Genomic DNA, 55,374 nt, shown 5'->3' with positions numbered 1-55,374 from the left:
GCAGCTCGTCCATCGGCAGGCCGATGGTGCCGCGCCCGCCGTAGCCGCCTTGCCCTTCGCCATGGTCGGACTGGTCGCCGCCCGTGCAGAAGGCCTTGTCGCCGGCACCGGCGAGCACGACCGCGCCGATGTCGCGGTTCCACCCGGCGCGGCCGATCGCGTGCAGCAGCTCTTCCACCGTGCGGCCGCGCAGCGCGTTGTAGCGCGCGGGGCGATCGATGGTGATGCGCGCGACGCCGTCCCTCTCTTCGTAGCGGATGTCCTCGTAGTCGACGTTCGAAACGGTGCTCACAGCGCCGCCTCCACCACCGACAACGCGGCATCGAAGGCTTCCAGCCCCTGCGACAGTTCCTCGCGCGTGATCACGAACGGCGGCGACACCATCGCCACGTTGTACCGGCCATAGGCATGCACACCGCGCTTCATCAAATCACCGTAGAACAGCTTCATCGGCGCCGAGCCCCCGGGATGGTGCCATTCCACCAGCGGCTCGCGCGTCTCGCGGTCCTTCACCAGTTCGAGGCCGAAATGCGCGCCGAGCCCGCGCACATCGCCCACCACCGGGTGCCTGCGCTGCAGTTCGCCAAGCCCCTCGCGCAGCCAGCCCTCGATCTCGAGGGCACGTTCGAACAAGCCCTCCTCGAGGTAGACCCGCAGCGCGGCGACGCCGCCCGCGACGGCCAGCACATGGCCCGCATGCGTGTGGCCCACGTCGAACAGCTCGGTGTCGAAATGGCTCGCCACGCCTTCGCGCACCAGCACGCCACCCAGCGGCGTGTACGAGGAGCTGGCGCCCTTGGCAAAGGACATGAGGTCGGGCAGCACGCCGAGCCGCGTCGCGGCGAAGGCGGCGCCGGTGCGGCCGAAGCCGGTCATCACCTCGTCGTACACCAGCAGGATGCCGTGGCGGTCGCACAGCGCGCGCACGCCCTGCAGGTAGCCCTCGGGATAGATCACCATGCCGCTCGATCCCGTCATCGGCTCGAGCACGATGGCCGCGACGTTGTGCGCGCCCTCGTGCGACAGCACCTGCTCGAGATGCTGCAGCGCGCGCCGCGATTCCTCGGCCGGCTCGCGCGTGTGGAACGGGCTGCGATACGGATAGGGAGTGAAGAACTTCACCATGCCCGGCAGGTTCGGCAGCGGGTCGCGCCACCGGTCCACGCCCGTCAGCGCGCTGCCGCCGATGGTGCTGCCGTGGTAGGAGCGGTAGGCGGTCAGCACCTTGGGCCGCCGCGTGACGAGGCGCGCGATCTTCACCGCATCGTCGTTGGCCTCGCCGCCGCCGCTCGCGAAGTGCACGCGCAGCCCCTCGCTCCAGGGCGAGATGCGGTTCAGCAACTCGGCGTATTCGGCGCGCACGTCGTTGAAGTAGCTCGAGGCCACCCAGCACAGCCGCTCGGCCTGCTGCTGGATCGCGCGTACCACCTTCGGATGCCCGTGGCCCAGCGGCACCGCCACGTAGCCGCTGGTCATGTCGAGATAGGCCTTGCCGTTCGTGTCGTGGAAATGGCAGCCCTTGGCATGCGTGATCACGGGCGGGTTGAGCCCGCCCTGTACCGACCACGACACCAGCACCTGCCGGTAGGCGGCAGGCAGGCTCGCGTTGGCCTGGCCATGGATCTGAAGGTCCATCGTCTGTCCTCTGTGTTGTTGCGTGAAGAAAAGTTGAAGCGGATCGCTGCGATGAAGCATAGGAATGCAGGTCCGTGCGGACAAACCAAAGCTTTGGGGCCTCAGCCGCAAAGCAATTCGCGCTCGCCATGTCCCGCCGATCGTTCTTCCCCACCCCTGAACCTGGAGAGATAGCCATGGCACGCCAGCTTCCACCCATGCTGTCGGTGCGCGTGTTCGAGGCCGCCGCGCGCCACGGCAGCTTCGCCAAGGCCGCGTCGGAACTCTTCGTCTCGGCCGGCGCGGTGGCCCATCAGGTGCGGCAGCTCGAGGACTGGCTCGGCCTGCCGCTGTTCCTGCGCACGCCCCGCTCGGTCGAACTCACCGACGCCGGACAGGCCTACCTGCGCGGCGTCGCGCCGCTGCTCGAGGAACTCGAACGCGTATCGATGCGCTGGCGCCAGCATGCGGAGGGCGCCAGCGAAGTGACGGTCAGCGCCATGCCTTCGTTCGTGACGCGCTGGCTGATGCCGCGGCTTGGCGCGTTCCGTGCCGCGCATCCCACGGTCGAGGTGCGCGTGCTCGCCGCGGTGGCACCGGTGGACTTCGCGCGCGATCGCGTCGACGTGGCGATCCGGCTCGGCTCCGGCCCCTACCCCGGAATGGAGGCACAGCCGCTGCTGCACGAGGCCTTCTATCCCGTCGTGAGCCCGCGCTGGCTGGAACGGCATGGAATGCCCGCGTCGCCGCGCGATCTGCTGGGCAGCGTGCTGTTGCACGACGAGTTCGAACCGCGCATTCCCGAGCAGATCAGCTGGGAGGCGTGGTTCGCGGCCCAGGGCGTGGCACCCGGCGCATCGCTGCGACCGGCTCCCGCCTTGCGCTTCTCGCACAGCTATCTCGCGCTCGATGCCGCGGCCACGGGGCAAGGCGTGGCGCTCGCTTCCGACGTGCTGGCGCGCGATGCGCTGCAGCGCGGCGAACTGGCACGGGCCTGGCCCGACGATCTGCCCGGCCCGTACCGCTACCACCTGCTGTGCCAGCGCGGCGCGCAGGACCGGCCCGCGGTCGCGGCGTTCACGCACTGGCTTCGCTCGGCGGCCGATGCTTTCTGAAGACAGAACGCGGGCGTTTTCGTAGCATGCGCCGATGCAAGCTCCTCCCGAACCCTCGCTGAGCCCCGCCGCACTGGCCTTCCTGCAACAGGCCGGCCTGCCCTACCGCCTGCACGCCCACGCCCCCGTCGTCTCCTTCGAGGACGCGCGCACGCTGCTGCCCTTCGACACCGGCGCAATGGTCAAGTGCCTTGCGTTCCGCCTGCCCGACGGCCGCTACCTGCTGGCCGCGCTGCGGGGCCAGGACCGGGCCGACTACAAGCGCATCGCCGATGCCTTCGGCGTGCGCCGCGCCGACCTGCGGCTCGCGGCCGACGAGGAACTCGCCACCGACCTGCAGATGGTGCCGGGCGGCGTGGCGCCGCTGCCGGTGGGCGGCGCGCGCGTGATCGTCGACGAGGCGGCGGCGCGCCTGGTCACGCTCTACTGCGGCACCGGCCGCAACGATTCCACGCTCGAGATCGAAACGGCCGCGCTGCTGCGCGCCACGGGCGCAGGTGTCGCGCCGCTGGCCAAGCCCTGAGCTACGGCCTATCGTTCACACCTTGTCAGCGCAGCCAGCTGGCGGGCACGGTGATGAGCTGCGGGAACAGCACGAACAGGAACATCAGCCCGGTGAGCGACAGCAGGAAGGGCCACACGCCCTGGATCACTTGGTCCAGGCTCACGCGCGAAGTACCGGCCACCACATTGAGCACGGTGCCCACCGGCGGCGTGAGCAGGCCGATGGCGTTGTTCATGATGAACATCACACCGAAGTAGACGGGGTCGATGCCGGCCTTGTGGATCACGGGCATCAGGATCGGCGTCATGATCAGCACGGTGGGCATCAGGTCGAGCGCGGTGCCCACGATGATCACCAGCACCATGATCACGAACATCAGCAGGATCTTGTTGTCGACGAAGGGCTCGAGCAGTTCGCTGACCTGTGCCGGGATGTTGGCGATGGTGATGAGCCAGGCCGACACCAGCGCCGAGGCCACGAGGAACAGCACGGTGCTCGAGGTCTTGGCGGCGCTGAGCACCAGCTCGGGCAGGCGCGGCATCTCGAGCTCGCGGTAGACGAAGCGGCCCACCACGAAGGCATAGACCACCGCCACCACGGCAGCCTCGGTGGGCGTGAACACGCCGAACTTCATGCCGCCGATGATCACCAGCGGCAACACCAGCGCCCACACGCCGTCGAGCAGCGCGCGGCCCAGGCCGCCGGCGCTGAAGCTGCGCACCGCGACGTTCTTCTCCTTCTTCGCGCACAGCCACCAGGTGGCGGTGAGCGTCAGCGCCATCATGATCCCGGGGAACAGGCCGGCGAGGAACAGCTTGGTGATCGAGATCTGCGCCACCACGCCGAACACCACGATGGCGATCGAGGGCGGGATCACCGGCGCGATGATGCCGCCGGCGGCGATCAGGCCGGCCGCGCGCGGCACGTCGTAGCCGGCCTTGCGCATCATCGGGATCAGGAGCGCCGCGACGGCGGCGGTGTCGGCCACGGCCGAGCCCGAGATGCTCGCGACCACGGTGGCCGCGATGATCGCCACGTAGCCCAGGCCGCCGCGCACGTGGCCGACCAGCGCATCGGCCACCTTGACGATGCGCGCGGACAAGCCGCCCGCGTTCATCAGCTCGCCCGCGAGCATGAAGAAGGGCACCGCCATCAGCGGATAGTTGTTGACGCCCTCGAGCATGTTCTGCGCGAGGATCTGGGTGTCGAAGTTGCCCAGGTGCACCATCAGCGCGACGCCGCAGACGAGCAGCGCGAAGGCGATGGGCATGCCGAAGGCCATGGCCCCGAGCAACGAGGCGATGAAGACGAAGATGGTCATGGATGTCCCGTGTTCTTTCAGTTCGCGCTCACTCGCCCGCGCTGCCGGTGTCGTTGACCAGTTCCTCGCGCGCCATGCGGCCCGTGAAGAGGCGCCACAGCGAGCCGACCAGCATCAGCGCCATGCCCACGCTGCTGACCAGCAGGCAGGCATAGACCAGGCCGATCGGCACGCCGGTGACCGGTGCGCGGTCGTCCATGCCGATCACCACCAGCTTCCAGCTGCCATGCGCGAGCAGCAGGCAGCAGGCCAGCGCGCCGAGGTCGGCCACGCCGCGGCAGAAGCGCTGGCCGCGCTCGCCGAGCCGCGCGACGACGGTCGACATGCCCAGGTGCGCGTTGTCCTTCATCACCAGCAGCGCGCCGACCAGGGTGAGCCACATGAAGACGAAGCGCGAGGCTTCCTCCGAGAACACGATGCCGGAGTTGAAGGCGTAGCGCAGCACGACGTTGCCGAACACGAGCGCGACCATCACGGCCATCATCGCGATCATCAACACGTTGGCGCCGCGTTCGAAGAGGCGGGAAAGCATGGGGGAGTCTCCTGTTGTAGTTGGTTCTTGCACCCGGCCGCTTCAGCGCCCCGGGCCGGCCGGGTCGATGCGGTAGAAGCGCAGGGCGTTGCCGCGCCAGACCGCGTCGCGCGCCGCGTCGTCGAGGCCGTCCAGCCCCTCGGCCACCGCGCGCACCACCTCGGCCATGGGCGCGCGCAGGCCCGACACCGGCAGGTTGCTCGCGAACATGCAGCGCCCGGCGCCGAAGATCTCGACCGTCTCGCGCACCACGCGCACGTTGCTGTCCGCGCTCCAGGGCGCATCGGGCAGGCCGAACTCCGAGAGCTTGACCATCACCTCGGGCAGTGCCGCGAGCGCCCGCATGCCGCGCCGCCAGTGCGCGAGGCCGGCCTCGCTGCGGTCCCAGGGCAGGCCCGCATGCTCGATCGCCACGCGCAGGCCCGGGAAGCGCGCGACGGCCTCGGCCGCTTCCTCCAGGTGCCAGTAGGGCACGCGCACGTCCCACAGCAGGCCGTTGTCGCGCAAGAGGCCCAGGCCCGCGCACCAGCGTTCGTCCTGCAGGGTGCCGGGCTCGCCGCGCACGCTGTGATCGGGGCCGCGCGAGATGCGCGGCTTGCAGCGCACGCCGCGCACCAGCGGCCATTCGGCCTGCGCGCGCATCTGGGCTTCGGCATCGCTCGCGAGGAATTCGACATTGGCCACCACGGCATTCGGAAAGCCGTGTTTCGCGTGGACCGCATGCAGCCAGCGCGTCTCGGCCAGCGACTCGGCGCGCGAGCGCTCGGCCTCCACATGCACCGTGGCCGCCACCGGCAGGCCCTCGGTGGCGGCGCGATAGTCGGCCACGCCGAAGTCGCGCCGCAGCACCGCGTAGTCGCCGAGGAAGAAGGCCTCGGCGTCGTAGCCGTCCTGCAGCCAGGGGAAGTGCCCCTCGCCCAGGTGCCACAGGTGGTGGTGCGCGTCGACGATGGCGGCGGGAAGCACGGCGCTCACGGCTGCGCGTCCATCGCCTTGAGCACCGCGTCGCCGTTCTTCTCGACGTACATCCTGCGGGTCTCCTCGCGCACCACCTGGCGGATGCTCGCGACGTCGGGCGTCTCGTTAATCTGCATGCCCTTGGCGCGCAGCTGGGCGATGGCGTCCTTCTCGCCGTCGTTGTTGAGCTTGCGCTGGAAGTTCGCGGCCGCCGCGGCCTCCTCGAGCATCGCCTTCTGGAACTCGGGCTTGAGCGCATCGAAGCGCGCCTTGTTCATGATCACCACCAGCGGCGTGTAGGCATGGCGCGTGAGCGAGAGGTACTTCTGCACCTCGTACATCTTCGACGACAGCATCAGCGTGGGCGGGTTCTCCTGCCCGTCGACCGCGCCCGACTCGAGCGCGCCGAACACTTCGGCGAAGGGCATCGGCTGCGGGTTCGCGCCCAGCAGCTGGAAGGCCTTGAGGTGCGAGGGATTGGGCGTGGTGCGGATCTTCAGGCCCTTGATGTCGGCCGCGCCGTTGATCGGCCGCTTGTTGTTGCCCAGGCTGCGAAAGCCGATCTCCCAGAAGGCCAGGCCCTTGATCTGGTGCGTGCCGAGTTCGTCGAGCAGCGAGCGGCCGACCGGGCCGTCGAGCGTGCGGTAGGCCTGCTGCGCATCGGCGAACTGATAGGGCAGGTCGAGCGCGTTGAGCTTGGGCGCGAGACCCGTCACGAAGGGGTTGCCGGTGGCGCCGATGTCGATGGTGCCGCTGCGCACGCCGGTCACCAGCGTCACGTCGTTGCCGAGCTGGCTGTTGGCGAAGACCTGGATCTCCACCGCGCCGCCGGTGCGCTCCTTCACGCGCTTCGCGAACTCGAGCGCGGCCTTGTGCTGCGAATCGCTCTCGGGCACGGTGTGGCTGAAGCGCAGCTTGACCGGCGCCTGCGCGGCGGCGCCGCCGGCGCCGAGGCCGAGCAGCGCGGCCAGCAGCGCGCCGGCCAGGGACCTGAAATTCCTGTGCATGTTGTCGTCTCCTGTCGTTGAAATTCGGGGAAGGCGCGTGCCTTGCGGGGGCCGCCGCTCAGACCGTGACCTTGGCTTCCTTGACCACCTTGGCCCACTTGTCCTTCTCGGTACCGATGAACTCGGCGAACTTCGCGGCGCTGCCGCCGCCGTCCTCGGCGCCGTAGCTCGCGAGCTTCTCCGCCACGTCGGGCAGGGCGAGCACGCGGTTGAAGTCCTCGTTCATGCGCTGCACCATCGCGGCATTCATCTGCGCGGGCCCGACCAGGCCGTACCAGGTGCTGGCGTCGAAGCCCGGGTAGCCGAGCTCGGCCACGGTGGGCACCTCGGGATGCGCCTTCGAGCGCCGCGGCCGCGTCTGCGCGATCGCCACCAGCTTGCCGCTGGCCACGTGCGGCGTGGCCGAGGTCATGGTCTCGAAGCTGTAGTCGATCTGGCCGCCGATCAGGTCGGTGAGCATCGGGCCCGAGCCGCGGTAGGGCACGTGCAGCGCATCGACGCCCGCGCGCAGCTTGAAGAGTTCGATCGCCAGGTGCTGCGAGGCGCCCGCGCCCGAGGAGCCGAAGGTCACGGTGCCCGGCTTGTCGCGGCACAGCACCACCAGGTCCTTGACCGTGCGCGCGGGCTTCGAGGGGTTGCAGATCAGCAGGTTCGGCGTGACGCCCACCAGCACCAGCGGCGTGAAGTCGCGCTCCACCACGTAGCCCAGCGTGGGATAGAGCGCGGGCGCGATCGCATGGTTGCTGATGTTGGTCATCAGCAGCGTGGTGCCGTTGTTCGGCTGCTTGGCGACGTACTCGGCGGCGATCACGCCGCCCGCGCCGGCCTTGTTCTCGACCGTGACCGGCACGCCCCAAAGGGTGGCGAGCTTCTGCGCCATCACGCGCGCCATCACGTCGGTGCCGCCGCCCGGCGGAAAGCCGACGACGATACGCACGGGCGCGGTGGGCAGCGGCGCGGTCTGCGCGCGCACGATGGCGAAGGGCAGGGCCGCGCTGGCGGCCAGTGTCGATGCGATGAAGCGGCGGCGTTGCATGGCGTTGTCTCCTTCAGTTCTTTTCGAGGCTTACATCGACTCGGCCAGCAGGGCCTGGTAGTCGGCCACGCTGGCTTCGCGCGGATTGGTCTTGTGGCAGTGGTCCTTGAGCGCGCCCTCGATCACGCGCGGGAACAGGTCGGGCGAGACGTCGAGCGCGGCCAGGCCGGTGGGCAGTCCGAGGCGCGCGCTCATGGCCGAGACGGCCGGCGCCACCTCGTCGCCGCCGCCCAGCCCCATGGCCTGTGCCATGCGCACGAGGCGCTCGTCCTTGCGCATCGACTCGGCTTGCGCGTTGAAGCGGATCACGGCCGGCAGCAGGATCGCGTTGAGCGTGCCGTGGTGCAGGCGCGGCGCGATGCCGCCGAGCGAATGGCTCAGGCTGTGCACGCAGCCCAGGCCCTTCTGGAACGCGAGCGCGCCCTGCATCGAGGCGCTCATCATGTTCAGGCGCGCCTCGCGGTCGCCGGGCGTGGCGGTGGCGCGTTCGATGTGGCGCCAGGCACGGCGCAGGCCGTCGAGCGCGATGCCGTCGGCCGGCGGGTTAAAGGCCGGCGCCATGAAGGTCTCCATGCAGTGCGCGATCGCGTCCATGCCGGTGGCGGCGGTCAGCATCGGCGGCAGGCCCAGCGTGAGTTCGGGATCGCACAGCGCGACGCGCGGCACCAGGTGCGGCGAGAGCACGCCGACCTTGCGGCCGTCGTCGAGGATCAGCACCGCGCCGCGGCCGACCTCGCTGCCGGTGCCGGCCGTGGTGGGCACGGCGATCACCGGCGCGGTGGCCGCGGTGATGCGCGCCGCGCCACCCTCGATGGCCGCGAAGGACTTCAGCGGCCCTTCGTGCGTGGCGCACACGGCCACGCCCTTGGCCAGGTCGATCGGCGAGCCGCCGCCGACCGCGACGATGCCGTCGCAGCGATGCTCGGCGTACAGCGCCACGGCCTCGCGCATCGCGCGTTCGGTGGGGTTGGAGGGCGTGCCGTCGAACACGACGAACTCGCGGCCCGCGCCGAGCTGCGCGGTCACGCGTTCGAGCACGCCCGCGGCGCGCACGCCGGCGTCGGTCACGACCAGCGGTCGCCGGATGCCGAGGCGGTCGCACTCCTGCGCCAGCAGCTGCACAGCGCCGAAATCGATCTGGATCTGGGTGATGTAGTTGATGAGCGCCATGCGCTGGTTCCTTGTCTCGGCGGTGGTCCGGGGTGCCGGTGTCTCGCTTGAGCGAGCACCGGTCGTCGTGGGCCGCGAGTCTAGGAACGGGTGCCGGGGGCGGCAACGTGGATTTACTTGAAGTCCGGGCGAGAAAAATTCACAAGCCGCGGGCTCTGCCGGGCGCGAGTTTTTCTTGAAGACCGCCCCAGTTTTTTTCGTTTGGCCGCGCGCGGACCGCTCCCTAGACTTCGGCCCGTTCGCAACCCGCCCCCCTACGAAAGAGACAAGCCGACATGACCTCGCTCATCCTGGTCGAGCGCGACGACCGCATCGCGACCGTGACCCTCAACAAGCCCGACAAGATGAACGCCATGGACCAGGTCATGTGGCAGGGCCTGGCCGATGCCTTCGCCGAGCTCTCGGCCGACGACGAACTGCGCTGCGTGGTGCTGCGCGGCGCCGGCGGCAAGGCCTTCTCGGCCGGCGCCGACATCGAGGAGTTCCAGCGCAGCCGCGCCAACGCGGCGCAGGCCGCCGCCTATGCCGAGGTCACGCACCGCGCGATGCATGCGATCGCCACCAGCAAGCACCCCACGCTCGCGGTGATCGAGGGCGCCTGCGTGGGCGGCGGGCTCGAGATCGCCACCGTCTGCGACATGCGCATCTGTGGCAGCTCGAGCCGCTTCGGCGTGCCGGTCAACAAGCTCGGCCTGGTGATGTCGTACGGCGAGCTCGGCGGGCTGGTCGACTTGGTCGGCGGCGCGACCGCGCTCGAGATCGTGCTCGAGGGCCGCGTGTTCGATGCCAAGGAGGCCTTCGAGAAGCGCCTGGTGAACCGCGTGGTCGACGACGCCGCGGTGCTCGAGCAGGGCTACGCGACCGCGCGGCGCATCGCCAACGGCGCGCCGCTGGTGGCGCGCTGGCACAAGAAGTTCGTGCGCCGGCTGGCGCAGCCCGCGCCGCTGTCGGCCGAGGAGAACGCCGAGGCTTACGCCTGCTTCGACACCGAGGACTTCCGCATCGGCTTCCAGGCCTTTCTGGCCAAGAGCAAGCCGGTCTTCACGGGCCGCTGAGCCCGCCACCCTCTTTCCAGATCCGGAGCCCCCGCGTGACCCTTCCCCTTTCCCGCATCAAGGTCCTCGACGTCAGCCAGATCATGGCCGGCCCTTTCTGCTGCATGCTGCTCGGCGACATGGGCGCGGACGTCATCAAGGTCGAGACGCCCGGCATCGGCGACCAGACCCGCCGCTCGATGGGCTTTCGCCTCAAGGGCGCCGACAGCGGCGGCTTCCTCGCGCTCAACCGCAACAAGCGCAGCATCGAGATCGACCTCAAGAACCCGGCCGGCCTCGAGGCCTTCTACGCGCTCGTGAAGGAGGCCGACGTGCTGGTCGAGAACAACCGCCCCGGCGTGGCCGCGCGGCTGAAGATCGACTACGAGACCCTGCGCCAGCTCAACCCGCGGCTGGTGTACGCGAGCATCTCGGGCTTCGGCCAGACCGGCCCCTGGGCCAAGCGCCCGGGCCTGGACCTGATCGCGCAGGCCATGACCGGCGTGATGAGCGTGATGGGCCATCCGGGCGAGCCGCCGGTGAAGTCGGCGATCCCGCTGGCCGACCTGGGCGCGGGCCTGTTCGCGGCCTACGGCATCCTCAGCGCGGTGATCGGCCGCGGCCTCACGGGCGAGGGCCAGTTCGTCGACGCCTCGCTGTTCGAGACCGCGCTGGGCCTGTCGGTGTGGGAGTCGGCCGAGTACTGGGGCACGGGCCAGGTGCCCACGCCGATCGGCAGCGCCAACCGCATGAGCGCGCCCTACCAGGCGGTGCGCGCCTCCGACCGGCCCTTCGTCATCGGCGCGGCCAACCCCAAGCTCTGGACCGCGCTGTGCGGCGTGATCGGGCGCGAGGACCTGGTGCGCGACGCGCGCTTCACCGACAACGTGCTGCGCATCCGCAACCGCGTGGTGCTGATCGAGGAACTGGAGCGCGAGTTCGCGCGTCGCACCGCCACCGAGTGGGTCGATGCGCTGCTGGCCGCGGGCGTGCCGGCCGCGCCGATCTACGACTACGCCGAGGCCCTGGCGAGCGAACAGGCGGTGGCGCGCAACATGGTGCTGAAGATCCAGCATCCGGTGGAGGGCGAGACACGCGCCCTGGGCTTTCCGGTCAAACTCGGCGGCACGCCGCAGCAGGTGCGGCACCCGGCGCCACTGCTGGGCCAGCACACCGAGCAGGTGCTCGGCGAGATCGGCATGACGGCCGAGGACATCGCCGTGCTGCGAAGCAGCGGCGCGTTCGGCGCGGCGCATGCCGCGGCCGACGCGACGGCGGACTGAGACACGCAAGAAACACAACGAGACGGAGACAAGACCATGCAGGAAAGCACCATCGACCTCTCGCGCCGCCGCTGGCTCGGCGCCATCCCCGCGCTCTCGGGTGCGCTGCTGCTCGCACCCGGCTTCGCACGGGCGCAGGCCGGCGCCTATCCGCACAAGCCGATCGAGCTGGTCGTGCCCTGGCAGGCCGGTGGCGGCGCCGACGTGGTGGGCCGGGCCTTCGGCGCGGCGGTCGCCAAGTACCTGCCGCAGCCGGTGGTCGTCATCAACAAGCCCGGCGCCAGCGGCGTGCTCGGGCTGGGCGACGTGGTCAACGCCAAGCCCGACGGCTACCGCATCGTGCTGTCGTCGACCGAACTGACCTTTCTCAACCACCTGGGCCTGGCCAAGTTCTCGTACAAGGACCTGCGCCCGATCGCGCGGCTCAATGCCGACCCGGCCGCGGTCGTGGTGCGCGCCGATGCGCCCTACGCCACGCTCGAGCAGTTCCTCGAGGCCGCGCGCAAGGGCGACGCGAACATCCGCGTGGGCAATGCGGGCCACGGCTCGACCTGGCACATGGCGGCCGCCGCGCTGGCCGAGAAGACCGGCGCGAAGTTCAACCACATCCCCTATGCCGGCGGCGCGCCCGCGGTGCTGGCGCTGCTCGGCGGCCACATCGACGCGGTGACCGTGAGCACGGCCGAGGTGTCGAGCTACGTGGCCGCGGGCAAGCTCAAGGCGCTGGCCGTGATGGCCGACCGGCGCGTGGCCGACGGCTTCGAGAAGATCCCGACGCTCAAGGAACGCAACATCGACCTGTCGATCGGCATCTGGCGCGGCCTGTCGGCGCCGCGCGGCACGCCCGACGACGTGATCGCGGTGCTCAAGGGCGCGGTCGCGAAGGCCGTGAAGGAACCGGCGTGGCTCGAAGCGCTGGCCAAGCTGCACTTCAGCACCGACACCTATGCCGACGATGCCGCGCTCGAGGCGGTGATGGCCAGGGAGAGCGAGTTCTTCAAGGCGCTGGCGGGCAAGATCAATCTGTCGAGCTGAGGCACGGCCGAGAATCGCGCGATGGCTTTCGAATTCAGCGAACCCTTCGTCGACGCGCACCAGCACTTCTGGCACCTCGATGCGCATCCCTATCCCTGGCTGCAGGGCGAGACGGTGCCGAACTTCCGCTACGGCGACTACGCGGCGCTGAAGCGCAACTACCTGCCGGCCGATCTCGCGCGCGACACGCGCGACTTCGCGCCGGCGCGCACGGTGCACATCGAGGCCGAGTGGGAGCGCGCCGACCCGGTGGCCGAAACCCGCTGGCTCACCGGCCTCGCGGCCACCGAGGGCCGGCCCTCGGCGATCGTCGCGCATGCGACGCTCGATCGCGGCGACGTGGCCGAGGTGCTCGCGGCGCAGGCCGCGTTCGCGCTGGTGCGCGGCATCCGCCACAAGCCGGTGACGGCCTCATCGGCTGCCGGGGCCGCACGCGGCGTGGCGGGCTCGATGGACGATCCGCGCTGGCGCGCGGGCTATGCGCTGCTCGAGACGCACGGGCTCTCGTTCGACCTGCAGGCGCCGTGGTGGAACCTCGACCAGGCCACGCAGCTCGCGCGCGACTTTCCGCGCACGCTGCTGATCCTCAACCACAGCGGCCTGCCCGCGGACCGCAGCGCCGAGGGCCTCGCGGGCTGGCGCCGCGCGCTCGAGCGTCTGGCCGATGCGCCCAACACCGCGATCAAGATCTCGGGCCTGGGCCAACGCGGCCTGCCATGGACCGAGGAGGCCAACGTGCCGCTGATCCGCGACGCGATCGCGATCTTCGGCGCGTCGCGCTGCATGTTCGCGAGCAACTTCCCGGTCGACAGCCTGGTGGCCAGCTACGAGACGATCCTGCGCGGCTTTCTCGCGGCCATCGCCGGGCACTCCGACACGGAACGCCGGCAGCTGCTGCACGACAACGCCGTGCGGCTCTACCGGCTCTGAGCCGCCGCCTCGTCCTTCGCGCGCTCTTCGTGCACCCATGACACGAAGGCCGCGATGCGCGCATCGGCGGCGCGGTCCTGCGGATAGACCATGAAGTAGGAGAACTCCACCGGCAGCGTGACATCGAAGGGCCGCACCAGCAGGCCGTCGGCCAGGTCCTTCATCACCCAGTTCTTCTTCACCAGCGCCACGCCGAGCCCGTCGACCGCGGCGGCGATCACCAGGTGGCTGGGCCAGAACGAGGGGCCGCGCGTCACGTCCACGTCGCTCACGCCCGCATGTTCGAGCCACATGCCCCAGTCGGGATTGCTCACGTCGCTGTAGGTGCTGTTGTCGTGCAGCAGCACGTGGTGCCGAAGGTCGGCCGGCGTGCGCAGCGGATGCTCTCCCTGCATCAGCGCAGGGCTGCAAACCGGGAACACCTCGACCGGCAGGCACAGCTCGGAGTGCAGGCCCGGGTAGATGCCGCGGCCATAGCGCACCGCCATGTCGAAGTCCTCGCGCGTGAAGTCGACCATGTGCTTGGAGGTCGAGATCTCGAGGTCGATGTCGGGGTAGGCCTGCATGAAGCGGCGCATGCGCGGGATCAGCCACTTGACCGCGAAGGTCGGCGGCAGGTTGATCTTGAGCGAGGGCGTGCCTTGCGACTGGCGCAGCTGCTGCGTCGCGTACATCACCTGCTTGAAGGCTTCCTGGATACCGGGCAGGTAGGCCTTGCCGGCCGCGGTGAGCGCAAGCGACTTGGTGTCGCGCACGAACAGCGCGATGCCGAGGTTCTCCTCGAGCGTCTTGATCTGGTGGCTCACGGCCGAGGGCGTGACGAAGAGCTCGTCGGCCGCGCGCGTGAAGCTCAAGTGCCGCGCCGCGACCTCGAAGGCACGCAGCGGATTGAGCGGGGGAATGGGGCGCGACATGGTGGACGGATTCCTTCGGGAGCGGGCACGGGACGGGGGCGCGGGGCCTTCAATATTTTCTACGCAATGCTTCGAGAAAAACTCGTTTGCCGCGCCGCGCCGCGATTCCTAGACTGCCCTTCGCACCGACGCACGGCCAGTCGGGACAACGTCAATTGACGCTCAACGCTTTCGGACCAACCCCATGAACCCAGAACTGCGCCCAGGCGCCCTCGCCCGCCGCGAACTCGTGATCGACCGCCCGCGCACCGTCGACTTCCTCGGCGAGGACCTGCGCATCTATGCCACGCCCGAGCTGGTGCGCGACGTCGAGCAGACCTGCCTCGACTTCCTGCTCGACCACGTGGGCGCGGGCGAATCCTCGGTCGGCACCGCGATCGCGCTCAAGCACGTGGGCGCCACGCTGCTGGGCCAGCCGGTGCGCATCGAGGCGCGGGTGCGCACGGTCGACGGCCGCGGCGTGGACTTCGAGTTCACGGTGCACGAAGGCGACAAGGAAGTCGCGAGCGGCACCCACAGCCGCTTCGTCGTCGACGTCGCGCGGCTGCGCGCGAAGGTGCACGCGGCCGTCGCCAAGGGCACGAACGCCTCGTGAGTTCCTGATCTTCCGCGGGCCACTGCCCGCGGCCCCCCGTGCCGGACAGCGGCGCGCCAGCACTTTCGGTGCGGGCGTGCGGCCGTTCCTCACCCGCGCGGCGAAAGCCGAATCCGCAACCTGGTTGCATCTTCAAAAAGAAACGAGACAGACCGATGTTCAAGACCCTCGCCTCCGCCCTCTTCGCACTGGCCACCGCCTGTGCCTCGCTCGCCTTCAGCGCCTCGGCCGGCGCGCAGGACCTGACCGGCAAGGTCACGCGCACGCCCACCGGCTACCTGATGGTGCTGCGCAACGGCGACGACGTGCTCGCGCACCTCGAGCGCCTCGCCGTGGTCGAACAGATACCGAGCGCCAGCATCGTGGGCATCGGCTTCATGCGCGAGGCCACCTTCGGCTTCTACGACTTCGCGAAGAAGGTCTTCAACCCGAAGACCTTCAAGGACGTGGAGCTCGCCAACCTCACGGGCTCGATCGCCTGGAAGGAAGGCAAGCCCTCGATCCATGCCCACGGCATCGTGACCGACGGCAGCTTCATCGGCGCGGGCGGCCACCTGCTGGGACTGACCGTGGGCACGGGCTCGTGCGAGATCACGGTGATCCTGCATCCGCAGCGGCTCGAGCGCTTCGTCGATCCTGCCATCGGGGCGAATGTGCTGGGGTTGCACCCGGGCGCGAAGTAGACGGCATGCGGGCGTGAAAGGGGCTGGCGCGGGCCGGTGACACGGCGCTGTAACACGGCTTGCATGTTGGCTTCGTATCTTCCGGGGACCCACGACAACAACCCACAACAGAGGGATCCCCATGCACGCCACTCCCACGACGCCGCGCGCGCGGCTCGACGCACGCCGCCTTCGCTGGCTCGCCGCCTTCGCCGCGCTCGCATCATTCGCCGCCCTGCAGGCATGCAACGGCGGCGGCTCCTCGAGCAGCTTCGTTCCGGTGGCCGGTGCGCCCGCAGCGCCGCCGGCTTCCGCGCCGCCGCCCGCGCCCGACGCGGCCACGGCCGACGCCAACCTGCAGGCCGCCTGGGTCGAGATCGGCGACGGCAACGCGGCCTTCGCGCGCGTCATCACCAGCTACGCCGCGCCCGCCGCCGACACGGCGGCCGATGCGAACGCCACCTGCCCGCAGATCACGGTCGACGGCAAGGCCAGCCGCATGAGCCTGCGCATCGGCTCCGGCTCGATGCCGCTGCGCACCACGGCCAGCGATCCCGCCGACTCGAAGCCTTCGGAATTTCCGGTGTCGACCTGCGAGGCGACCCTTCCCTCGGGGGCGAAGCAGGTCGCCGTCGGCAGCCGCGCGCTGCCGCTGCCAAAGGCCGAGCCGCAGCGCATCCTGGTGCTGGCCGACACCGGCTGCCGCCTGAAGAAGGCCGACAACGCCTACCAGCCCTGCAACGACAGCAGCGTGTGGCCGTTCGCGCCGCTGGCCGCCACCGCCGCCGGCTTCGATCCCGACCTGGTGCTGCACATCGGCGACTACCACTACCGCGAGAACGCCTGCCCGGCCGACGTGGCCGGCTGCAAGGGCAGCCCCTGGGGCTATGGCTGGGACACCTGGCAGGCCGACTTCTTCAGGCCCGCCGCGCCGCTGCTCGCGAAAGCCCCCTGGGTGCTGGTGCGCGGCAACCACGAGGAGTGCGCGCGCGGCGGCCAGGGCTGGTACCGCTTCCTCGACACGCGCGCCTACGCCGACAAGCGCTCGTGCAACGACCCGGCCAACGACAGCACGGGCAACTATGCCGAGCCCTATGCCGTCTCGCTGGGCGGCGGCTCGCAGGTCATCGTGTTCGACTCGGCCAAGGCCGGCAAGGCGGCGCTGAAGACCGACGACCCGCAGTTCATCGCCTACCAGAAGCAGTTCCAGGCCGTGGCGGCGCTGGCGGCGAAGCCGGGCATGAGCACCACCATCTTCACCAACCATCACCCGATCCTGGCCTTCGCGCCGGTGGCGGGCGCGACGCCCGCGCCGGGCAACCTCGCGCTGCAGTCCGTGATGAACAACCTCTATGCGAAGGCCTACTACCCGAGCGGCGTGCATATCGCGCTGCACGGCCACGTGCATGACTTCCAGGCGCTGAACTTCGCCACCGACCATCCGGCCACCGTGGTGACGGGCAACGGCGGCGACAACCTGGACGTGGCGCTGCCCGACCCGCTGCCCGCCGGCACCACCCCCGCGCCCGGCGTGACGATCGACCGCATCACGCACCACAACACCTTCGGCTTCATGCTGATGGAGCGCAAGAAATCCCCCGACGTGGGCTGGACCTTCAAGGCCTACACCGTGGCCGGCAAGCTGCTCGCCACCTGCGGGCAGACCGGCCGGGCGCTGAGCTGCGACAAGACCGGCTTCCTGACGCCGTGACGCGGCGCACGACGCGCTTCCCCCCGCTCGCGGGCGCCGCGCTCGCCCTGGGCGCGGCCTGCCTCGGATGGATCGTGGGGGCCGCGGGCGCCGCCCCCGGATCGATGCAGGTCATCGGCCCCGGCGGCCCCGCGAGCCAGGTGATCGAGCACATCGGCGCCACGCCGAAGCTCGCCGCGCGCGTCGACCCCACGGCCGCCGTGTTCCGGCCCGATCCCGCGCTGGCGGCCCTGGGCAAGCGCCTCTTCTTCGACACCCGGTTGTCGCAGCCGCAAGGGCTGTCGTGCGCCGGTTGCCACGACCCGCTGCGCGCCTTCACGTCGACGCTGAATGCGCCATCGCTCGCGGGGCCGCGCACGCCGCAGGGCAGCCGCGCGGGCCGCTTCAGCGCGCGCACCGCGCCCTCGCTGCTGTACGTGCGCTACGTGCCGCGGCGCCACTTCTACCAGGACGACGACGCGCCCTACGCATCGCCGTTCGGCGGCCTGTTCGCCGACGGCCGCGCCGACACGCTGGCCGAGCAGGTCCGCGGCCCGCTGTTCGATCCCGACGAGATGAACAACGCCTCGCCGCGCAGCCTGCTGCGCAAGGTACGCGCCACCGAGCTCGCGCCGGCGCTGTCGCAGGCGCTGGGACCCGAGGTGCTGCGCGATCCGCAGCGCATGGTCCAGGGCATCGGCCTGGCGCTGCAGGCCTACCTCCAGAGCGACGAGATGGCGCCCTTCAGCTCGCGCTTCGACGACTATCTGCGCCAGCGCACGCCGCTGACGCCGCAGGAGATGCGCGGCCTGGCGCTGTTCAAGAATCCGGACAAGGGCAACTGCATGTCCTGCCATACGCTCTCGGACACCGCGAGCCGGCCCGAGCGCTCGCTGTTCACCGACTTCGGCTACGACGCGATCGCCGTGCCGCGCAACCTGGCGTTGCCCGCGAACCGCGAGGCGCGCCACTTCGACAACGGGCTCTGCCGCACGGCCTCGCAACTGCGCTGGCCCGATCCCGGCCAGTGGTGCGGCTACTTCCGCACCCCGGGCCTGCGCAACGTCGCGGTGCGCCAGAGCTTCATGCACAACGGCACCTTCGCCACGCTGCGCGAGGCGGTGGCCTTCTACGCCACGCGTTCGACCGATCCGGCCAAGTGGTACCACGGCCACGCCACCTTCGACGACGTGCCCGCCGCGCATCGCGCGAACATCAACGTGAACTCGACGCCGATGAACCGCCGCCCGGGCAGCACGCCAGGGCTCAGCGACGAGGAGATCGACGCGATCAGCGCCTTCCTCGGCACGCTGACCGATGCGCGCTACGAGGCGGCCATGCGCGCACCCGGCGTTGCCGCGGTGGCGAACGCGCCCGCGACCCGGTAGCGCCGAAGGCGGCTGTCGACCACGCGCACACCGGGCGCGCCGGTGTCGTTCCCGCACACACGGCGGGCGACGCGAAGACACACCGGATCCGCACGCGCGACGGCGCCGCTCCAGAGGGAAAAACAGGGTGCGGGCACCGCGTGCGGGGCGCGGACGGCGACCGGGGCATGGCGATTGCAGAACGACTGGCTCTCAACATCACCTGGAGCCTCGAACATGCAAGAACCTCTATGGGACCAGTTCCTGACCGCGCGCGACAAGGCGGTCTTCGCCACCTCCGGCTTCGGCGCCAGGGGCGGCTTCGGCAAGCGGCCGGCGCTGCTGGTCATCGACGTGAGCTATGCCTTCTGCGATGAGAAGCCGGTGCCGATCCTCGAATCGATTCGCAACTGGCACACCTCCTGCGGCGAGGACGCCTGGCTCGCGATCCCGCACATCCGCGCACTGATCGACAAGAGCCGCGAACGCGGCGTGCCGGTGATCTACACCACCGGCGTGCGCCGCGCCGACAGCTGGGATGGCGGCAGCTGGCGCTGGAAGGATGCGCGCCTGAGCGACGACGGCGAGCAGATCGCGAAGTCCTCGCGCGGCGCGAACGAGATCGTCGCCGAGATCGCGCCGGGGCCGCGCGACCTCGTAGTCCTCAAGCAGAAGCCCTCGGGCTTCTTCGGGACCAACCTCGCGAGCTATCTCACCTTGCTGGGCTGCGACAGCGTGATCGTGACCGGCACCACCACCTCGGGCTGCGTGCGCGCGACGGTGATCGACGCCTTCAGCCTCAACTACCGCGTGGCGGTGGCGGAGGACGGCTGCTTCGACCGCGCGCAGGCCAGCCACGCGATCAACCTGTGCGACATGCACGCGAAGTACGCGGACGTGGTGAAGACCGCGGAGCTGCTCGACTATCTCGGCACCTTGCCCGCCGGCCAGTTCGAACTGCCTGACGGGCAGCCCGCGATGGCCTGATTTTTCCGGGTGTCCGGCTGTACGCGCGCGCGACAGCCGAGGCGCCCGATCTGTCTGCGCGGCAGACAGACCCGGCGGCCACCGGGCGCCGCGCGGCCTGGGTTCCGCTGGCACGGAACCTGCCCCCTGGCATCACCACCCGCCCCGCGAGACACGGCCGCCGAGCCGATGCCAGCGGGGTCGCATCGAATCGTAGAGGAGCACATATGAGATCGAGAACTCGCGCTTTCGCGTCGCGGCTGCTGGCCGCATCCCTGTTCGCGGCGGGCCTGCTGCCGCTGTCGGCACTGGCCGAGAAGGTCCTGCGCGTCGGCATGACCGTGGCCGACATCCCGCTGACCACCGGACAGCCGAGCCAGGGCACCGAGGGCCTGCGCTTCATGGGCGGCACGGTCTACGACTCGCTCGTGAGCTGGGACCTGTCGAGCGCGGACAAGACCGCGGTGCTGCGGCCCGCGCTGGCCGAGAGCTGGTCGGTCTCGGCCACCGACAAGACGCTGTGGACCTTCAAGCTGCGCCGCGGCGTGAAGTTCCACGACGGTTCCGAGTTCAACGCCGATGCCGTGGTCTGGAACCTCGAGAAGCTGATGAAGCGCGACGCGCCGCAGTTCGACCAGGCCCAGTCGACCCAGGGCTCGCAGTACTACAGCGCGATCAGCGGCTGGGCCAAGGTCGACGACCACACGGTGCAGATCCGCACCGCCAAGCCCGATGCGGTGCTGCCCTACAACCTGGTCAACATCTTCTTCTCGAGCCCGAAGCGCTGGGCCGAGGTGGGCAAGGACTGGAACAAGTTCGCCGCCCAGCCCTCGGGCACCGGCCCGTGGATCCTGCAGAAGCTGGTGCCGCGCGAGCGCGCCGAGCTGGTCCGCAACGCGCAGTACTGGGATGCGGCGCGGGTGCCGAAATCCGACCGCCTGGTGCTGCTGCCGATGCCCGATCCGAACACGCGCGTGGCCGCGCTGCTGTCGCGGCAGGTCGACTGGGTGGAAGCGCCGCCGCCCGACGCGGTGCCGCGCCTGCGGCAGGCCGGCATGCAGATCGTGACCAACAAGTACCCGCATGTCTGGGCCTACCAGATCAGCCTGCTCGACGACTCACCGCTGAAGGACGTGCGCGTGCGCAAGGCCGCCAACCTCGCGATCGATCGCGAGGGCATGGTGAAGCTGCTGGGCGGGCTCGCGCTGCCGGCCAAGGGCATGGTCACGCCGGGCCATCCGTGGTTCGGCAGCCCGGCCTTCGACATCAAGTACGACCCGGCCGCCGCCACCAGGCTGCTGGCCGAGGCGGGCTACAGCAAGAGCAACCCGGCACGCATCAAGATCGTGATCGCACCCTCGGGCTCGGGCCAGATGCAGCCGCTGTCGATGAACGAGCTGATCAAGGAGAACTACAAGCAGGTCGGCATCGACCTCGAGTTCGAGGTGATGGACTGGGAAGCACTGCGCGCGCGCCGCCGCGCCGGCGCCTGGGCGCCCGAGAACAAGGGCCGCCACGGCGTCAACAACAGCTGGGGCTTCTGGGACCCGGACATCGCGCTGATCAAGACCGCGGCCTCGTTCGAGCCGGTGCCCACGGGCTACAACTGGGGCCGCTTCAACGACCCGAAGGCCGACGAGCTGGTGACGCGCGCGCGCACCACCTTCGATCCCAAGGAGCAGGACCGCATCCTGGCCGATCTGCATGCGCGCATCGTCGACCAGGCGATGTGGATCTGGGTCGTGCACGACGTGAACCCGCGCGCGCTGTCGCCGCGCGTCAAGGGCTTCGTGCAGGCGCAGAGCTGGATCCAGGACCTGACGCCGGTCGTGGTGGACTGAGCGCCGGACACCGCCATGTTCGTCTACTTCCTGCGTCGCCTGCTCTACACCGTGCCGATCGCGCTCGGCGTGTCGCTGTTCTGCTTCGCGCTGATCCACCTGGCACCGGGCGATCCGCTGAGCGCGGTGCTGCCCGAGAGCGCCAGCCCGCAACTGGTGGCCGAGGTGCGAGCCGCCTACGGCTTCGATCGCTCGCTGCCCGAGCAATACCTGAAATGGCTAGGCCACGTGCTCACCGGCGACTTCGGCCAGTCGACAGTGACGCGCCGCCCGGTGCTCGACGAAGTGGCACCCGCGGTGGTCAACACCTTCGCGCTCGCCGCGGCCGCCACGCTGCTGGGCATGTCGGCGGGCCTGCTGCTCGGGCTGGTGGCGGGCTTTCGCAGCGGCAGCACGCTCGACCGCGCGGTGACCACCGTGGCGGTCACCGGCGTGAGCATTCCGCACTACTGGCTCGGCATGGTCCTGGTGGTGGTGTTCTCGGTCAACCTGGGCCTGCTGCCCGCGATGGGCATGGGCTCGCAGGGCGCCGACACCACCTTCTCGTTGAGCGCCGACAGCCTGCGCGCGCTGGTGCTGCCCGCGATCGCGATGGCGGTGATCCCGGCCGGCATCGTGGCGCGCACGGTGCGCAGCACGGTCGCCGAGGTGCGCAAGCGCGAGTTCGTGCAGACGCTCCATGCCAAGGGGCTGCAGCCCTTCGGCGTGTTCGTTCACATCGTGAAGAACGCGGCGCCCACGGTGCTGGCCATTGCCGGCCTGCAGCTCGCGCAGCTGCTCGGCGGCTCGATCCTGGTGGAGACGGTGTTCTCGTGGCCGGGCACCGGCTTCCTGCTGAACACCGCCATCTTCACGCGCGACCTGCCGGTGCTGCAGGGAACCATCCTCGTGCTGTCGATGTTCTTCGTCTTCATCAACCTCGCCGTGGACCTGGTCCAGACGATGTTCGATCCGCGCATCAAGCGCAGCTGAGCCATGAACCGGATTCTCCCTCTTCGTCCCGCGGCCGTGCCACCGGTACCTGCCGTACCCGCTCCCGCAGCCGCATCGCGGCGGCCGGTCTCGCGCAGCTTCTGGCAGCAGGTGGCGCGCCGGCTCGCGCGCGATCCGCTCACGCTGACCTGCCTGGCCGTGCTGCTGCTGGTGATCGCGCTGGCCGTGTTCGCGCCGTGGGTGGCGCCGCACGATCCCTTCGCCACCAGCATGACGCGGCGGCTGCTGCCGCCCGGCGACGCCAGCCACTGGCTCGGCACCGACGAGCTCGGCCGCGACCTGCTCTCGCGCCTGCTGCACGGCGGGCGCAACTCGCTGTTCATGGGCTTCATGCCGGTGCTGTTCGCCACGGCGATCGGCGCCACGCTCGGCATCGTCGCGGGCTACGCGGGCGGCGCGCTCAACATGGCGATCATGCGCGTGGTCGACGTGTTCTACGCCTTCCCCTCGGTGCTGCTGGCGGTCGCGATCTCGGGCGTGCTCGGCGCGGGCATGCTCAACAGCCTGGTGTCGCTCACGCTGATCTTCGTGCCGCCGATCGCGCGCGTGGCCGAGAGCGTGACCACCCAGGTGCGCTCGCAGGACTACGTGGACGCGGCGCGCGCCACCGGCGCCTCCGCGCTGCGCATCGTGCTCGGCCATGTGCTGAGCAACGTGCTCGGGCCGATCCTGATCTATGCCTCGAGCCTGGTCAGCGTGTCGATCGTGATCGCCTCCGGCCTGAGCTTCCTGGGCCTGGGCGTGGTGCCGCCCGAAGCCGAGTGGGGGCTGATGCTCAACACGCTGCGCCAGTCGATCTACGTCGCGCCGCTCAACGCCATCCTGCCGGGCGTGATGATCTTCCTGACCTCGATCTGTTCCAACCTCATCAGCGACGGCCTTCGCGCGGCCATGGACGTGCACGCATGAACTCCCTCCCGCACCTCACCCTCGCGCCCGCCGATGCGCCACCCGACGCCGCGTCGCGCCCGGTCATCCTGCGCGTCGCGGGGCTGCGCAAGCACTTCCCGCTCAAGTCCGGCCTGCTCGGGCGCGTCACGGCCCACGTCAAGGCGGTGGACGGCATCGGCTTCGAGGTCCACGACGGCGAGACGCTCGGCATCGTCGGCGAATCGGGCTGCGGCAAGTCCACCTCGGCACGGCTGCTGATGCGCCTGATCGAACCCGACGAAGGCGTGGTCGAGGTCGACGGCCACGTGGCCGGCCACGCCACCAGCGCGGCCACGCGCGCGATGCGCAAGAAGATGCAGATGGTGTTCCAGGACAGCCATGCCTCGCTGAACCCGAGGCTGACCATCGAGGACTCGGTGATGTTCGGCCTCAAGGCCGCCGGCACGCCCACCGCCATGGCGCGCGAACGCGCGCGCGAGACGCTCGGACTGGTCGGCCTCGCGCCCGACCTGTTCGCGCAGCGCTATCCGCACGAACTCTCGGGCGGCCAGCGCCAGCGCGTGAACATCGCGCGCGCGCTGGCACTGGGCCCGCGCGTGCTGATCCTCGACGAGGCCGTCTCGGCACTCGACAAGTCGGTGGAGGCCCAGGTGCTCAACCTGCTGCAGGAGCTCCAGCGCCGGCTGCGCCTGACCTATCTCTTCATCTCGCACGACCTCAACGTGGTGCGCCACGTCAGCGACCGCGTGATGGTGATGTACCTCGGCAAGGTGATCGAGGTGGCGCCGGCCGGGCGGCTCTACGAGGCGCCACTGCATCCCTACACGCAGGGCCTGCTGGCTTCGCGCCTCTCGATGGACCCGCGCCGGCGCATCGAGAAGGCGCCGCTCGCGGGCGATCCGCCAAACCCGGTCGACCCGCCCTCGGGCTGCCGCTTCCGCACCCGCTGCACGATCGCCGAGCCCGTGTGCGCGGCGGCCGAACCGCCGCTTGCCCGCGCCGAGGCGGGGCACGTGGTCGCCTGCCACGCCTGCACGGCGGGCTCGGGCCACAGCCTCGCCAGCCCTTCGAATCCGAATCGACCGTGAGCAGGACCATGCCCTCCCACTCCTCTCCCCTCCCCTCCTCGGCCGACGCGCCGCTGGTCCAGGTACGCGACCTCACGGTGCGCTTCGTCTCGCGCGATCTCGACATCCCGGTGGTCGGCGGCGTCAGCTTCGACGTGCACCGCGGCCAGGTGCTCTGTCTGCTCGGCGAATCGGGTTCGGGCAAGAGCGTGACCCTGCGCGCGCTGATGCGGCTGTTCCCGCCGACGGCGCGCATCGGCGGCGAGATCCTCATCGACGGCATCCGCATCCTCGACCTGCCAGCCTCGCGGCTGCGCAGCGTGCGTGGTGGGCTGGTGTCGATGGTGTTCCAGGAACCGATGACGGCCTTCGACCCGGTGTTCCGCATCGGGCGCCAGATCGCCGAGACCGTGGCCTGCCACGACGGCGTCTCGGTGAAGGACGGCCATCGGCGCGCGCTGGAGCTGTTCGAGCTGGTGCAGATCCCGTCCGCGCAGCGGCGCCTCGAGGCCTACCCGCACGAGCTGTCGGGCGGGCTGCGCCAGCGCGCCATGATCGCGCTGGCGCTGGCCTGCCGCCCGCGGCTGCTGCTGGCCGACGAACCGACCACCGCGCTCGACGCCACGGTGCAGATCCAGATCCTGCTGCTGCTGCGCCAGCTGCAGCAGGAGCTCGGCATGGCCACCATCTTCGTCACCCACGACCTCGGCGTGGCCTGCGAAGTCGCCGACCGCATCGCCGTGATGTACGCGGGGCGCTTCGTCGAATCGGGCCCGGTGGCCGAGGTGATGGATGCGCCGCGCCATCCCTACACCCAGGGCTTGCTGCGCGCGACGGTGCATGGCGGCACCGGTGGCCGCCCGCTCGATTCGATTCCCGGCTCGGTGCCCGACCTCAACGACCTGCCGCCGGGCTGCGCCTTCGCGCCGCGCTGCGCCCGGGTGCAGCCGCGCTGCGCGATGGGCGTGCCGCCGAACCTGGAGGTGGGACGCGCGCATCTCGCGCGCTGCGTGCGGCTCGCGGCCTGAGGCGGCGGCGCGCAGGCGGAGATCAGGGCGACGCGGCGAGCACGACCGTCGTGGCGACGGGTTTCGTCGGTGTCCTGGGCGCGGCGGGTGGCGCCGGCGGGGCGGGCACCACGGCCGGCCCCACCGTGTAGCCGAGCCGCGGATAGCGCGTCTTGATCGTGCCCTGCCAGCCCACCTCCTCGAGCGGCAGGTACACGCCGGCATCGACCAGCCAGGCCAGGCTTCGCCGCTGCAGGTTCTCGATGTTGTCCTTGTGCTCGCAATCCACGCGCAGGTAGCTGCCCTTCGCGCCCGGGGTGATCTGAGACAGAGGCTGCACGCCGGGCGCGGCGCGGCAACTCACCGCGTCGTTGATCGTCACCTGCTTGTTGAAGCGAGCGAAGCGGCCGCCGTTCTCCTTGACCTGGCGTTCGGTCTCGGTACGGTAGGTGAAGCTCCCGCCGGGCGCGGGCGCGCAGAGCTGTGCGGGATCGCCCTCGAACCTGGACATCCGGTAGCGGTAGCTGAAGTAGACGTCGTCGGTGACCTCGACCGGAATGAAGACGGCACCGATGGGCATCACCAGGGTGCGGTTGACCTGCATGCCGACCGCGTACTCGCTGAACACCGGCACCAGCCCGCACAGGCTCAAGCCGCGAAAGCGCGCGCGGGCGTTGTTGTCGCCGATCTTCTCGCGCGCGACATCGGAGCCGGTGACCAGCAACAGCTGTCCCTGCTGCCAGTTCGCATGGGCCTGCTGGCGAACGATCGAGACCAGGCCCAGGTTGCCCTTGAGCTCGAGCTCCTGCCGGTTCTCGAAGAAGTCGAGCGCGGGTGCGGCCGCCAGCAGCTCGGCGCGCGGCGTGCCGGCGAAGCGCTGGCGCACCGGCTCGGCCACGTACAGCGCCAGGTCGCCATCGATGTCGCGGCCGGGCCGTGAAGCGCAACCTGCCAGCAGCAGCATTGCGCAGGCCGCGCTCGCGGCGGCCAGTGTCGTGATCCTCGTCCTCATGCTCCCGCTTATAGGTGAGCACGAGCGCGGCGCCCACTACGGAAAACGGGTGAATGCGCGCCGCGCCTCAGTCGCCGGCCTTGCCCGGCACGAAGGCCGCATCGTCGGCGTTGCCCCCAGCCAGTCGACCAAAAATCAGCCTGAGCGAGTGGGTCGGTCCAGCGCGGCATCCCAGATGCCCATGGCTTCGACCACGGATTCCTCGATGACCGCGAGCCGGACACGGTCGCGGGCAAGGACCGACAGGCCCAGAAAGAAGCTGTCGAATGCGGCAGCCATGGAAGCCGGGTTCGTGGACTTGCGCAGTTCCCCGCTCTTGATGGCCCGCTCGACGCAGGCACGGAACCCGGCACGCGTGCGACTGCGCACATCTCGAAGCATTGCGGTGATGGTTTCGCTGCCCGACGAGCAGGCGCCCATCACGCCCAGCGCGACCATGCAACCCTTGGGGTGCCCGCCCTCCCACTGCATCTTTGCCGAACGTTTCAATGCCAGGAACACCGCTTCTCGCGGCTCCAGCGAAGGATCGTGGAGGCTTCTGGTCAAGTGGCCATAGATCTCCATGTATCGATCCAGCGCCTCCTTGAACAAGGCTTCCTTGGACTCGAAGGCCGCGTAGAAGCTGGGCGCGGAGATTCCACTGCCCATCGCCGCCTTCAGCTGCGACAGCGAGGTCGATTCGAAGCCATGCTCCCAGAACAGGTGCATGGCCGAGGTAAGGGCCGCATCGCGGTCGAATGCGCGTGGTCGGCCTCGCTGAGCCATGAAGATCTCCGCAGGTTCAAAATTACATACTAGTCGATACACAATATATCGACAAGCAAAGACCTGCTGTCCCGGCTGGCAAATCGACGTGTCGAACCGTGTCGTTGACAGTCTTCGGGCGTCGCCATATATTTATACCGATCGATATTTAAATCGATGCGATCGAAGAGTGCACTTGGACACCAGGCGCTCGCGCATGGAGCGGGCTCCACGCCCCTGGTAGCTCAAGTCGCGCTCTTTTTTTACCAATTTCTGTACCACTTGGTACATTTTTTGGTGCGCTCACAGAGCGTCCGCACCGCTCACTCACGGAGAACCCCACATGTCAAAAGAACTTGAAGCTCGCCTCGACGCCATCGAAAGCCGCTTCGCCATCGATGCCCTGATCGCCAACTACGCAGAAGCATTCGACACGATGAATGAAGCGCTGCTGGCAACCCTCTGGCACCCCGACTCGCGGCTGCTCCTTGGCGCCAATGGAAACGCGGAAGGACTCGATGCGATCCTGGCGCAAGCACGCGTCAACATGAAACGCATGCCGCACATGCATCACTGGATGGCGAACGCGATCATCACGCTCGACGGCGACAACGGCCATGGCCTGGTTGCGGCGGATTGCCTCTTCTATGACGTCGAGAAGGGACCGCTGCAAGTGAGCGGCCAGTACAAGGACATCTATCAGCGAAGAGACGGGCGCTGGGCGTTCCAGCAGCGCATCTTCGAGATGCATTTCGCCACGCCCTTGCAGAACTGGGCTCCCATCATGGGCACGGAACGCTTCGGTCGTCCCCTCTGAACAGAACCGCCGCAGCCGAAATCATGCAAGAAACAACTTCAGATTCGCGTCGGTGGCTCGCATTCGCGGTGTTGCTGGTGGGAGCGTTCCTGCCTCCGCTCGACTTCTTCATCGTCAATGTCGCGCTGCCATCCATTCAGGGCGACCTCGGTACGAGTGCTGCTGAATTGCAACTGGTGATCTCCGGATATGCGGCGGCTTACGCGGTCTTCCTCATCACCGGTGGGCGGCTTGGCGACCTCTTCGGCCGACGTCGCATGTTCCTGCTGGGCATCAGCGGCTTCGGACTCACGTCCTTGCTGTGCGGCCTCGCAACCTCGCCTTCCATGCTGATCGTGGGACGCATACTCCAAGGTCTCAGCGCAGCCGCCATGGCCCCCCAGGGGCTGGCCTCCGTTCATGCCCTGTTTCCCGTGCGGGAGCGCTCGCGCGCCCTGGGTCTCTATGGCGCCACCGTAGGGCTGGCAGCAGTGATCGCGCAAGCCCTGGGCGGCGCCTTGATCTCCGCAGACGTCCTTCACCTTCAGTGGCGAATCATCTTCCTGATCAATCTGCCCGTGGTGGCCGCGGTCCTGATCGGAGGCTTGCCCTTGCTGCCGGATGTCCGCGGCGATAGCCCCGCGCCCATCGATTGGGGCGGTGTCCTGCTCTGCGCGCTCACGCTGAGCCTGCTGATCGTGCCCCTGGTAGAGGGGCGCGAAAGGGGATGGCCATGGTGGGCATGCGTCATGCTCATCGCAACACCCATCGCTGCATTCAGCTTCTGGCGGTATGAAAAGGCATTCTCTCGACGGGGCGGCGTCCCGCTCGTCAGCATCGACCTGGTCCGCATGCCTGGATTGATGAGCGGCCTCGCCGGGGTCCTCTTCTTCTACGTCGTCTCTGCCTTCTTTCTGGTGTTCTCCGTCTACCTCCAGTCGGCACTGGGTCTGGATCCCCTGGCAACGGGACTGGTGTTCCTGCCGTTCGGCGTCGGCTTCTTCATCGGTCCTTTGACGACACCGCTTGCCGTCCGTCTCTTCGGCAGGTGGGTTCCCGCCATTGGCATGCTGCTCGAGGTGGCCGGATGCCTGTACCTCGCGGCGCTGGTTGCTGGCGCCCCCGCACGAATGCCGGCCCAGCTTCCGCTCATCGTTGCGGTGGGACTTCTGGGTTTCGGGCAGGGCTGGGCACTGCCTACCCTCGTGCGCTCGGTCATCGACCGTGCACCGGTGAGCGGCTCCGGAATGATTGCCGGCATCACGAACTCGGCCTTGCAGATCAGCGCCGCCCTCGGCGTCGCAGTCATCGGCGGCGTCTTCTTCACTGTCGCAGGCACTTCGCCCAGCGCGAGTTCCATGGCCAAAGCACTGGTTGCCGCCATGCTTTGCATTGGAGCGAGCCTGACCCTTGCGGCCATCTTGTCCGTTGTCGCTTCGAGGTCGGGAATCGGTGTCGCTGCCCGGCCTGCACCCAACTAGCCGGCGTCGGGTGCTCTATCTCGCAGGTGACCCGCAGACATCCGACATCGCCGCACGGGTCGCGAGGAACGCACGCCGGCCGAATGAATCAGCGACCGCCTCGGCGACCAAAGGTCATGGTCTCGAACACGCCATCCCTTCGGACCCAGGCATGAAGAAGCGCAGCAGCAAAGTGCAGCAAGAACAATGCGAACAGGCAGAACGCGAGGAAGCGATGGGCGCTCCACAGGATGCTGTACAGCTCGGCACTGGGTGGGACGATGGAGCGCAGCCGCATCCCGGCCAAGGTCACGGGATAGTCCGCCGCCGACAACATGGACCATCCCAGCAAAGGCATCGCGATCATCAGCGCATAGAACGCGACATGCGACAACCTTGCCGCAAGCTTCATGGGCTCGCTCATGCTGGCAGGCAACGAAGGTGCCCCGCTGCGCCAGCGCACGATGAGACGCAGCAGCGCCAGGACAAGTATCGCAATGCCGAGCTGCTTGTGGATGCCTACCAGCACCAGGTAAGCGCGATCGATCGTGGACATCATGCCGACCCCGATGAACAACATCGCGAGGATGCCGATCGCCATGACCCAATGGAGCACGCGCTGCAGCTTCGAGAACTTCATGCTTTGATGGCTCATGGCTTGCCTTCGGCTTGAACGCGAGGGTAGTGTTTCGACTCCGAGGTGCGTCGGTCATAGGACACCGCATAGGCGGCCGAGCGCGCTGCAGGGAACGGATCGTCGGAGGTCTGCATTCCCTCGGGCAGAACCGTGGGATCGAAGTTGATGTCGCGGCACGGTCCGTTGGCCTCGGCTTCGATCCGGGTCACCACGAGAGTGCCCGCTTCAATCTGCCGGCGATCCTCTGGCCAAACCTTGGCGGGATCGGCAGTGGGATCACCCGGATTGGCGAGCGTCAGTACCAGCCTCCACTTCTGCGGGGCGTCCGCGACCCGTTGGGTGATTTCCTTGAAGAGAAAATCGGGATCGCGCTTCTTCAGGTCCTCCGACGGCACCGGAACCATGGCGGCGGTCGGAATGAATGACCAGCGAACGGTCTGGCTCTGACCCTGTGCATTGGTCAGTACGAAACTGTTGAGGCTGTTGAAGCGATCCTCCGCGTAGGACTCGGCATAGGGCGCACTGCCCGCCCATGCGCCGAATTCGCGAAGCGAGGGATGGCTGGCTGCAAACTGTTTGACTGCGCCAGGGTCATCCTTGTTCGCACTGGCACGCTGAAGTTCATAGAACTCCTTCGGCGTCGCGATCGGAAAGAATGGTGCATTGATCATCGCGGTGCGCCACTCCTGCTGGTCTGGCGCCTGTATTCGAAGACTCAACCCACGTACGCGACCCGTGCCATCTGCCATGGTCGGAATGGGGCCCGCAAGATTGAAGCGACCCGTGACCGGGTAGCTCCCGGCCTTGAAAATCGACGCGCGTGAAACCGCGACCGCCGCGCCGTTCGCCTCGAAATTTCCAGCGAAACAGATGCCTTTCGCATGATTGCGCCGGAAGCCCTTGACCGGTCCGCTTGGCGGCGCGAGCGAATCCACGATCTTCTCGGGCGTCAGGCGCGCGGGTGTCAGCCACCCAGCCGCATAGGCGAAGGCACAGGCAACGGCCCCGACCGAAAGAGCGATCGCGGCGAGTCGGATCACGGTGGGTCGCCCGTTGGCAGCTTGATCTTGTCGGTTCTTCATCCGCTTACTCTCCCTTGCACCTGTCGAAGGCAGTGGGTGTGTTTGGAATTGTTCATCTCATGCCCTTTCAACGGGTTGGCAAGCAACCAGACAACACGCTGGCCTGTCCGATTCGTCAGGCCTTAGTTCGAGAAGAAATGGCTCCTGGTTACGCCGCCTTCAACGGATTCCAGGCACTGAACGGCCTTGCAGAAGTTTCGGACCGCGCCGCACATGCCTACGCAGCCGATGCCGCTGCCACAGGCGGTCTTCTGCTCGACCCCCTCATTGGCGGCAAGAGGTACTGGCGCGGCGGCGATCGAGCCCGATGCGCTAACGCGTCAGGCCGTTAGTTGATTTTCAAGCTTCAACGACGGCATCAGCGTGGCGGAGGATGTAATTCTTTAGAATAAGAACTATTCTTATTTGCCACGCCTTCCGTGCCCCCATGTCCGCCCCTCTGCCAGCCCCCGCGCTGATTGACAGCATCTACCGCGAGCACCATGGGTGGCTGCTCGGCTGGTTCCTGCGCCGGCTGAGCGGCAGCTCCCAGGCCGCGGACCTGGCGCACGACACCTTCGTACGGCTCATCACCTCGCGCGAGTTGGCGCAGGTGCGCGAGCCACGCGCATTCCTGCGCACGCTCGCCCACGGCGTGATCGTCAACCACTGGCGCCGCGCCGACGTGGAGCGCGCCTGGGCGGAAGCGGTCGCCGCACAGCCCGAGCTGCTTGCCCCCTCGCCCGAGGAGCGAATGATCGCGGTGGAAATGCTGTGCCGGATCGACGCCATGCTGAACACGCTGAGCGACAAGGCGCGCAAGGCCTTTCTGCTGTCGCAGATCGACGGTCGGACCTACGCGGAGATCGCGTTCGAGCTCGGCGTGTCGGATCGGATGATCAAGAAATACATGGCCCAGGCGATGTTGCAGTGCCTTCTTCTTGCGCAGGAGCCATGACGGCGATCTCGGCGCACCCGGAACAGCCCCGGGCGACGTTCGAACATCTGCAGCAGGCGGCGACCTGGTTCGCCCTGCTGCAGTCCGAGTCGGCCACCGCGGGCGACCGGCTGCGCTGGGAAGCGTGGCTGCGCAAGGATGGCGGTGCGCGTGCCGCCTGGCAACAGGTCGAGGCCGTGTCCCGCGACTTCTCGTCCGTGCGCCATCTCCCTGCACGCCAGATCCTCGAAGACACGCGGGCCACGGCCACGCGCCGCCGACGCAGCGCGCTGCGCGTGCTGGCCTTGCTGCCCGTGGCCGGCGTGGCCGGCTGGCTGCTCGAGCGCGAAGTGCCCTGGCGCGCATGGGTGGCAACGTACCGCACGCAGACCGGCGAGCGCCGTGAAATCGCGCTGGAGGACGGCAGCCGGCTCTGGCTCAACACCGCGTCAGCGGTCGATGTCGACTTCACGGCCACCCATCGACGCATCCTCCTGCATGCCGGCGAAGTGCTGGTGTCCACAGGACACGACCCGGCCTGGGAAGATCGACCGCTCGTGGTCGAGGTCGCCCAGGGACGGCTCACGGCGCTGGGCACGCGCTTCACCGTGCAGGGCGACGGCAACGCCGCCGGCTCGGCACTCGTCACGGTCTTCGAAGGCGAGGTGCGCGTCCAGCCCGCCCGGGGCGGGCCGTCGCTGACGCTGCGCGCCAATGAACAGACCCGGCTGTTCGTCGACCGCGTCGAAGCTCCGGCGGCCGCGGACGCGGGAAGCGACAGCTGGACGCGCGGCCAGCTTGTCGCCAACGACATGCGTCTGGGCGACTTCATCGATGCGCTGGCTCGCCACCGGCGCGGCCACCTCGCCTGCGCCCCGGCCGTTCGCGACCTGCGGATCGTGGGCAGCTATCCGCTGGCGGACACCGACCGGATCCTCGCGGCGCTCCAGGCCACCCTCCCGGTACGGGTGAACCGCGTGCTGCCATGGTGGGTGACCATCGAGCCCGCGCAGGGCCCCGACAACCGCCACTGAAAAAAGATTCGCGGCGCAGGTTCCCCTTTTGCGACCGTCGCGTGGCAAGGAAGGTACCAACCCTTCCATTTGCTCAAAGCCTCCATGCGCGACCTCTCGATTCCTTCCCTCCATGGCCTGCGCCCCGCACGACCGCCCCGCTCGCGCCTGCGTCGCACCACGCTCGCGGCGCGTGCGCTGGGCACGGCGCTCGCCATCCTGCCTGCCGCCGTCGTCCTGCATGCCAACCCTGCGCTCGCCCAGTCGCCCGCGGAGCAGGGTGCGCGCGACTACGCCCTCGCGCCCGGCCCGCTGGCCGGCGTCCTCACGCAGCTCGCCAGCCAATCGGGCATCCTGCTCTCGGTCGATGCATCCCTCACCGCCGGGCTCGACAGCCCCGGCCTGCGCGGACGCTTCACCCTGCAGGAAGCGCTCGCAACGGCCCTCCAGGGCAGCGGCCTAAGGGCGACTCGCACGGGCGACAACATCTACTCCCTGCAGCGCGATGCGTCGCGCCCCGCCAGCCCGTCGGCAGCGGGTCAGCCCTCGGCCGGGTCACTGCCGGCGATCGTCGTGGAGCCCCAAGCGAGCCGGGAGACCGGCACCGGCCCGGTGTCCGGCTTCATCGCACGGCGCAGCGTTTCGGGCACCAAGACCGACACGCCCCTGATGGAGACGCCGCAGTCGGTGTCCGTCGTGACGCGCGACCAGATGGACGCGCAGGGCGCGACCACGCTGGTCGAGAGCCTTCGCTATACGCCGGGCATCGTCGCTCAGTACGGCAACACCGACCTGCGCCTGGACTGGCTCACGTTGCGGGGCTTCACGCCGCCCGCGCGCTACCTGGACAACCTGCGCCTGCCTTTCGGCGCACGCGGCTACTCGCAGCCGCGCATCGAGCCCTGGGGGCTGGAACGCGTCGAAGTCGTCAAGGGCCCGTCGTCGGTGCTCTACGGCCAGGCCACGCCCGGCGGGCTGGTGAACATGGTCAGCAAGCGCCCGACGCTCGAGCCGGTGCGCGAGGTCGAGCTGCAGTTCGGCAGCCACGACCGGCGCCAGGCGGCGCTCGATCTCGGCGGTGCCATCGATGCCGATGGCATCTGGAGCTACCGGCTGGTCGCGCTGCACCGGGAGGCCAACACCTCCTACGACCACGTTTCCGAGCGCAAGACCTACTTCGCCCCGTCGCTGACCTTCCGCCCTTCCAGCGCAACGCGTCTCACGGTGCTCGGCCAGTGGCAGTCGCTCGACTCTCCCGGCGGCGGCGGCGCGCCGGCACTGCCCGCCGCGGGCACCCTCGACACCAGCCGCTACGCTGCCCTGCCCACGCGCACCTTCGTCGGCGAGCCAAGCTACGACCGCTTCAGCAACCGGCAGCGCTTCGTGGGCTATGAATTCGAACACCGCTTCAACGACACCTTCACCGTGCGCCAGAACCTGCGCTACGGCAAGGTCGACGCGTACACCCAACGCATTCAGGCCGTCTGCCTGGCGGCCTGCAACCCGTCGTCGCTGCTGCGCTACGCCTGGGCCTTTCCAGAAGAAGCCAGCCTGCTGACCGCCGACACGCAGCTGCAGGCGGACTTCGCCACCGGCACATTGCGGCACACGCTGCTCGCCGGCGTGGACTTCTCCAATGAGAAATCCGCGTTCGACGAGACCAACCTGCGCATCATCACGCGACCCTTCAACGCCTACCTCCCGGTCTTCGGCACCGATTCCGGCGCCGTGCCCAGCGTCGCGACCCATATCGACCAGAAGCGCCGCCAGACCGGCTTCTACCTGCAGGACCAGATCCACCTGGACCGCTGGAGCCTCGTGCTGGCCGGCCGCTACGACAAGGCCGACACCGACACCCGCACGCTGACGACCGCGACGGCGCGCATTGCACGCGTCGACCAGCACGACGACAAGTTCACCGGGCGCGCCGCGCTCATGTACAACTTCGACAGTGGCTTCGCGCCCTACCTGAGCTACAGCACCTCGTTCCAGCCGGCCGCCGGCACCGACCGGCAGGGCAACCCCTTCGAGCCCACCACGGGCCGGCAGATCGAGGCCGGTCTGAAGTACCAACCGGCCGGATCCAAAACCATGGTGACGGCGGCCGTCTATGAGCTGACGCAACGCAATGTGTTGACCCCGGATCCACTGAGCCGATCGTTCAGCGAGCAGACTGGCGAGGTGCGTGTGCGCGGCCTCGAGCTGGAAGCCAAGGCACCGCTGGCGCGCGGCCTGGATGTGATCGCCTCCTATGCCTACACCGACAGCCGGGTCACGCGTGCCAACGCCAACGCGTCGGGCGCCAGCACCCTGGGCAAGCGCTTCCCCTATGTGCCCGAGCACCAGGCGGCACTGTGGCTGGACTACGCCTTTCCGATGGACATCGCGCCCGGGCTGTCGCTGGGCGCGGGCGTGCGCCGCATCAGCACCACCTACGGCGATGCCGCGAACCAGTTCCGCGTGCCCGGTGTGACCCTCATGGATGCGGCCCTGCGCTGGGACCTCGGGCGCTGGCGCCCCGCACTCAAGGGCCTGCGCCTGGCGCTGAACGTGTCCAACCTGGCGGACAAGACCTATGTGGCGACTTGCCTGTCGTCGACGGGCTGCTACTACGGCGAGCGTCGCAGTGTCTATGTGACCGCTGGGTACAGCTGGTAGCGCGGCCATCGAGTGTCAAGTGTCTCCGCGCATCAGCGCCAGCCGTTTTCACCCGTCCCATGACCCCGGTTTTGCCTGCGAAGCGCCCGCCGGCGACAGCCGGCCGTAAGTCGACAGGTAGCGCCACCCGACGATGGCCGCGGCCAGCCCCGACAGCGCCGCCACACCCATCGCCCAACGCGCCCCGAACGTGTCGGCCACCCAACCGACCAGGGGCGCACCCATCGGCGTGCAACCGAGCACGATGGCCAGCAGGATCGCCAGCACGCGCCCTCGCATGGCGGGCTCGGTCGACAGCTGCACCCAACTGTTGACCGTGGTGGTGAAGGTTTGCGCGGCCACACCCACCACGATCAGCGCCATGCCGAAGAGCCAGTAGCCGGGCATCAGCGCGGCCAGCGCGCAGCCCACGCCGAAAACGGACGCACCCACCACGAGCACGCCCATGCGCGGCTTGTCGCGCCGCGCGGCAAGCAGCGCGCCTGCAACGGAGCCGATCGCCATGATCGAAGACAGCAGGCCGTACTGGTGGGCGCCCGCATGAAAGACGGTGACCGACATCGTGGAGATGAAGATCGGGAAGTTCAGGCCGAAGGTGCCGATCAGAAAGAGCATGAACAGCACGGCCTTCAGGTCGGGGCGCCGCCAAACGTAGCGGAAGCCCTCGAGAAAACTGCCGCGGGTGCGCACTGCGCGCTGGCGCAGATAGAGCTCATGCACGCGCAGCATCTTCATCGCGCCGATGACGGCCACGTAGGAGGCCGCATTGATCACGAAGACCCAGCCCGTACCGACCGCGGCGATGAGCGTGCCTGCGACCGCCGGGCCGATCATTCGCGCGGCATTGAATGACGTGGAGTTCAGCGCCACTGCATTCTGCAGGTCGATCTCGGTGACCAGTTCCGACACGAAGGTCTGGCGCGCCGGTGCATCGAAGGCAGCCACGCACCCCAGCAGCAGCGCAAACACGTACACGTGCCACAGCTGCACGAGGCCGGTGAGTGTCAGCAGACCCAGCCCGAGCGCCAACGCGCCCATGGTGGCCTGCGTGACCATGAGCAGCTTGCGCCGGTCGAGATGGTCAGCCGCCCAGCCGGTGAGCGGCAGCAGCAGCAATTGCGGGCCGAACTGCAGCGCCATCACGATACCGACCGCGGTGGCGTTGTGGCGCGTGAGCTGCGTGAGCACGATCCAGTCCTGCGCGGTGCGCTGCATCCAGGTGCCCACGTTGGACACCGCCGCGCCACCGGCCCACACACGGTAGTTGTAGCCCCTGAGCGAACGGAATGTGCTGCTGCTCACCGAGCGAGCAGGTCGATGATTTCCTGCGTGGTACCGGTCTCGCCCAGGCGCGGAAAGATGCGGGCGATGCTGTTGGCGTGAGCGTCGGCATTCATGTCGGTCATGGCGTCGATGCCAAGCGTGACGTTGAAACCCAGTTCGTAGGCTTGGCGTGCGGTCGACTCCACGCCGATGCTGGTGGCCACGCCGACGATCACGACCTGCGTGACGCCCAGCGCCTTCAGGTGCGATTCGAGTCCCGTGTTCGTGAAGGCACCCCACGTGTGCTTGGTGACCAGGTGGTCCTGGGGCTGGCGGTCGAGTTCGGCGGCCAGCTCGGTCCAGTCGGCGGGCAGTTCGCCGCCGGGGCGCTGCTGCTGGGTGCGGCCCTTGGCACCGCCTGCCACGTTGACGAGCACCACGGGCAGCGCACGTTGGCGAAAGGCAGACGCCAGGGCGCTGGCGCGCTGCACGATCTCGCCGGTGGCATGCGCAACGGGCAGCGCGAGGATGCCCTTTTGCAGGTCGATGACGATGAGGGCGGTTCGAGGATCGAGGGTGGTGACGGGCATGGTGAGTTCGCTTTCAGTCTTCGGCGAGGCGTTTGAAGAGTTCGATGGATGCCGCGAGCGCTTCCTGCTCACGCGGGGCGAGCCTGGTCTGGATGACCTGAAACAGCCAGTCCTCGCGCGCGGCGCGGGCGTCCTTGATCCATTTGCGAAAGACCGGCGTGACCGACCAGATGGTCTGGCGCCCATCGGCCGGGTCGGGCGCGCCGCTCACAAGTCCCGCCCCTTGCAGCGCGGCCACGGTCGCGCCCATGGATTGAGGACGCACGCCCACCGTGCGCGCAAGGGTCGTGACCGTGGCCGGACCTTCGCGCTCGAGATGCAGAAGCACGGTTTTCTGGGAACCCGTGAGATCGCCGGCATGCGACTGCTCGCGCAGCCGCCGGTTGAGCTTGGCCATCAGCATGCGCAGTTCCGCGGCCAGCGCGTGCGCCCGTAGATCGTGAGGGGCGCTCGCTGACTTGTTCATGGCGCAATGCTATTCGATGCGAAGACAAACTACAAAGTTTTCCTTCATAGTTTTCTTAGCCCTGCATGAGCTGGATTGCGTCCTGCTGCGGACCTATGGGGCCGCTGTCGCCCCTGAAAATACGCTAACGCGGTGTATGCCCACCGACCTCTCGGTCGACGTTCGTCCCATGAACACGAACGAGGGTCAGCAGAACTGAATCTGGTCTGCAGGCACACACGCCCTCTACTCCTATAGGCCGATGATCGAAAGCGACTCGGCCATCTTGAATGCCGTGCCGCAGCTCAGGCTGTCAGACGCCTAGCGAATCCGTGCGGCCGATGTGATCTTCCGTGAACGACGCGCGATCTGACGCCGCGTCCGTCTTCGCCGCCTCACATCCCCGTCACGCCACGCTCGAGCGCAAAGGCCAGCAGCGCCTTCTCGTTCGGCTCCTGCGGCCAGGTGTCCTGCGCGAGCCACTTGTGGAACGAGCTCGCGGCGATGCGGCTCGCGGGTCCCTCGCGGCGCCAGGCGCGCGCGATCGGTGCGGCGAGCAGGTCGAGCCGGTCGGCCTCGAAGCGCGCGCGCACCTGCGCCTGGTCGGCCTCGGGCATCTCGGCATAGAGGGCGCGCGCCTGCACCATGCGAGCGTTCTCCCACAGCTCGAGGATGCGGCGCATGCGCTCGCCTTCGGACAGCGCCGGCGCCGCCGCGGGCGGCGCGGGCGTGGCCGGTGCCGACGACCCCGGGGCGGCGGCTGCGCCGGCCGTGGGCGGCAGCGCCTTCAGGCCGGCATAGCCCTTCTTGAGCGCATCCTTGAAATAGGCCGCGGGCGACTTGAGCTCGGGCATCGCGGCATTGCGCAGCCGCTGCTCGACATGGTCGAGCGTGGCGCGGATCTGGCCTTCGTCGGTGATGGCGTAGAGGTCCTGCGCCTCTTCCTGCTTGATGCCCAGCGCGATGAGCCGGCCGACCAGCTCGAGGTCGAACACGTTGCGGTCGGCCGAGGAGATGTCGCCGAGCCGCTGCTGCACCTTGGGCACGACGCGGAACTGGATCTCCTCGATCTTGCGGCCGCGCTTGTGCTCGATGAGCTCGATGCTGAAGTCCTCGCACAGCGCGTCGATCTCGGCCAGGGCCTTGCTGATCACGTCGCGCTTGAGGAAGCGGTAGTCGACCTCCTTGATGTCGCTGCGGCCGGTGAGCACGGCGGCCCACCACAGCACGTCCTCGCGCATCGACAGCCGGCCCGGCGAGGTCAGGTAGCGCGCGCCGATCTCGTAGAGCACGGCGGCCGAGTAGCTGCGCATCTGGCCGCTGATCTCGAGCAGCACACGCGTGTACTGGTGCGGCTTGACCAGCCTTTCCTTGATCTCGTCGGGATAGCGCCAGGTGACCATGCACGGACGGCCGCGGCCCTGCTCCTCGATGGTGACGGTGCCCAGCAGCTGGGTCGACACCCAGCGGCGCAGCGCGGGACCGCTGGTCGACCACTCGATGGTGGTGGCCTGCATGTCGCGCAGGTGGGCCTTGAGCAGCTCGGTGTTGTTCGAGTTGAAGCGGGCGTCGCCGATCAGCTCGCTGAGCGGGAGCTGGTAGACGGGTTCGTCGACCCCTTGGCGTTGCGAGTGGTAGAGCAGCGCGTTGTAGATCCGGCGCGACAGCAAGGTGAGCCGGCCCCGCTTGGGCCGGATGGCGATGGCCTCGTTGGCCTTGGCCACGCTCTGCTCGTCCGCCGGGGGTGGCGGGCGAGGAAGTGTGCGTGGAAGGTCGTCGTCGGCCATGGTTGCGTAAGCGGGAGGGTTCACATGATGCGTGGCTAATGTGAATTCGTCAAATCACAAACCCGGGTGCCTTGGTGAGTTTAAAGATAAACACTTGGGAGATTGAAGAGTTGGTGGTCCGATTTCTCTTTTCACGACAAGGACTTGCGAGGCTTTCTGTGAGTGTTTATGGGAGTTGATGTGAGGACCGTTGGGATTTGATGTGAGATCCGTTGGGGTACCGACCCCTGGAATGTGAGCAGGAATGGGGTCCAATGTGAGTGGACAAGGGGAACGGGGCGGTGCGGGCCCCGGATTGCGGCGATGACCGCCCCCGCAGCGCCGGTTTGGGGCCTCCGGGCTGCCCGGCGCCCGCCGATGGACCCGGATCGCGCCCGCTTTTTGACAACTCCGCGACGGGTTCCCCAACCGACCTCACAATAGAGAGGCGGGAAATTCCCTCGTACTCGGTGGAAGTTGTTCATTCGACAGATTCTCGTAGAATTGCAGAATTCTGTCGAATAAGGTGTCTCCCCGATGTCCGTCAATGCACCGCCGATCCCTGGAAACCAGGTTTCCACCGAGGCTCCGCTTCCCCCCCGCCAGGTCATCAACATGTCCAAGATTGCCGCCCTGGCAACGCGGGCCGGTTCGATGGTCGAGCAGATCCGCAGCATGCTGCTGGCCCCCGAGGCCCGCAAGGTGCCGCCCATTTTTTCCACCGCCCAGCTCGCCGCCCTGTGCGGCGTCGACAAGGCGCATGTCGCCTACCGCATCACCAAGGAAGACCTGCCGGCCGGCCGGCTCACACCTTCGGGCGGCAAGCGCAACTTCGGCCTCGACGAACTGCGTCGCTGGACCCGCACCTACCGCGCCGACAAGATGCGTCCCGCCGGCCGTAAGGCCGTGACCATCGCGGTCGGTAACTTCAAGGGCGGCGTGGCCAAGACCACCACCGCGATGATCCTGGCCCAGGGCCTGAGCCTGCGCGGCCACCGCGTGCTCGCGATCGACACCGATCCGCAGGGTTCGCTGACCACGCTGCACGGCCTGCTGCCCGAAGCCGAGGTGACCGAGGACATGACCATCGGCCCGCTGTGCGACGGCACCGAGCGCGACATCCGCTACGCGATCCGCTCGACCTACTGGGACGGCATCGACCTCGTGGCCGCCGCGCCCTTCCTGTTCTCGGCCGAGTTCGCGCTGCCGGCGCGGCAGATGCAGGAGCCGGGCGCCAAGTTCTGGGACGTGCTCAACGAAGGCCTCGAGAGCGTGCGCGATCTCTACGACGTGATCGTGATCGACACGCCGCCGTCACTGTCCTATGTGACGATCAATGCCCTGTGGGCGGCCAACGGCATCGTCGTGCCTGTGCCACCCTCGGGCCTGGACTTCGCCTCGTCGGCGCAGTTCTGGTCGCTGCTGGCCGACCTCGGCGGCAACCTTGACGGCCAGAGCAAGGACCGCGAAGGCAAGGCCTTCGACTTCCTGCACGTGCTGCTGAGCCGCGTCGATGCGGCCGACCCCGCCATGCCCGCGGTGCGGCAGTGGATCCAGGCGACCTATGGCGAGTACACCTTGCCGGTCGAGATTCCGAAGACCAGCGTCACCAGCAACAAGGCGGCCGAGTTCGCGACCGTCTACGACGTGCAGCGCTACGAAGGCGCCGCCAAGACCTACAAGCGCGCCGTCGATGCGTACGACGCCTTCGTCGAACTGGTCGAGCAATCGGTGGTGGGCGCCTGGGGTGCGCAGGGGCGCCCGCGTTGATGAGGAGTTCGTCGGATCCGGTGCGTGGAAACCTGGTTTCCACGCCCATGTCGAAAAGGCTCGCAGCGCGGCCCGAGGAAGCGTTTGGCCCGGGCCGCCAGGGCCGGGCGATCGCGAGGCCGCGGCGCGCCAGGTTTGAAAGACGGGGTGGCGTGGAAACCAGGTTTCCAGCAGCCGCCTCCGATACGCGTCCTGTCGATGCGTGGACCTCCGGCCCCTGGCCGCCGTCTTCACCGCCCTCTCTATATATGCAGACCCCAGGCGCCCTCCCTGGGAACACGGCGCCGACGACCTCGGCGCTTTCGGCTTTTGCCGCGCCGGCGATCCGGTCCGTCGGCACGATGCGCGCTCCGGTGTCGAAACCCTTCGCACACCCGCGCCGTGGAAACCAGGTTTCCAGCCACCCGCCCATTCCACCGGCACTCGTCCGGCCCGTCCGTGGAAACCGGGTTTCCAGATTCAAGGAGACATGACCATGTCCAGCACACGCAAGCGTCTCGAGGCGCTCACCGCCAACCTCTCGCTGCCGCAGGATCTGCCACCGGCCGCTCCACCGACCACCGCGCTGCCCGAAGCCGCCGCGCCCGAGGTGCCGCCCTTCATGCCGCCCGCCGCCGTGGAAACCAGGTTTCCACCGGTGGGCAAGAGCTCGCTCGCCCCCCGCACCGGCCCGGGCCAGATGATGGCTTTCCGCGGCCAGATCCAGCAGGTCGAAGGCGAGATGGCCGCGCTGCGCGAAAAGCTCAGCCAGTACGAAGGCTCGCTGCCCACGCGCAAGCTCGATCCCCAGACCATCCGCCCGAGCCGCTGGGCCAACCGCCACGAGACCGCGTTCTCGAACGCCGAGTTCGCCGGCCTCAAGGCCGACATCGAACATGCGGGCGGCAACGTGCAGCCGATCCTGGTGCGGCCGCTCAAGGACGAGGAAGGGCAGTACGAACTGGTGTTCGGCCATCGCCGGCATCGCGCCTGCCTGGAACTCGGCATTCCGGTGCTGGCCTCGATCTGGCAGGAAGAACTCGGCGACGCCGCCCTGTTCGCCGCCATGGACCGCGAGAACCGCGAACGCGCGGATCTCTCGTCCTACGAGCAGGGCATGATGTACCAGCGCGCGCTCGACGAGCAGCTGTTCCCCACGCAGCGCCAACTGGCCGAGGCGCTCGGCGTCAGCCACACCTGGGTGCGCAAGGCGCTGCAGGTCGCGGCGCTGCCTTCGCTGATCGTCGAATGTTTCCGCACGCCGCTCGAGGTCGGCTTCCGCCACGCCGAGCAGATCCATGCCGCGATGGACAAGGACCGCCGTGCCGTGCTCAAGCGGGCCGAGAAACTCCGGGGCCACGACCTCTCGGCCTCGATGGTGGTGGCGCGGCTGCTCGATGCCCGCCCGAGCATGGAGCGCGCGGAACGGCTCGAACTGCAGGCCAACGGCACGCGCCTGGGCACCCTCGCGCGCTCCAAGCTCGGCGAGGTCACGATCACGCTGACCTCCCAGGCATCGGCCGACGGCGACGTGGAAGCGATCCAGAAAGCCGTGGGCGATGCGCTGCTGAAGCTCCGGACTACCGGCGCCTGAGAAGGTGTGAATGAAGCTGCTGCGCGCCCCGATCCCGCATTCGCGGTCCTCGCCGTATGTCAGTACGGCTGCGGTCCTCGACGCTACCTTGGGGCGCTCGCGACGGTTCCTTCCCACCTTCTGAGCGCTCTCCAAAGCTCAATGTGAGTAGATTTGGGATTTCCGAAGCACCTGCGCCCAGCGCTTCGGAAACCCTTCAAGCCATCGATCTAGGGGATGACGATGGCGGTATCGGTCTTCACGCGGTCCAGCGCCACCAGCGACCGGAAGCTCTTCACCTGCTCGTTCTCCGCGAAAAGCCGCCGCGTCAGCCCTTCGTAGCTGCGCATGTTGGCCGCCACGATGATCAGCACGCAGCTCACGCCCCCGGTCACGTAATAGCACTGCTGCACCTCGGGCGTCTCGCGGAAGATGGCCTTGGCGCGGTCCACCGTCGCCGCCCGTTCGTCGACCAGCTGCACCTCGACGATCGAGGTGATGGTGGCGCCCAGCGCATCGGCATCGAGCACCGCCACGTTGCGCTGGATCACGCCGGCGGCCTCGAGCGCGGCGATGCGGCGCTGGACGGCCGGCGCGGACAGGCTCACTTCCTCCGCGATCACGCGCTGCGGCGTCTTGTTGTCGCGCTGCAGGATCTGCAGGATGGCGCGGTCCTGGCGGTCGAGGACGTATCCCGATTCGGTGAGTCTGGTGGGCATCTAGAGCGAATGTTGCGTGAAGAGGCTGAAAATCCAGCCAATTCTTCACCATGGCAAGCATAAAGTGCGTCCATGATGACATTTTTCTCCTCCGGCGTCACTGACCCCCAGGCCCGCCGCAAGGCCTTGGGCGTGGCCTGCGGTGCCGGGGCCGGTGCCCTCTGGGGCCTGGTGTTCCTGGCGCCCGCGCTGGTGCGGGACTTCAGCCCGCTGATGCTGACCATCGGCCGCTACCTCTTCTTCGGCCTGATCGCCGCCTGCTTGCTGCTGCCGCGGTGGCGCGCACTGGCGCCGCGGCTCGCGCGCGGGCACTGGCGCAGCCTGGCCTGGCTGGCTTTCACGGGCAACGTGCTCTATTACCTGCTGCTGTCCAGCGCGGTCCAGAACGGCGGCATCGCCATGACCTCGCTGGTGATCGGCTTCCTGCCCGTGGCGGTCACGGTGATCGGCAGCCGCGACCACGGCGCCGTGCCCCTGCGCGCGCTGCTGCCCTCCATCCTGCTGAGCGTGGCCGGCGCCGTCTGCATCGGCTGGCAGGCGTTTGCCGCGCCCGCCAGCGGCGGCCTGGGCGCCTCCGTGCTGGGCTTCGCCTGCGCGGTCGGCGCGCTGGCGTCCTGGACCGCCTTCGCCGTGCGCAACGCCCGCTGCCTGCAGCGCCTCGAGGGCGTCTCGGGACAGGACTGGAACCTGCTGACCGGCATCGTCACGGGCGCCCAGAGCCTGCTGCTGGTGCCGGTGGCGCTGCTGCTCGAATCCGCCCACCACGAACTGGGCGCATGGGCCCGGTTCGGGGCGGTTTCGGCCGGCCTGGCGCTCGTGGCATCGATCGCCGGCAATGCGCTGTGGAACCGGATGAGCCGGCTGCTGCCGCTCACGCTGGTGGGCCAGATGATCCTTTTCGAGACCCTGTTCGCGCTGGTCTACGGTCTGGCCTGGGAGCGCAGGGCGCCCACGCCGCTCGAGCTGCTGGCCCTCGGCTTCGTGATCCTGAGCGTGGTGTCGTGCCTGGCGGCGCACCGTCCGGCGACGGCCGCAAGCCATTGAAACGAGGGTTCCGCCGCCAGCGTCCCGCTTCCGGACAGATTCAAAACCGACGCCAAGTGCTTGAAAACAAAAGAGAAAAATCCGTCGATGGGCTTGACATCGGCATTTGACATCGCAAAATCGCGTGGATGATTATTGAGGCCTTCGCGCCCCATCCGATGCACCCGACCGCCGCATGAAAGCCCACCGCCAACGCCTGCAGCGCGCCCACTTCGCTTTCATGCGCGCGCTGATCCAGGGCCTCGATGCTCGCGCGAGCTGGGACCGCTATCTGCGGCTCGAGGGCGAGTCGGCCGACATGCGCAACGTGCGGCGCACCATCGGCTGGATGCGCGACGCCTTCGCGGCGGCCGCCCGGCGCGAGCGCCGGCCCGGCACGGCGCGGCTGATCCTGCTCGATCCCGAGCGCTTCGCCAGCGCGCCCAAGCTGCCGACGCTCGAGGACTTCGCACACGCGCAGGGGCTGGAAGACTTCTCCCATGCCGAGCAGATAGAGGCCTACGAGGCCGCCTACCCCGGGACGGGCGCGGGCGGCGGGGCCGGGCAGGGCGGTGCCGGCTCGCGACGTGCGCGCGTGGTGGCGCGCCAGCTCGAGGCGCTGCAGTGGCTCGAGGGCCTCACGGCCGAGGACCCCCGGCCCGACGACCCGGTCGCCGCCTGGCTCAACCCCGCGCTGGCCGCGCGCCTCGAACGCGCCCACCTCGGCACCCTGCGCGAACTGGTCGAGCGCGTGAACCACAGCGGCGCGCGCTGGTGGACCCGCGTGCCGGGCATCGGCGCCCACAAGGCGGCGCGCGTCATCGAATGGCTGCAGGTCAACGAGCAGGCGCTGGGCCTGCGCATCGGCCACCATGCGCTGCGCCGCCGTTCGCAGCTCGCGCCCGAGGTGCTGCATGCCGTGGTGGCGCCCGCCACCGAATTGCGGCCGCTCGAGAAGCTGGTGCTGCCGCCCGCGCTCGACGGCAGCCTGGGCCTGTTCCGTTCGCCGACGCCGGGCAGTGGCGCGCGCAACGATCCCGAAGCCATCAGTCAATGGCTGGCCGGCCGTGGCGCGCCCCGCGATGCACGTGCGTCCGCGGCGCCGCCGACGCTCAGCGCCACGCAGCGCGCCTACCGCAAGGAGGCCGAGCGGCTGCTGCTGTGGGCCGTGCTCGAACGCGGCAAGCCGCTGTCCTCGCTCACGTCCGACGATGCCGCGGCCTATGGCGACTTTTTGTGCGCGCCGCCCGCCGCGTGGTGCGGCCCGCGCCATCACCAGCGCTGGTCGCCGCAGTGGCGGCCTTTCGAGGGCGTGCTGTCGCCTGCGGCGCGGCGCCAGGCGCTGGTCGTCCTGCGCGGGCTGTTCGGTCATCTGGTGCGATGCAACTACCTTGTGTGCAATCCTTTTGCGCCCCATGAGTTGCCGGTGCCCGCCGCGGCGCCGGCTCCCACCGCACCGGCACCATGGGCGCACCTCGAGCTGCAGCTCGAACTGCGCGCCGACGACGAAGCCGCGCGCCGGCTGCGTCGCGCGCTGCAATGGATCCGCGCGACCGGCCTGCGGCTCGGCGAGGTGGTGGCGCTGCGCTGCGGCGATCTCGTGCCGCCGTCAGTGGACGAAGCAGCGCGCACGGCGCACCCCTGGCAGCTCCAGGTGAAGGGCGCGCGCGGCGCGACCCGCCAGGTGCCGCTCGCGGCCGAGCACGTGCGCGAGCTCGAGGAAGAACTCGCGCGCCATGGCTTCGAGCCGCGCGTCGATGCGCATGCCAACCGCGGCATCGCCGTGCTCGCGCGCTTCGTCTCGCATCCGCTGCAACCCGGTGCGTGGTCGGCCTCGGGCCTGCACAAGGCCATGAAGCGCTTCCTGCACCAGGCCGCGCACGGCCTCGACGAAGCCCAGGCCGCGCAGCTTCGCGAACTGACCACGCATCACCTGCGCCGCGCCGCGCGCGAGGGCTTGCCCGCGCCCCAGGCCTGACTACTTGGCAGGTCATCGACAGCCTTCGTGCCGCGTCGCATGATGGCCGACGTCGGCCGGCCCATCGTGGCCCCGGCGCCCCTCCCGGATTCGAAAGCCTTTCCCATGCCCACAGCAGAGACCCTCGAGAAATTCATCGCGCGCGTGGAGTCCAACTTCCACGCCGAAGCCCTCGCCGAGTTCTATACCGAGGACTCGTCCATGCAGGAGAACCAGTCGCCGCCGCGCGTGGGGCTGGCCGCCAACATCGCGCGCGAGCGCGCCACGCTGGCCCGCGCCTGTGCGGTCCGCTCGCAGTGCGTGCGGCCGGCCTTCGTGCAGGGCGACCATGTCGCGATCCGCTGGATCTTCGAGTTCGACTGGCTCGACGGCAGCAGCAGCCGCATCGAGGAGATCGCCTGGCAGCGCTGGTCGGGCGAGCGCATCGCGTCGGAACAGTTCTTCTACGACCCCGCGCAGATGGCGCCGAAGAAGCCCGCGCCATGAGCGAGCCCAAGCAACTGGCTTACGCACGCTCGGTGCTGCAGGCCCAGCCCTTCAGCGTGCTGCTGGGCACCGAGATCCTGGCCTTCGGCCCCGCGCTCACCGAACTGCGCCTCGCGCTGCGGCCCGAGCTCAAGCAGCAGCACGGCTTCGCCCATGGCGGCGTGCTCAGCTACCTGGCCGACAACGCGCTGACCTTCGCTGGCGGCAGCGCGCTGTCCGATGCGGTCGTCACCGCCGAGTACAAGATCAACTACGTGCGCCCCGCGCAGGGCGACACGCTGCTCGCGCGCGCCCGCGTGCTGCACGGCGGGAAGCGCCAGGCCGTCTGTGCCTGCGAGATCTTCGCGATCGATGCCGAAGGCGGCGAGAAACTCGTGGCCGTCGCGCAGGGCACGATCTCCGCGATGGGCGAGCGGCCCGCCGTGTGAGCATCGCGCTGATCCTGCGCCGCACGCGGCTCGAGCACGGCATCAGCCAGCTAGAGCTCGCGGGGCGCCTCGACGTCTCGCAGCGCCACATCAGCTTTCTCGAGTCGGGCCGCGCGCTGCCGAGCCGCGGCCTGATCCTCGCGTGGATGGCCGAGTTGGGCGTGCCGGTGTCGGTGCGCAACGCAGCGTTGTTGCAATGCGGCTTCGCACTGCCGCAGCCCGACGAGGACACGCAGGGCGCCGAAGCCACGCTCGTGCGCGAGGCCGTGCGCCGCACGCTCGAGGCTCACCTGCCGCATCCGGGCCTGGCTTTCGATGCCGACTGGAAGACGGTGGAGCAGAACCGCGGCGCGCGCTGGCTGTCGTCGGTCGTGATGCCCGGGCTCTGGCGCACGGCCGGTGGTGGCGGCATGGGCCTGGACATCATCACGGCCATCGGCCATCCGCAGGGCCTGCTCTCGCGCGCCCGCGAGCCCGAGGCCACGGCCGCCGCGCTGCTCACGCAACTGCGCGCCGAAACCTGGAGCCGGCCCGCGCTCGCCTCGCGCGTCGAATGGCTCGCGCGCGCACTCGAGCGCCGTTACCCGGGCCGCATGCCCGAACGCGGCCGCGCGGTCGGCGTGCCTTACTTCAGCTTCGTCTTCGACACCGAGTTCGGCGCGCTGTCCTTCGAGGTCATGCAGAGCGTGTTCGCGCTGCCGCAGGACGTGACGCCGGCCTCGTTGCGCGTCGAGATGTGGTTTCCGCGCGACCGCGCCACCTCCGAGGCGATGGCACGCCACGTGCCCTTGGCGCCCGCGCTTCAGGTGCCGTAGAGCACGAACGGCGCCCAGTAGGCGGGCTTGCGCAGGCGTTCGCCGTATTCGCCCTCGGCGAAGGCACGCTTGGTTTCCGCCAGCGCGCGTTCCACCGGCAGCCTGCGCTCGATGCGCGCGAAGAAGGCCTCCATGAAGCGGGCAGTGCTCTCGTCGCTGACCGGCCACAGCGTCATCACCGTGTTGACGTTGCCCGCCACGTACAGCGCATAGGGCAGTCCCATCACGCCGTCGCCCGCCACCACCTTGCCGATGCCGGTCTCGCAGGCCGACATCACGACCAGGTCGCTGCGCAAGGTGTAGCCCGGCCATTCCGCGGCCGTGACATAGCCGTCCACCGACGGCGGGTTGTCGACCTGGCCCAGCACCAGCGCGCTCAGCGCCGGCACGCTCGGGCTCAGGTAGCCGTGCACCGAGAACAGCAGATGCCGGTACTTCGCGAGCTCGCCGCCGCGGTCGAGCCGCTGCAGGTTCTGCTCGGTCGCGTCGGCACCGCTGATCAGGTCGACCTTGCGATGCTGGAACACGCGCGCGATGCTCTCGAGTTCGCGCTGTGTGCCGGGCAGGTTCTCCCAGCTGTTCTCGCGCAGTTCCTCGACCGCCGCGCCGATGCCTTCCTCGCTCTCGGCAGAGGCGCGGGCCGACAGCAGCGCATCGTCGCCGGCGGCCGCGCCGCGTTTGGCCGAAGGCTGCGCCGCCCGTGCATTGCCTTCGTACACGGGATTGCCGATCGCCAGCATCGCCTTGCGCGGTGGCAGGCGGCCGTAGCTGGCCGAGCGGCGCTGCAGCAGTTCCATCATCGAGAGCGACTGCACATAGCCCACGCTGTGGCGCTGCGCGAGCAGCTCGCCATTGACCGGCAGCGTCTCGAACGGCAGCATCGCGAGCGCGCCATCGGGCGAGACGATCAACCGCCGCCGCGTGCCGATACTCGCCTGCAGCGGCGCGATCAGTCGCCGCGACAGCCAGTGCGCGATCGGCGCCGCATCGCTCACGCTTTGCGCGCCTTCTAGCGGCGGCTGCGCGGCCGGTGCCACGCGATAGCGCTCGGGCCCGAGCTGCCAGACCGCCTGTCCCTCGCCGAGCGCATCGCCCACGAGCCGCCGGTAGGCATCGATGCTGTCGGCCAGGCCGGGCAGCGGTGCGAGTTCGGCAGCCTGCAGCAGCCCGCTGCCATCGACCACGAAGGCCATCACGCGGTCGCCATCGAGCAGGTAGCTCACGAATACGCTGTCGGCCGGCAGCAGGCGCTTCGCATCGGCCAGCGAGGTGAGGTGCGGTTGCGACTGCTGCGCGTACTTCGGATGCTGCGCGCGCAACCGCCGCTGCAGGTCGGCATAGGACAGCACCACGCGGTTGCGCTCGGCCTCCAGCGTCTGGCGCCGGTCGACCTGCGCGCCGGTCTCGTCGAGGCTGCGGTCGATGCGCGCCAGCTCGGCCTCGTGCCGGTCGACCGCTTCCTGCTCCTTCGCTGGCAGCAGCCGGCCGCGGTTGGCCTGCTGCAGCGCCGTGCTCTCGATCAGCGTGCGGGCCTTCGACAGCTCCGCGATCTCGAAGGCCCGCGCGTTCTCGCCGTCGCGCACGCTGGCCAGCGCATGGTGGCGGTAGCCCTCCACATAGCGTTCGAACAGCGCGCGCCGGCTCTTCACGCTCAGGCCGTGCTGCGCGCGCAGCGCTTCCACGTCGCGCTGGAACTGCGGCATCAGCGGCTTCACCGTATCGAGCCGGCCAGCGGCCAGCGCGGCGCCCATGCGCTCGATCAGCGACAGCAGCGTTTCGGGATGCGCGTCGCCCAGCAGCGCGCGCCGGCCCTCGTGCGCGCGTTCGAACAGCGCGAGCGCCTCGTTCGCATCGCCGGCCGACAGCACCGAGCGGCCCAGGCTGTGGACCGCGGCCAGCGTCAGCGGATGCTGCTCGCCGATCAGCGCGACGCGGAGGTCGATCGCCTCGCGTGAGCGCTGCGCCGCTTCCGCGTGCCGCCCCTGCGCCTCGAGCACGCTGGCGTACACGTTGAGTGCATAGAGCGTGTCGGGATGCCCCGCGCCGCGCGCGGCCGCGAGTTGCGTCCAGGCCATCCGCGCCTTGTCGTGCGCGGCGCCGAGCCGGCCCATGCGCCGGAGTTCGATGGCCTCGGCGCTCGCGGCCCGCGCGCTGCGCGGATCGCTGTCGCCATGGGCCGCGGCCGTGAGCTCGTGCACGCGCTGCGCATAGGCCAGCGCCTCGCGGTGCCGGTACAGCGCCGAGTAGGTGGCCGACAGGCTGGCCAGCGAACTCAGCGTGTCGGGGGCCTGCGCGCCCAGCACGCGGCGGCGCGCTTCGTAGACCTGCTCGTGCAGCTTCAGCGCCTCGGCGAAACGGCCGAGGTCGGTGAGGTTCACCGCCAACGCATTGCGCATGCGCAGCGTCGTCGGATCGTCGGCGCCCCATTGCGCCTGCGCGGCTGCTGCAAGTTCTTCACCGATCGCCAGCGCCTCGCCGTAGCGGCCCGATTCGCCGAGCGTGCCCGCGAGGTTGTGGCGCGCGACCAGCGTGTTGCGCGCGGCCGGTCCGGCCGACTTCAGCGTGAGGCGGTAGATCTCTTCCTGCAGCGCGAGCGCTTCGCGGCAGCGGCCGACCTTGCACAACTGCAGCGCGAGTGCGTTGCGCCCCGACAGCGCCGCATTGGCCTCGCGGCCCCAGAAGGCATCGCGCCAGGCCGCGCGCTGTTCGAGCCAGGCCAGCAGCGCGGCGTCGTCGGCGCGCGCATCGCTGTTGTCGGCGAGCCGGCCGAGGATCAGGTCCTTCGCGAGAAAGGCCTCCATCGACAGCGAGGCGGCCTGTTCGCGCGGCAACTGCCGTAGCGCGCGGCGAAGCCGTTCGTCGCTGTCGCGGAAGCGGCCGGCCTTCTCGAACTCGTCGGATTCGCGCACGAGGCCGCCGACTTCCGAATAGGCCGCGCCCAGCGGCGGAAACGGCGGCGCGGCCGCGGCGGCCAGCGGCAGCAGGAGCAATGAAAGAAGGAGGCGGTGGAGCAGGGTGGGCAATGGCATCTTTCGCGCGAAGGATGCTCCGAAGCTAAGGGCGCCGGCGCCGCTGCACGACTACGAGCTTTCGTAGCGCGAGGCCCGCTGCGATGGCGCGAGACTTTGGTCTTCGGCAATGGCGAATGGCGAGGCAATCGATGTTCAGAGGAAAGTTCTCAACCCTGGTCTTCCTGCTCTGCGGCGCGGCGTACTGCCATGCCGCCTCCGGCCTCGAGCTGATCACCGATGCCGAAGCGAAGCTGCCTTCGGCCTATCTCGAGAACAAGCGCGCCGGCCTCACGCGCGGACCCGGCATCGAGGTCGCGAGCCCGAGCACCGAGGCCGGCCGCGAGGCGGTCGCGCTGAAGATCGGCTTCAAGCCGCGCGGCGGCGTCGTGATCGATCCGAAGACGGTGAAGGTGCAGTACATGAAGGAGCCGGTGGTCGACCTCACCGAACGCGTGCGGCCCTACATCAGCGATACCGGCATCGCGATCGACGCCGCGCGCGTGCCCGCGGGCGAGCACCAGCTGCGCGTGCAGGTCGGCGATGCCGAGGGCCGCGTCAGCAGCAAGTTGATCCAGTTCAAGGCGCAATAGGCCGCATGGGCGTTGCCGCAATCTCGCCGGACGCGCCGCGCACGGTCGCCTGTCCCTACTGTGCCGAGCCCATCGCCGAGCAGGCGCTGGCGTGTCGGCATTGCGGGCGCGACCTGTTCTTCTTCGCGCCGTTGCGGCGCGAGCTCGAGGCATTGTCGCGGCGTGTCGCGGAACTCGAGGATGCGCTGAGTGCATCGCGCAGTGCGGCGGTGACGCCGGCCGCGCCGGTGGTCCCGGCACCGAAAGCAGCCGAGCCAGCGATCCCGCCAACCCCCACGCAGCCCCAGCGCCCCAGCATCGGCTCGGTGCTGCTGTTCCTCGTGCTGCCCGTGCTGTGCCTGGTCGCGATGCATGCCGTCACCATCGTGCTGCTCGACCTCAGCGAGCTGTACCTGCGCGTGGCCTCGGTGATCCTGCCACTGGGCCTGGGCATGCTGTTCGTCGCGTTGTTCAGGGTGCGGCTGCCCTACCAGCTGCTGATGGCCGTGGCCATCGCCGTGCTGTCGGTGCTCGGCATGGCGGCGGTCATCGCCTACACCGACGACGTGCCGCTGATGCCGCGGGGCGCTCGCGAATGGCGCGAGATCCTCTATTACGTGACGAGCATCGCCTTCAGCCACATCACCGGCATCTTTACCGGCCTGCTGGTGTTCCATCGCCGCAACCGCGGCATCGACCGGCTCTCGCACCGCCTCGCGAGCGCGCTCACCGACGGTTCGCCCGCGCCGGGCAAGGCGCAGCGCCTGCGCCAGTACACCGAGCGCATCCGCGACTTCATCACGCTAGTCACGCCGATCGTGACGGCGATCGTGTCGGTGGTCACCGGCATCGTGACCTTGCTCAAGAAGTAGCCGGGCCGCCGGCCGACCATGGCCAATGTCCTGCATGCGCTGTCGCCGAAGGATGGCGTGCCGCGCCGTGACCGCTGGCGAGGCTGAGCCTTTCATCCGCAAAAGGAGGTCCCCATGCCAGCCAGCACCCGCAGCGCCGAGCACGCGGAGAACACCGAGCCGCTTCCGCGCGAGGAGCCCGAGGTCGGCAGCGAGGAGTCGGTGCCGACCGATGGCCGCGACACCGAGGGCGAGAAGCTGATGAAGGACGTGAAGAACCCGAAGCTCCACGAGCCGGGCCTGGCCGAGCACAAGACGCCAGAGAAAGCCGAAAAGGCCGAGAAGACCGAGGGCGGCAAGAAAGCCGCCTGAACTTCGGTCAGTCGAGCACCAGCTGCGTCTGCGTCACCAGCGCGCAGAGCCGCCCGTCGGCATTGGTGACCGAGGTCTGCCACACCATCGTCGTGCGGCCGCGGTGCAGCGCCACGCAGGTGCCGGTCACGGTCGTTCCCAGCTTCGCGCCCGCGATGAACTTGGTGCTCGAATCGGTGGTGGTCGTGCGCTTGCCCTCGGGCAGGTTCGCGATCGTGCCGACCGCGCCCAGCGTGTCGGCGAAGGCCATGTAGGCGCCGCCGTGCAGGATGCCGCCGGCGGTGCAGAGGTCGGCACGCACCTCCATCTGCGCGACCACGCGATCGGGTTCCAGCATGGTGAGGCGCACGCCCATCAAGCCGGGGAAGATCGGTTCCAGCAGTTGCTGGAGCGAGGCGATGTCGAGCATGCAGGTCTCCTTGGGACGGCGGGCCGCCGATGGAGACCGATCCTAAGCACGCGGCGCCGCGCACGCCATGCGGTTCACCCCGATCACCCCATGACGTCGGCCAACAGGTCCGGGCTCGGCACCAGCTCGCCGCGCTCGATGCGCCCGATGATCTCGTTCACGCGCCGGTGGTAGCGCACGTCCACCCCGACCTCCTCGCCGCGCCGCGCCACCAGGCCGTTGATGTACTCGGTCTCGGTGCGCCGGCCCTTCTGGATGTCCTGGCCCATCGAGGGCCGCTGGCCGTCGCTGCGCGAGTTCGCCACCTCGAGGATCATGCGTGTGATCGCGTCGCGCGCCGCGGCGTCTTCCTCCGCGCGCGCCAGCAGGTCGAGGTCGAGCCCGCCCACCGGCTCGAGCGCCAGGCCCAGCGCGCGGCCCACGCGGATGCTCGAGCTGCCGAGCCGGATCGTGAGTTCGCGCGCCACCTCGTTCATGTCGCGCTGCTTGCCGCTCAGGCCCGTGAGCGCGCACACGCCGTTGCGCATCGCGTTGATCGTGAGCTTGGACCAGCGCTCGCCCCAGAGGTTGGTCGTGACCCGGCTGGTGTCGCCGTGCGCGAGCAGCGCCGAGATCGCTTCGGCGCGCGGCGTCACGCGACCGTGCAGCTCGCCCACGCGCATGCCCCATTTCTTCTCGTCGCCCAGCGGCGAGTTGCGCACGATGCGGGCCGGCGCCACCAGCTCCGCCGCCAGCGCGCTCACCGAGCAGCCCAGCGTGCGTTCCCAGCCGGCGATGGCCGCGATGCTGTCCTCGTTGATGCCGTTCTGCAGCGACACCACGCAGCCCGTGGGCGCGAGCAGCGGCAGGATCAGCTGCGTGGCCCAGGCCGTGTCGTAGGACTTCACGGCGATGAATGCCACGTCGAAGGCCGCTTCGCGCGCGAGCTGCGCCACCTCGCCCACGTGCAGCGCGCGCACCTTCGCATGCACCGCGCCCGCGCCGTCCATGCCGTTCATTCCGCTCACGCTCAGGCCGTCGCGCCGCATGGCCTCGACGTGTTCGGGCCAGGCGTCCACCAGCGTGGTGTCGACCCCCGCCCTGGCCAGGTGCGCGCCCACATAGCCGCCCACGGCCCCCGCGCCCACGATGCATATCCGCGTCATTCGTTGCTCCTTCTTCGATCGGTTGAAAACGCGAAGCGCGCCGCCAGCCGCCCGAAGGGGAGGGCGCCGCGCCTCAGAGATTGAAGCCGCGCGCCTCCGTGCCCAGCTCGGCGGCCGCGCCCTCGAGCTCGCCACGCAACTGCGCCAGGTGCTGCTCGCCATAGAGCTCGGGCGTGCCGAGCAGGCACAGCGCGGCGAAGGCCTGGCCATCGGCACCGCGCACCGGCGATGCGAAGGCATGGATGCCGGGCACCACGTCGCCGAGGTTCACGCCGAAGCCGTGCCGGTCGGAGCGCTCGCGCATGCGCTGCAGCGCCGCGAGCCGCCCGGAG

General features: G+C 69.1%; 53 protein-coding genes (2 of these 53 running past the window's edge). 31 read left to right on the top strand and 22 right to left on the bottom strand.

Annotated features, from left to right (window positions below; translation table 11 throughout):
* Together AC07RM_RS13300 and AC07RM_RS13295 are read right to left on the bottom strand one after the other, a co-directional pair.
* Window positions 1-292 carry the beginning of an enoyl-CoA hydratase-related protein gene (locus AC07RM_RS13300; RefSeq protein WP_495334798.1) on the bottom strand. 524 nt of this gene lie to the left of the window's left edge, so the window shows 292 of its 816 coding nt (coding positions 1-292); it begins with the start codon at window positions 290-292; its stop codon lies beyond the left edge, outside the window.
* Entirely contained in the window at window positions 289-1,635 is a 1,347-nt protein-coding gene (locus tag AC07RM_RS13295) for an aminotransferase class III-fold pyridoxal phosphate-dependent enzyme (RefSeq protein WP_495334797.1), read from the bottom strand. The genes AC07RM_RS13300 and AC07RM_RS13295 overlap by 4 nt, the downstream gene beginning before the upstream one ends.
* A 176-nt stretch (window positions 1,636-1,811) precedes the next feature.
* Between AC07RM_RS13295 and gcvA the strand changes: the two genes are divergently transcribed.
* Both gcvA and AC07RM_RS13285 read left to right on the top strand, forming a co-directional pair.
* Window positions 1,812-2,729, top strand: a complete 918-nt coding sequence (gene gcvA, locus AC07RM_RS13290) for a transcriptional regulator GcvA (RefSeq protein ID WP_495334796.1) — start codon at window positions 1,812-1,814, stop codon at window positions 2,727-2,729.
* Window positions 2,730-2,763: 34 nt separating this feature from the next.
* On the top strand, window positions 2,764-3,252 hold the full coding sequence (locus AC07RM_RS13285) for a YbaK/EbsC family protein (RefSeq protein WP_495334795.1): 489 nt from the start codon (window positions 2,764-2,766) through the stop codon (window positions 3,250-3,252).
* Between the two features lie 25 nt (window positions 3,253-3,277).
* Here the strand turns inward: AC07RM_RS13285 and AC07RM_RS13280 are convergent, their stop codons facing one another.
* Genes AC07RM_RS13280 through gbd form a run of 6 tightly spaced genes read right to left on the bottom strand, consistent with a single transcriptional unit; the run spans window position 3,278 to window position 9,257 of the window.
* Window positions 3,278-4,555, bottom strand: a complete 1,278-nt coding sequence (locus AC07RM_RS13280) for a TRAP transporter large permease subunit (RefSeq protein ID WP_261206450.1) — start codon at window positions 4,553-4,555, stop codon at window positions 3,278-3,280.
* A gap of 28 nt (window positions 4,556-4,583) precedes the next feature.
* Complete coding sequence (locus AC07RM_RS13275; RefSeq protein WP_395347075.1) at window positions 4,584-5,087, bottom strand: TRAP transporter small permease; 504 nt, start codon at window positions 5,085-5,087, stop codon at window positions 4,584-4,586.
* A gap of 42 nt (window positions 5,088-5,129) precedes the next feature.
* The gene (locus AC07RM_RS13270) at window positions 5,130-6,062 is read right to left on the bottom strand and encodes an amidohydrolase family protein (protein WP_495334794.1); all 933 of its coding nucleotides are present in this window, start codon (window positions 6,060-6,062) and stop codon (window positions 5,130-5,132) included.
* A complete protein-coding gene (locus AC07RM_RS13265; RefSeq protein WP_093352731.1) occupies window positions 6,059-7,051 on the bottom strand; it encodes a TRAP transporter substrate-binding protein in 993 nt (330 codons plus the stop codon). The genes AC07RM_RS13270 and AC07RM_RS13265 overlap by 4 nt, the downstream gene beginning before the upstream one ends.
* A gap of 58 nt (window positions 7,052-7,109) precedes the next feature.
* On the bottom strand, window positions 7,110-8,087 hold the full coding sequence (locus AC07RM_RS13260; RefSeq protein ID WP_495334793.1) for a Bug family tripartite tricarboxylate transporter substrate binding protein: 978 nt from the start codon (window positions 8,085-8,087) through the stop codon (window positions 7,110-7,112).
* 30 nt (window positions 8,088-8,117) lie between these two features.
* The gene (gbd, locus tag AC07RM_RS13255) at window positions 8,118-9,257 is read right to left on the bottom strand and encodes a 4-hydroxybutyrate dehydrogenase (protein ID WP_495334792.1); all 1,140 of its coding nucleotides are present in this window, start codon (window positions 9,255-9,257) and stop codon (window positions 8,118-8,120) included.
* A gap of 275 nt (window positions 9,258-9,532) precedes the next feature.
* On the opposite strand from gbd, the gene AC07RM_RS13250 reads away from it, so the two are divergent.
* Genes AC07RM_RS13250 through AC07RM_RS13235 form a run of 4 tightly spaced genes read left to right on the top strand, consistent with a single transcriptional unit; the run spans window position 9,533 to window position 13,539 of the window.
* A complete protein-coding gene (locus tag AC07RM_RS13250; RefSeq protein WP_093352737.1) occupies window positions 9,533-10,312 on the top strand; it encodes an enoyl-CoA hydratase/isomerase family protein in 780 nt (259 codons plus the stop codon).
* A 35-nt stretch (window positions 10,313-10,347) separates the two neighbouring features.
* Entirely contained in the window at window positions 10,348-11,574 is a 1,227-nt protein-coding gene (locus tag AC07RM_RS13245; RefSeq protein ID WP_495334791.1) for a CaiB/BaiF CoA transferase family protein, read from the top strand.
* Window positions 11,575-11,610: 36 nt separating this feature from the next.
* Entirely contained in the window at window positions 11,611-12,609 is a 999-nt protein-coding gene (locus tag AC07RM_RS13240) for a Bug family tripartite tricarboxylate transporter substrate binding protein (RefSeq protein WP_495334790.1), read from the top strand.
* Window positions 12,610-12,630: 21 nt separating this feature from the next.
* Window positions 12,631-13,539, top strand: a complete 909-nt coding sequence (locus AC07RM_RS13235; protein WP_495334789.1) for an amidohydrolase family protein — start codon at window positions 12,631-12,633, stop codon at window positions 13,537-13,539.
* Here AC07RM_RS13235 and AC07RM_RS13230 read toward each other — a convergent pair.
* Window positions 13,527-14,453 (bottom strand): transcriptional regulator GcvA, encoded by a 927-nt coding sequence (locus tag AC07RM_RS13230; protein WP_398498645.1) that lies wholly within the window; start codon window positions 14,451-14,453, stop codon window positions 13,527-13,529. The two genes, AC07RM_RS13235 and AC07RM_RS13230, sit on opposite strands and share 13 nt — an antisense overlap.
* A 184-nt stretch (window positions 14,454-14,637) precedes the next feature.
* Here AC07RM_RS13230 and AC07RM_RS13225 point away from each other — a divergent pair, with 184 nt between their 5' ends.
* The 10 genes from AC07RM_RS13225 (at window position 14,638) to AC07RM_RS13180 (ending at window position 25,553) form a co-directional block, all read left to right on the top strand.
* On the top strand, window positions 14,638-15,048 hold the full coding sequence (locus AC07RM_RS13225) for a thioesterase family protein (RefSeq protein WP_495334788.1): 411 nt from the start codon (window positions 14,638-14,640) through the stop codon (window positions 15,046-15,048).
* Window positions 15,049-15,203: 155 nt separating this feature from the next.
* Window positions 15,204-15,731 carry a PPC domain-containing DNA-binding protein gene (locus tag AC07RM_RS13220; protein ID WP_093352756.1) on the top strand — a complete coding sequence of 176 codons (528 nt, stop codon included), beginning with the start codon at window positions 15,204-15,206 and terminating at the stop codon, window positions 15,729-15,731.
* A 121-nt stretch (window positions 15,732-15,852) separates the two neighbouring features.
* Entirely contained in the window at window positions 15,853-17,421 is a 1,569-nt protein-coding gene (locus AC07RM_RS13215) for a metallophosphoesterase family protein (protein WP_495334787.1), read from the top strand.
* Window positions 17,418-18,788 (top strand): cytochrome-c peroxidase, encoded by a 1,371-nt coding sequence (locus tag AC07RM_RS13210; protein WP_495334786.1) that lies wholly within the window; start codon window positions 17,418-17,420, stop codon window positions 18,786-18,788. Before AC07RM_RS13215 ends, AC07RM_RS13210 begins: the two co-directional genes overlap by 4 nt.
* 216 nt (window positions 18,789-19,004) lie before the next feature.
* Window positions 19,005-19,754, top strand: coding sequence for an isochorismatase family protein (locus tag AC07RM_RS13205; RefSeq protein ID WP_495320146.1), 750 nt, complete (start codon window positions 19,005-19,007; stop codon window positions 19,752-19,754).
* A 206-nt stretch (window positions 19,755-19,960) separates the two neighbouring features.
* Window positions 19,961-21,574: an ABC transporter substrate-binding protein gene (locus AC07RM_RS13200; protein WP_495334785.1), complete on the top strand. Its 1,614-nt coding sequence runs from the start codon at window positions 19,961-19,963 to the stop codon at window positions 21,572-21,574.
* A gap of 15 nt (window positions 21,575-21,589) precedes the next feature.
* The gene (locus tag AC07RM_RS13195) at window positions 21,590-22,546 is read left to right on the top strand and encodes an ABC transporter permease (RefSeq protein WP_495334784.1); all 957 of its coding nucleotides are present in this window, start codon (window positions 21,590-21,592) and stop codon (window positions 22,544-22,546) included.
* A 3-nt stretch (window positions 22,547-22,549) separates the two neighbouring features.
* Window positions 22,550-23,476, top strand: a complete 927-nt coding sequence (locus AC07RM_RS13190) for an ABC transporter permease (protein WP_495334783.1) — start codon at window positions 22,550-22,552, stop codon at window positions 23,474-23,476.
* The gene (locus AC07RM_RS13185; protein ID WP_495334782.1) at window positions 23,473-24,546 is read left to right on the top strand and encodes an ABC transporter ATP-binding protein; all 1,074 of its coding nucleotides are present in this window, start codon (window positions 23,473-23,475) and stop codon (window positions 24,544-24,546) included. The genes AC07RM_RS13190 and AC07RM_RS13185 overlap by 4 nt, the downstream gene beginning before the upstream one ends.
* Window positions 24,547-24,554: 8 nt before the next feature.
* On the top strand, window positions 24,555-25,553 hold the full coding sequence (locus tag AC07RM_RS13180; protein ID WP_495334781.1) for an ABC transporter ATP-binding protein: 999 nt from the start codon (window positions 24,555-24,557) through the stop codon (window positions 25,551-25,553).
* A gap of 22 nt (window positions 25,554-25,575) precedes the next feature.
* Here the strand turns inward: AC07RM_RS13180 and AC07RM_RS13175 are convergent, their stop codons facing one another.
* Together AC07RM_RS13175 and AC07RM_RS13170 are read right to left on the bottom strand one after the other, a co-directional pair.
* Window positions 25,576-26,544 carry a hypothetical protein gene (locus AC07RM_RS13175; protein ID WP_495334780.1) on the bottom strand — a complete coding sequence of 323 codons (969 nt, stop codon included), beginning with the start codon at window positions 26,542-26,544 and terminating at the stop codon, window positions 25,576-25,578.
* A 135-nt stretch (window positions 26,545-26,679) separates the two neighbouring features.
* On the bottom strand, window positions 26,680-27,309 hold the full coding sequence (locus AC07RM_RS13170) for a TetR/AcrR family transcriptional regulator (protein WP_495334779.1): 630 nt from the start codon (window positions 27,307-27,309) through the stop codon (window positions 26,680-26,682).
* Window positions 27,310-27,631: 322 nt separating this feature from the next.
* Here AC07RM_RS13170 and AC07RM_RS13165 point away from each other — a divergent pair, with 322 nt between their 5' ends.
* Complete coding sequence (locus tag AC07RM_RS13165) at window positions 27,632-28,105, top strand: nuclear transport factor 2 family protein (protein WP_495334778.1); 474 nt, start codon at window positions 27,632-27,634, stop codon at window positions 28,103-28,105.
* Window positions 28,106-28,128: 23 nt separating this feature from the next.
* Window positions 28,129-29,565 carry an MFS transporter gene (locus AC07RM_RS13160; protein ID WP_495334777.1) on the top strand — a complete coding sequence of 479 codons (1,437 nt, stop codon included), beginning with the start codon at window positions 28,129-28,131 and terminating at the stop codon, window positions 29,563-29,565.
* Between the two features lie 88 nt (window positions 29,566-29,653).
* Here the strand turns inward: AC07RM_RS13160 and AC07RM_RS13155 are convergent, their stop codons facing one another.
* A complete protein-coding gene (locus AC07RM_RS13155; protein WP_495334776.1) occupies window positions 29,654-30,199 on the bottom strand; it encodes a cytochrome b in 546 nt (181 codons plus the stop codon).
* The gene (locus AC07RM_RS13150; protein ID WP_495334775.1) at window positions 30,196-31,263 is read right to left on the bottom strand and encodes a catalase family peroxidase; all 1,068 of its coding nucleotides are present in this window, start codon (window positions 31,261-31,263) and stop codon (window positions 30,196-30,198) included. Before AC07RM_RS13150 ends, AC07RM_RS13155 begins: the two co-directional genes overlap by 4 nt.
* A gap of 427 nt (window positions 31,264-31,690) precedes the next feature.
* Here AC07RM_RS13150 and AC07RM_RS13145 point away from each other — a divergent pair, with 427 nt between their 5' ends.
* The 3 genes from AC07RM_RS13145 (at window position 31,691) to AC07RM_RS13135 (ending at window position 35,850) form a co-directional block, all read left to right on the top strand.
* Entirely contained in the window at window positions 31,691-32,200 is a 510-nt protein-coding gene (locus tag AC07RM_RS13145) for a sigma-70 family RNA polymerase sigma factor (RefSeq protein ID WP_495334774.1), read from the top strand.
* Window positions 32,197-33,213, top strand: a complete 1,017-nt coding sequence (locus tag AC07RM_RS13140) for a FecR domain-containing protein (protein ID WP_495334773.1) — start codon at window positions 32,197-32,199, stop codon at window positions 33,211-33,213. The genes AC07RM_RS13145 and AC07RM_RS13140 overlap by 4 nt, the downstream gene beginning before the upstream one ends.
* A gap of 84 nt (window positions 33,214-33,297) precedes the next feature.
* Window positions 33,298-35,850: a TonB-dependent siderophore receptor gene (locus AC07RM_RS13135; RefSeq protein WP_495334772.1), complete on the top strand. Its 2,553-nt coding sequence runs from the start codon at window positions 33,298-33,300 to the stop codon at window positions 35,848-35,850.
* A gap of 48 nt (window positions 35,851-35,898) precedes the next feature.
* Here the strand turns inward: AC07RM_RS13135 and AC07RM_RS13130 are convergent, their stop codons facing one another.
* From AC07RM_RS13130 to AC07RM_RS13115, 4 genes are all read right to left on the bottom strand, one after another.
* Window positions 35,899-37,152, bottom strand: coding sequence for an MFS transporter (locus AC07RM_RS13130; protein ID WP_495334771.1), 1,254 nt, complete (start codon window positions 37,150-37,152; stop codon window positions 35,899-35,901).
* The gene (locus AC07RM_RS13125; RefSeq protein WP_495334770.1) at window positions 37,149-37,703 is read right to left on the bottom strand and encodes an isochorismatase family protein; all 555 of its coding nucleotides are present in this window, start codon (window positions 37,701-37,703) and stop codon (window positions 37,149-37,151) included. The genes AC07RM_RS13130 and AC07RM_RS13125 overlap by 4 nt, the downstream gene beginning before the upstream one ends.
* Before the next feature lie 13 nt (window positions 37,704-37,716).
* Window positions 37,717-38,169, bottom strand: coding sequence for a MarR family winged helix-turn-helix transcriptional regulator (locus AC07RM_RS13120; protein ID WP_495334769.1), 453 nt, complete (start codon window positions 38,167-38,169; stop codon window positions 37,717-37,719).
* Between the two features lie 374 nt (window positions 38,170-38,543).
* On the bottom strand, window positions 38,544-39,872 hold the full coding sequence (locus AC07RM_RS13115) for a RepB family plasmid replication initiator protein (RefSeq protein WP_495334768.1): 1,329 nt from the start codon (window positions 39,870-39,872) through the stop codon (window positions 38,544-38,546).
* A gap of 657 nt (window positions 39,873-40,529) precedes the next feature.
* Between AC07RM_RS13115 and AC07RM_RS13110 the strand changes: the two genes are divergently transcribed.
* Window positions 40,530-41,684 (top strand): AAA family ATPase, encoded by a 1,155-nt coding sequence (locus AC07RM_RS13110; RefSeq protein WP_256222935.1) that lies wholly within the window; start codon window positions 40,530-40,532, stop codon window positions 41,682-41,684.
* Between the two features lie 475 nt (window positions 41,685-42,159).
* Window positions 42,160-43,257, top strand: coding sequence for a ParB/RepB/Spo0J family partition protein (locus AC07RM_RS13105; protein ID WP_490878746.1), 1,098 nt, complete (start codon window positions 42,160-42,162; stop codon window positions 43,255-43,257).
* A gap of 209 nt (window positions 43,258-43,466) precedes the next feature.
* Here the strand turns inward: AC07RM_RS13105 and AC07RM_RS13100 are convergent, their stop codons facing one another.
* Complete coding sequence (locus tag AC07RM_RS13100) at window positions 43,467-43,955, bottom strand: Lrp/AsnC family transcriptional regulator (protein ID WP_093352805.1); 489 nt, start codon at window positions 43,953-43,955, stop codon at window positions 43,467-43,469.
* Window positions 43,956-44,027: 72 nt separating this feature from the next.
* Here AC07RM_RS13100 and AC07RM_RS13095 point away from each other — a divergent pair, with 72 nt between their 5' ends.
* The 5 genes from AC07RM_RS13095 to AC07RM_RS13075 all read left to right on the top strand — a co-directional run bounded on the left by AC07RM_RS13095 (window position 44,028) and on the right by AC07RM_RS13075 (window position 48,685).
* On the top strand, window positions 44,028-44,999 hold the full coding sequence (locus AC07RM_RS13095; protein ID WP_495334767.1) for a DMT family transporter: 972 nt from the start codon (window positions 44,028-44,030) through the stop codon (window positions 44,997-44,999).
* Window positions 45,000-45,174: 175 nt separating this feature from the next.
* The gene (locus AC07RM_RS13090; protein WP_495334766.1) at window positions 45,175-46,956 is read left to right on the top strand and encodes a phage integrase family protein; all 1,782 of its coding nucleotides are present in this window, start codon (window positions 45,175-45,177) and stop codon (window positions 46,954-46,956) included.
* Window positions 46,957-47,061: 105 nt separating this feature from the next.
* Window positions 47,062-47,442, top strand: a complete 381-nt coding sequence (locus tag AC07RM_RS13085; protein WP_495334765.1) for a nuclear transport factor 2 family protein — start codon at window positions 47,062-47,064, stop codon at window positions 47,440-47,442.
* Complete coding sequence (locus AC07RM_RS13080) at window positions 47,439-47,870, top strand: PaaI family thioesterase (protein ID WP_296779255.1); 432 nt, start codon at window positions 47,439-47,441, stop codon at window positions 47,868-47,870. The genes AC07RM_RS13085 and AC07RM_RS13080 overlap by 4 nt, the downstream gene beginning before the upstream one ends.
* A complete protein-coding gene (locus tag AC07RM_RS13075) occupies window positions 47,867-48,685 on the top strand; it encodes an MmyB family transcriptional regulator (protein ID WP_495334764.1) in 819 nt (272 codons plus the stop codon). Before AC07RM_RS13080 ends, AC07RM_RS13075 begins: the two co-directional genes overlap by 4 nt.
* Here the strand turns inward: AC07RM_RS13075 and AC07RM_RS13070 are convergent.
* On the bottom strand, window positions 48,673-51,714 hold the full coding sequence (locus AC07RM_RS13070) for a CHAT domain-containing tetratricopeptide repeat protein (protein WP_495334763.1): 3,042 nt from the start codon (window positions 51,712-51,714) through the stop codon (window positions 48,673-48,675). The genes AC07RM_RS13075 and AC07RM_RS13070 overlap by 13 nt on opposite strands.
* Before the next feature lie 131 nt (window positions 51,715-51,845).
* Here AC07RM_RS13070 and AC07RM_RS13065 point away from each other — a divergent pair, with 131 nt between their 5' ends.
* From AC07RM_RS13065 to AC07RM_RS13055, 3 genes are all read left to right on the top strand, one after another.
* Window positions 51,846-52,286: a hypothetical protein gene (locus tag AC07RM_RS13065; protein WP_495334762.1), complete on the top strand. Its 441-nt coding sequence runs from the start codon at window positions 51,846-51,848 to the stop codon at window positions 52,284-52,286.
* Between the two features lie 5 nt (window positions 52,287-52,291).
* The gene (locus AC07RM_RS13060; RefSeq protein ID WP_495334761.1) at window positions 52,292-53,137 is read left to right on the top strand and encodes a zinc ribbon domain-containing protein; all 846 of its coding nucleotides are present in this window, start codon (window positions 52,292-52,294) and stop codon (window positions 53,135-53,137) included.
* Between the two features lie 114 nt (window positions 53,138-53,251).
* Window positions 53,252-53,488 carry a hypothetical protein gene (locus AC07RM_RS13055; protein WP_495334760.1) on the top strand — a complete coding sequence of 79 codons (237 nt, stop codon included), beginning with the start codon at window positions 53,252-53,254 and terminating at the stop codon, window positions 53,486-53,488.
* Window positions 53,489-53,495: 7 nt separating this feature from the next.
* Here the strand turns inward: AC07RM_RS13055 and AC07RM_RS13050 are convergent, their stop codons facing one another.
* From AC07RM_RS13050 to AC07RM_RS13040, 3 genes are all read right to left on the bottom strand, one after another.
* A complete protein-coding gene (locus tag AC07RM_RS13050; protein ID WP_495334759.1) occupies window positions 53,496-53,897 on the bottom strand; it encodes a PaaI family thioesterase in 402 nt (133 codons plus the stop codon).
* A gap of 83 nt (window positions 53,898-53,980) precedes the next feature.
* Window positions 53,981-55,042 carry a ketopantoate reductase family protein gene (locus AC07RM_RS13045; protein WP_495334758.1) on the bottom strand — a complete coding sequence of 354 codons (1,062 nt, stop codon included), beginning with the start codon at window positions 55,040-55,042 and terminating at the stop codon, window positions 53,981-53,983.
* Window positions 55,043-55,115: 73 nt separating this feature from the next.
* Window positions 55,116-55,374 carry the final stretch of an IclR family transcriptional regulator gene (locus AC07RM_RS13040; RefSeq protein ID WP_495334757.1) on the bottom strand. It continues 557 nt past the right edge of the window, so only the last 259 of its 816 coding nucleotides appear in the window; the start codon falls outside the window, past its right edge; its stop codon occupies window positions 55,116-55,118.

The organism is Variovorax sp. GW821-FHT09B05, assembly GCF_059418265.1.
The sequence above is the reverse complement of the archived record's forward strand: the minus strand, read 5'-3'. Positions and strand labels throughout refer to the sequence as shown.

Excerpts from the sequence above, each read along its gene's own strand:
- AC07RM_RS13295 (WP_495334797.1), bottom strand. The coding sequence starts at position 1,635 with ATGGACCTTCAGATCCATGGCCAGGCCAACGCGAGCCTGCCTGCCGCC.
- gcvA (WP_495334796.1), top strand. The coding sequence starts at position 1,812 with ATGGCACGCCAGCTTCCACCCATGCTGTCGGTGCGCGTGTTCGAGGCC.
- AC07RM_RS13285 (WP_495334795.1), top strand. The coding sequence starts at position 2,764 with ATGCAAGCTCCTCCCGAACCCTCGCTGAGCCCCGCCGCACTGGCCTTC.
- AC07RM_RS13280 (WP_261206450.1), bottom strand. The coding sequence starts at position 4,555 with ATGACCATCTTCGTCTTCATCGCCTCGTTGCTCGGGGCCATGGCCTTC.
- AC07RM_RS13275 (WP_395347075.1), bottom strand. The coding sequence starts at position 5,087 with ATGCTTTCCCGCCTCTTCGAACGCGGCGCCAACGTGTTGATGATCGCG.
- AC07RM_RS13265 (WP_093352731.1), bottom strand. The coding sequence starts at position 7,051 with ATGCACAGGAATTTCAGGTCCCTGGCCGGCGCGCTGCTGGCCGCGCTG.
- AC07RM_RS13260 (WP_495334793.1), bottom strand. The coding sequence starts at position 8,087 with ATGCAACGCCGCCGCTTCATCGCATCGACACTGGCCGCCAGCGCGGCC.
- gbd (WP_495334792.1), bottom strand. The coding sequence starts at position 9,257 with ATGGCGCTCATCAACTACATCACCCAGATCCAGATCGATTTCGGCGCT.
- AC07RM_RS13250 (WP_093352737.1), top strand. The coding sequence starts at position 9,533 with ATGACCTCGCTCATCCTGGTCGAGCGCGACGACCGCATCGCGACCGTG.
- AC07RM_RS13240 (WP_495334790.1), top strand. The coding sequence starts at position 11,611 with ATGCAGGAAAGCACCATCGACCTCTCGCGCCGCCGCTGGCTCGGCGCC.
- AC07RM_RS13235 (WP_495334789.1), top strand. The coding sequence starts at position 12,631 with ATGGCTTTCGAATTCAGCGAACCCTTCGTCGACGCGCACCAGCACTTC.
- AC07RM_RS13230 (WP_398498645.1), bottom strand. The coding sequence starts at position 14,453 with ATGTCGCGCCCCATTCCCCCGCTCAATCCGCTGCGTGCCTTCGAGGTC.
- AC07RM_RS13225 (WP_495334788.1), top strand. The coding sequence starts at position 14,638 with ATGAACCCAGAACTGCGCCCAGGCGCCCTCGCCCGCCGCGAACTCGTG.
- AC07RM_RS13220 (WP_093352756.1), top strand. The coding sequence starts at position 15,204 with ATGTTCAAGACCCTCGCCTCCGCCCTCTTCGCACTGGCCACCGCCTGT.
- AC07RM_RS13215 (WP_495334787.1), top strand. The coding sequence starts at position 15,853 with ATGCACGCCACTCCCACGACGCCGCGCGCGCGGCTCGACGCACGCCGC.
- AC07RM_RS13205 (WP_495320146.1), top strand. The coding sequence starts at position 19,005 with ATGCAAGAACCTCTATGGGACCAGTTCCTGACCGCGCGCGACAAGGCG.
- AC07RM_RS13200 (WP_495334785.1), top strand. The coding sequence starts at position 19,961 with ATGAGATCGAGAACTCGCGCTTTCGCGTCGCGGCTGCTGGCCGCATCC.
- AC07RM_RS13195 (WP_495334784.1), top strand. The coding sequence starts at position 21,590 with ATGTTCGTCTACTTCCTGCGTCGCCTGCTCTACACCGTGCCGATCGCG.
- AC07RM_RS13190 (WP_495334783.1), top strand. The coding sequence starts at position 22,550 with ATGAACCGGATTCTCCCTCTTCGTCCCGCGGCCGTGCCACCGGTACCT.
- AC07RM_RS13185 (WP_495334782.1), top strand. The coding sequence starts at position 23,473 with ATGAACTCCCTCCCGCACCTCACCCTCGCGCCCGCCGATGCGCCACCC.
- AC07RM_RS13180 (WP_495334781.1), top strand. The coding sequence starts at position 24,555 with ATGCCCTCCCACTCCTCTCCCCTCCCCTCCTCGGCCGACGCGCCGCTG.
- AC07RM_RS13175 (WP_495334780.1), bottom strand. The coding sequence starts at position 26,544 with ATGAGGACGAGGATCACGACACTGGCCGCCGCGAGCGCGGCCTGCGCA.
- AC07RM_RS13170 (WP_495334779.1), bottom strand. The coding sequence starts at position 27,309 with ATGGCTCAGCGAGGCCGACCACGCGCATTCGACCGCGATGCGGCCCTT.
- AC07RM_RS13165 (WP_495334778.1), top strand. The coding sequence starts at position 27,632 with ATGTCAAAAGAACTTGAAGCTCGCCTCGACGCCATCGAAAGCCGCTTC.
- AC07RM_RS13160 (WP_495334777.1), top strand. The coding sequence starts at position 28,129 with ATGCAAGAAACAACTTCAGATTCGCGTCGGTGGCTCGCATTCGCGGTG.
- AC07RM_RS13155 (WP_495334776.1), bottom strand. The coding sequence starts at position 30,199 with ATGAGCCATCAAAGCATGAAGTTCTCGAAGCTGCAGCGCGTGCTCCAT.
- AC07RM_RS13150 (WP_495334775.1), bottom strand. The coding sequence starts at position 31,263 with ATGAAGAACCGACAAGATCAAGCTGCCAACGGGCGACCCACCGTGATC.
- AC07RM_RS13145 (WP_495334774.1), top strand. The coding sequence starts at position 31,691 with ATGTCCGCCCCTCTGCCAGCCCCCGCGCTGATTGACAGCATCTACCGC.
- AC07RM_RS13140 (WP_495334773.1), top strand. The coding sequence starts at position 32,197 with ATGACGGCGATCTCGGCGCACCCGGAACAGCCCCGGGCGACGTTCGAA.
- AC07RM_RS13135 (WP_495334772.1), top strand. The coding sequence starts at position 33,298 with ATGCGCGACCTCTCGATTCCTTCCCTCCATGGCCTGCGCCCCGCACGA.
- AC07RM_RS13125 (WP_495334770.1), bottom strand. The coding sequence starts at position 37,703 with ATGCCCGTCACCACCCTCGATCCTCGAACCGCCCTCATCGTCATCGAC.
- AC07RM_RS13120 (WP_495334769.1), bottom strand. The coding sequence starts at position 38,169 with ATGAACAAGTCAGCGAGCGCCCCTCACGATCTACGGGCGCACGCGCTG.
- AC07RM_RS13110 (WP_256222935.1), top strand. The coding sequence starts at position 40,530 with ATGTCCAAGATTGCCGCCCTGGCAACGCGGGCCGGTTCGATGGTCGAG.
- AC07RM_RS13105 (WP_490878746.1), top strand. The coding sequence starts at position 42,160 with ATGTCCAGCACACGCAAGCGTCTCGAGGCGCTCACCGCCAACCTCTCG.
- AC07RM_RS13100 (WP_093352805.1), bottom strand. The coding sequence starts at position 43,955 with ATGCCCACCAGACTCACCGAATCGGGATACGTCCTCGACCGCCAGGAC.
- AC07RM_RS13095 (WP_495334767.1), top strand. The coding sequence starts at position 44,028 with ATGATGACATTTTTCTCCTCCGGCGTCACTGACCCCCAGGCCCGCCGC.
- AC07RM_RS13090 (WP_495334766.1), top strand. The coding sequence starts at position 45,175 with ATGAAAGCCCACCGCCAACGCCTGCAGCGCGCCCACTTCGCTTTCATG.
- AC07RM_RS13085 (WP_495334765.1), top strand. The coding sequence starts at position 47,062 with ATGCCCACAGCAGAGACCCTCGAGAAATTCATCGCGCGCGTGGAGTCC.
- AC07RM_RS13080 (WP_296779255.1), top strand. The coding sequence starts at position 47,439 with ATGAGCGAGCCCAAGCAACTGGCTTACGCACGCTCGGTGCTGCAGGCC.
- AC07RM_RS13070 (WP_495334763.1), bottom strand. The coding sequence starts at position 51,714 with ATGCCATTGCCCACCCTGCTCCACCGCCTCCTTCTTTCATTGCTCCTG.
- AC07RM_RS13065 (WP_495334762.1), top strand. The coding sequence starts at position 51,846 with ATGTTCAGAGGAAAGTTCTCAACCCTGGTCTTCCTGCTCTGCGGCGCG.
- AC07RM_RS13060 (WP_495334761.1), top strand. The coding sequence starts at position 52,292 with ATGGGCGTTGCCGCAATCTCGCCGGACGCGCCGCGCACGGTCGCCTGT.
- AC07RM_RS13055 (WP_495334760.1), top strand. The coding sequence starts at position 53,252 with ATGCCAGCCAGCACCCGCAGCGCCGAGCACGCGGAGAACACCGAGCCG.
- AC07RM_RS13050 (WP_495334759.1), bottom strand. The coding sequence starts at position 53,897 with ATGCTCGACATCGCCTCGCTCCAGCAACTGCTGGAACCGATCTTCCCC.
- AC07RM_RS13045 (WP_495334758.1), bottom strand. The coding sequence starts at position 55,042 with ATGACGCGGATATGCATCGTGGGCGCGGGGGCCGTGGGCGGCTATGTG.